This is a genomic window from Aeromonas sp. QDB17 (assembly GCF_027705305.1).
GTDB lineage: Bacteria > Pseudomonadota > Gammaproteobacteria > Enterobacterales > Aeromonadaceae > Aeromonas > Aeromonas caviae.
Genome location: NZ_JAPDBP010000012.1, coordinates 1 through 56,483, shown reverse-complemented (window position 1 = coordinate 56,483; position 56,483 = coordinate 1). Strand labels below are relative to the sequence as shown.

At 61.7% G+C, this 56,483-nt stretch carries 51 protein-coding genes and 2 pseudogenes (1 of these 53 running past the window's edge); 23 read left to right on the top strand and 30 right to left on the bottom strand.

Annotated elements, in window-relative coordinates:
• A protein-coding gene (locus tag OKC41_RS11700; protein WP_010676059.1) for an aspartate aminotransferase family protein crosses the window boundary here: on the bottom strand, window positions 1-901 show its 5' portion. The gene continues 461 nt to the left of window position 1, outside the view; the window shows 901 of its 1,362 coding nt (coding positions 1-901); its start codon is at window positions 899-901; its stop codon lies off the left edge, out of view.
• Window positions 902-1,192: 291 nt separating this feature from the next.
• The gene (locus OKC41_RS11695) at window positions 1,193-2,524 is read right to left on the bottom strand and encodes a glutamine synthetase family protein (protein WP_010676060.1); all 1,332 of its coding nucleotides are present in this window, start codon (window positions 2,522-2,524) and stop codon (window positions 1,193-1,195) included.
• 462 nt (window positions 2,525-2,986) lie between these two features.
• Here OKC41_RS11695 and OKC41_RS11690 point away from each other — a divergent pair, with 462 nt between their 5' ends.
• The 9 genes from OKC41_RS11690 (at window position 2,987) to malZ (ending at window position 11,794) form a co-directional block, all read left to right on the top strand.
• Window positions 2,987-3,373, top strand: a complete 387-nt coding sequence (locus OKC41_RS11690) for a TraR/DksA C4-type zinc finger protein (protein ID WP_010676061.1) — start codon at window positions 2,987-2,989, stop codon at window positions 3,371-3,373.
• Window positions 3,374-3,529: 156 nt separating this feature from the next.
• On the top strand, window positions 3,530-4,390 hold the full coding sequence (locus OKC41_RS11685; protein ID WP_010676062.1) for a hypothetical protein: 861 nt from the start codon (window positions 3,530-3,532) through the stop codon (window positions 4,388-4,390).
• A gap of 332 nt (window positions 4,391-4,722) precedes the next feature.
• Window positions 4,723-5,169, top strand: coding sequence for a DUF962 domain-containing protein (locus OKC41_RS11680; RefSeq protein WP_201894998.1), 447 nt, complete (start codon window positions 4,723-4,725; stop codon window positions 5,167-5,169).
• 21 nt (window positions 5,170-5,190) lie between these two features.
• Window positions 5,191-5,670: a CreA family protein gene (locus tag OKC41_RS11675; protein WP_041214236.1), complete on the top strand. Its 480-nt coding sequence runs from the start codon at window positions 5,191-5,193 to the stop codon at window positions 5,668-5,670.
• Between the two features lie 77 nt (window positions 5,671-5,747).
• Window positions 5,748-6,737, top strand: a complete 990-nt coding sequence (locus tag OKC41_RS11670; protein ID WP_010676065.1) for a 2-hydroxyacid dehydrogenase — start codon at window positions 5,748-5,750, stop codon at window positions 6,735-6,737.
• A gap of 104 nt (window positions 6,738-6,841) precedes the next feature.
• Complete coding sequence (yegD, locus tag OKC41_RS11665; RefSeq protein WP_039039669.1) at window positions 6,842-8,203, top strand: molecular chaperone; 1,362 nt, start codon at window positions 6,842-6,844, stop codon at window positions 8,201-8,203.
• A gap of 178 nt (window positions 8,204-8,381) precedes the next feature.
• Window positions 8,382-8,801, top strand: a complete 420-nt coding sequence (locus OKC41_RS11660) for an META domain-containing protein (protein WP_010676067.1) — start codon at window positions 8,382-8,384, stop codon at window positions 8,799-8,801.
• Between the two features lie 69 nt (window positions 8,802-8,870).
• A complete protein-coding gene (locus OKC41_RS11655) occupies window positions 8,871-9,719 on the top strand; it encodes an HDOD domain-containing protein (protein WP_039039670.1) in 849 nt (282 codons plus the stop codon).
• Window positions 9,720-9,964: 245 nt separating this feature from the next.
• Complete coding sequence (gene malZ, locus OKC41_RS11650) at window positions 9,965-11,794, top strand: maltodextrin glucosidase (protein ID WP_029314873.1); 1,830 nt, start codon at window positions 9,965-9,967, stop codon at window positions 11,792-11,794.
• 154 nt (window positions 11,795-11,948) lie between these two features.
• Here the strand turns inward: malZ and OKC41_RS11645 are convergent, their stop codons facing one another.
• Together OKC41_RS11645 and OKC41_RS11640 are read right to left on the bottom strand one after the other, a co-directional pair.
• Window positions 11,949-12,482, bottom strand: coding sequence for a cobalamin adenosyltransferase (locus OKC41_RS11645; RefSeq protein WP_052815784.1), 534 nt, complete (start codon window positions 12,480-12,482; stop codon window positions 11,949-11,951).
• A 94-nt stretch (window positions 12,483-12,576) separates the two neighbouring features.
• Window positions 12,577-13,698 (bottom strand): DUF5610 domain-containing protein, encoded by a 1,122-nt coding sequence (locus OKC41_RS11640; RefSeq protein ID WP_049636071.1) that lies wholly within the window; start codon window positions 13,696-13,698, stop codon window positions 12,577-12,579.
• A 169-nt stretch (window positions 13,699-13,867) separates the two neighbouring features.
• Here OKC41_RS11640 and trmA point away from each other — a divergent pair, with 169 nt between their 5' ends.
• From trmA to OKC41_RS11615, 5 genes and pseudogenes are all read left to right on the top strand, one after another.
• Window positions 13,868-15,001 (top strand): tRNA (uridine(54)-C5)-methyltransferase TrmA, encoded by a 1,134-nt coding sequence (gene trmA / locus OKC41_RS11635; protein ID WP_042882517.1) that lies wholly within the window; start codon window positions 13,868-13,870, stop codon window positions 14,999-15,001.
• Between the two features lie 265 nt (window positions 15,002-15,266).
• Window positions 15,267-15,974, top strand: a complete 708-nt coding sequence (gene rstA, locus OKC41_RS11630) for a two-component system response regulator RstA (protein ID WP_010676073.1) — start codon at window positions 15,267-15,269, stop codon at window positions 15,972-15,974.
• Between the two features lie 25 nt (window positions 15,975-15,999).
• Window positions 16,000-16,089: pseudogene (locus OKC41_RS11625) on the top strand (two-component system response regulator RstA); the annotation flags it as partial.
• A 117-nt stretch (window positions 16,090-16,206) separates the two neighbouring features.
• The gene (gene rstB, locus OKC41_RS11620; protein ID WP_103243915.1) at window positions 16,207-17,532 is read left to right on the top strand and encodes a two-component system sensor histidine kinase RstB; all 1,326 of its coding nucleotides are present in this window, start codon (window positions 16,207-16,209) and stop codon (window positions 17,530-17,532) included.
• Window positions 17,533-17,586: 54 nt separating this feature from the next.
• On the top strand, window positions 17,587-17,769 hold the full coding sequence (locus OKC41_RS11615) for a hypothetical protein (RefSeq protein ID WP_010676075.1): 183 nt from the start codon (window positions 17,587-17,589) through the stop codon (window positions 17,767-17,769).
• A 72-nt stretch (window positions 17,770-17,841) separates the two neighbouring features.
• Here OKC41_RS11615 and OKC41_RS11610 read toward each other — a convergent pair whose 3' ends face one another.
• From OKC41_RS11610 to rpmE, 3 genes are all read right to left on the bottom strand, one after another.
• A complete protein-coding gene (locus tag OKC41_RS11610; protein ID WP_270672049.1) occupies window positions 17,842-19,098 on the bottom strand; it encodes a malic enzyme-like NAD(P)-binding protein in 1,257 nt (418 codons plus the stop codon).
• A 179-nt stretch (window positions 19,099-19,277) separates the two neighbouring features.
• Window positions 19,278-20,711 (bottom strand): DUF2867 domain-containing protein, encoded by a 1,434-nt coding sequence (locus OKC41_RS11605; protein ID WP_010676077.1) that lies wholly within the window; start codon window positions 20,709-20,711, stop codon window positions 19,278-19,280.
• 116 nt (window positions 20,712-20,827) lie between these two features.
• On the bottom strand, window positions 20,828-21,043 hold the full coding sequence (gene rpmE / locus OKC41_RS11600; protein ID WP_010676078.1) for a 50S ribosomal protein L31: 216 nt from the start codon (window positions 21,041-21,043) through the stop codon (window positions 20,828-20,830).
• Window positions 21,044-21,190: 147 nt separating this feature from the next.
• Between rpmE and priA the strand changes: the two genes are divergently transcribed.
• Complete coding sequence (gene priA, locus OKC41_RS11595) at window positions 21,191-23,398, top strand: primosomal protein N' (protein ID WP_201894995.1); 2,208 nt, start codon at window positions 21,191-21,193, stop codon at window positions 23,396-23,398.
• Here priA and OKC41_RS11590 read toward each other — a convergent pair.
• A complete protein-coding gene (locus OKC41_RS11590; RefSeq protein ID WP_201894994.1) occupies window positions 23,395-23,934 on the bottom strand; it encodes a TetR/AcrR family transcriptional regulator in 540 nt (179 codons plus the stop codon). The genes priA and OKC41_RS11590 overlap by 4 nt on opposite strands.
• A 150-nt stretch (window positions 23,935-24,084) precedes the next feature.
• Between OKC41_RS11590 and OKC41_RS11585 the strand changes: the two genes are divergently transcribed.
• Window positions 24,085-24,480, top strand: a complete 396-nt coding sequence (locus OKC41_RS11585) for an HPP family protein (protein WP_041201741.1) — start codon at window positions 24,085-24,087, stop codon at window positions 24,478-24,480.
• A gap of 52 nt (window positions 24,481-24,532) precedes the next feature.
• Here OKC41_RS11585 and ompA read toward each other — a convergent pair whose 3' ends face one another.
• The 6 genes from ompA to ilvG all read right to left on the bottom strand — a co-directional run bounded on the left by ompA (window position 24,533) and on the right by ilvG (window position 32,354).
• Window positions 24,533-25,663: a porin OmpA gene (gene ompA / locus OKC41_RS11580; protein WP_201894993.1), complete on the bottom strand. Its 1,131-nt coding sequence runs from the start codon at window positions 25,661-25,663 to the stop codon at window positions 24,533-24,535.
• Between the two features lie 248 nt (window positions 25,664-25,911).
• On the bottom strand, window positions 25,912-27,444 hold the full coding sequence (gene ilvA / locus OKC41_RS11575; RefSeq protein ID WP_041211987.1) for a threonine ammonia-lyase, biosynthetic: 1,533 nt from the start codon (window positions 27,442-27,444) through the stop codon (window positions 25,912-25,914).
• Between the two features lie 64 nt (window positions 27,445-27,508).
• Window positions 27,509-29,350, bottom strand: a complete 1,842-nt coding sequence (gene ilvD, locus OKC41_RS11570) for a dihydroxy-acid dehydratase (protein WP_270672048.1) — start codon at window positions 29,348-29,350, stop codon at window positions 27,509-27,511.
• Window positions 29,351-29,496: 146 nt separating this feature from the next.
• The gene (locus tag OKC41_RS11565) at window positions 29,497-30,441 is read right to left on the bottom strand and encodes a branched-chain amino acid transaminase (protein WP_270672047.1); all 945 of its coding nucleotides are present in this window, start codon (window positions 30,439-30,441) and stop codon (window positions 29,497-29,499) included.
• A gap of 12 nt (window positions 30,442-30,453) precedes the next feature.
• Complete coding sequence (gene ilvM / locus OKC41_RS11560) at window positions 30,454-30,711, bottom strand: acetolactate synthase 2 small subunit (RefSeq protein ID WP_010676086.1); 258 nt, start codon at window positions 30,709-30,711, stop codon at window positions 30,454-30,456.
• Window positions 30,708-32,354 carry an acetolactate synthase 2 catalytic subunit gene (ilvG, locus tag OKC41_RS11555; protein ID WP_266136750.1) on the bottom strand — a complete coding sequence of 549 codons (1,647 nt, stop codon included), beginning with the start codon at window positions 32,352-32,354 and terminating at the stop codon, window positions 30,708-30,710. Before ilvG ends, ilvM begins: the two co-directional genes overlap by 4 nt.
• 384 nt (window positions 32,355-32,738) lie before the next feature.
• On the opposite strand from ilvG, the gene OKC41_RS11550 reads away from it, so the two are divergent.
• From OKC41_RS11550 to OKC41_RS11540, 3 genes are all read left to right on the top strand, one after another.
• On the top strand, window positions 32,739-34,256 hold the full coding sequence (locus OKC41_RS11550) for a YifB family Mg chelatase-like AAA ATPase (RefSeq protein ID WP_052815775.1): 1,518 nt from the start codon (window positions 32,739-32,741) through the stop codon (window positions 34,254-34,256).
• 132 nt (window positions 34,257-34,388) lie between these two features.
• A complete protein-coding gene (locus OKC41_RS11545; protein WP_039039683.1) occupies window positions 34,389-35,288 on the top strand; it encodes an acyltransferase in 900 nt (299 codons plus the stop codon).
• A gap of 7 nt (window positions 35,289-35,295) precedes the next feature.
• Window positions 35,296-36,252, top strand: a complete 957-nt coding sequence (locus tag OKC41_RS11540; protein WP_270672046.1) for an acyltransferase — start codon at window positions 35,296-35,298, stop codon at window positions 36,250-36,252.
• Here OKC41_RS11540 and OKC41_RS11535 read toward each other — a convergent pair.
• Both OKC41_RS11535 and OKC41_RS11530 read right to left on the bottom strand, forming a co-directional pair.
• Complete coding sequence (locus OKC41_RS11535; RefSeq protein WP_103255145.1) at window positions 36,198-36,683, bottom strand: DUF523 domain-containing protein; 486 nt, start codon at window positions 36,681-36,683, stop codon at window positions 36,198-36,200. The two genes, OKC41_RS11540 and OKC41_RS11535, sit on opposite strands and share 55 nt — an antisense overlap.
• 76 nt (window positions 36,684-36,759) lie before the next feature.
• Window positions 36,760-37,410: a DNA mismatch repair protein MutT gene (locus OKC41_RS11530; protein ID WP_270672045.1), complete on the bottom strand. Its 651-nt coding sequence runs from the start codon at window positions 37,408-37,410 to the stop codon at window positions 36,760-36,762.
• Between the two features lie 74 nt (window positions 37,411-37,484).
• Between OKC41_RS11530 and OKC41_RS11525 the strand changes: the two genes are divergently transcribed.
• Together OKC41_RS11525 and pncB are read left to right on the top strand one after the other, a co-directional pair.
• Window positions 37,485-38,120 carry a nicotinamidase gene (locus OKC41_RS11525; protein WP_045522729.1) on the top strand — a complete coding sequence of 212 codons (636 nt, stop codon included), beginning with the start codon at window positions 37,485-37,487 and terminating at the stop codon, window positions 38,118-38,120.
• 101 nt (window positions 38,121-38,221) lie between these two features.
• Window positions 38,222-39,400: a nicotinate phosphoribosyltransferase gene (pncB, locus tag OKC41_RS11520; RefSeq protein ID WP_201894989.1), complete on the top strand. Its 1,179-nt coding sequence runs from the start codon at window positions 38,222-38,224 to the stop codon at window positions 39,398-39,400.
• Between the two features lie 74 nt (window positions 39,401-39,474).
• Here the strand turns inward: pncB and OKC41_RS11515 are convergent, their stop codons facing one another.
• The 9 genes from OKC41_RS11515 to rph form a co-directional block, all read right to left on the bottom strand.
• Entirely contained in the window at window positions 39,475-40,083 is a 609-nt protein-coding gene (locus OKC41_RS11515; RefSeq protein WP_201894988.1) for a thiol:disulfide interchange protein DsbA/DsbL, read from the bottom strand.
• Between the two features lie 209 nt (window positions 40,084-40,292).
• Window positions 40,293-41,282 carry a serine/threonine protein kinase gene (locus OKC41_RS11510; protein WP_039039688.1) on the bottom strand — a complete coding sequence of 330 codons (990 nt, stop codon included), beginning with the start codon at window positions 41,280-41,282 and terminating at the stop codon, window positions 40,293-40,295.
• Window positions 41,283-41,356: 74 nt separating this feature from the next.
• Window positions 41,357-42,805 carry a cytochrome c oxidase accessory protein CcoG gene (gene ccoG / locus OKC41_RS11505; RefSeq protein WP_201894987.1) on the bottom strand — a complete coding sequence of 483 codons (1,449 nt, stop codon included), beginning with the start codon at window positions 42,803-42,805 and terminating at the stop codon, window positions 41,357-41,359.
• 197 nt (window positions 42,806-43,002) lie between these two features.
• Window positions 43,003-43,266 carry a YihD family protein gene (locus OKC41_RS11500; protein WP_010676098.1) on the bottom strand — a complete coding sequence of 88 codons (264 nt, stop codon included), beginning with the start codon at window positions 43,264-43,266 and terminating at the stop codon, window positions 43,003-43,005.
• Between the two features lie 30 nt (window positions 43,267-43,296).
• On the bottom strand, window positions 43,297-44,451 hold the full coding sequence (locus OKC41_RS11495) for a diguanylate cyclase (RefSeq protein WP_039039690.1): 1,155 nt from the start codon (window positions 44,449-44,451) through the stop codon (window positions 43,297-43,299).
• Window positions 44,452-44,604: 153 nt separating this feature from the next.
• Window positions 44,605-44,994, bottom strand: coding sequence for a Cu(I)-responsive transcriptional regulator (gene cueR, locus OKC41_RS11490; protein WP_010676100.1), 390 nt, complete (start codon window positions 44,992-44,994; stop codon window positions 44,605-44,607).
• Entirely contained in the window at window positions 44,991-47,420 is a 2,430-nt protein-coding gene (locus OKC41_RS11485; protein ID WP_201894986.1) for a heavy metal translocating P-type ATPase, read from the bottom strand. Before OKC41_RS11485 ends, cueR begins: the two co-directional genes overlap by 4 nt.
• Before the next feature lie 179 nt (window positions 47,421-47,599).
• Window positions 47,600-48,253, bottom strand: coding sequence for an orotate phosphoribosyltransferase (gene pyrE, locus OKC41_RS11480; protein ID WP_073352194.1), 654 nt, complete (start codon window positions 48,251-48,253; stop codon window positions 47,600-47,602).
• Window positions 48,254-48,328: 75 nt separating this feature from the next.
• Window positions 48,329-49,045 (bottom strand): ribonuclease PH, encoded by a 717-nt coding sequence (gene rph, locus OKC41_RS11475; protein WP_010676103.1) that lies wholly within the window; start codon window positions 49,043-49,045, stop codon window positions 48,329-48,331.
• A 146-nt stretch (window positions 49,046-49,191) separates the two neighbouring features.
• Here rph and OKC41_RS11470 point away from each other — a divergent pair, with 146 nt between their 5' ends.
• Complete coding sequence (locus OKC41_RS11470; RefSeq protein WP_010676104.1) at window positions 49,192-50,055, top strand: YicC/YloC family endoribonuclease; 864 nt, start codon at window positions 49,192-49,194, stop codon at window positions 50,053-50,055.
• A 184-nt stretch (window positions 50,056-50,239) separates the two neighbouring features.
• A complete protein-coding gene (locus tag OKC41_RS11465) occupies window positions 50,240-51,502 on the top strand; it encodes a site-specific integrase (protein ID WP_270672044.1) in 1,263 nt (420 codons plus the stop codon).
• Between the two features lie 35 nt (window positions 51,503-51,537).
• On the opposite strand, the gene OKC41_RS11460 is transcribed toward OKC41_RS11465, so the two are convergent.
• From OKC41_RS11460 to OKC41_RS11440, 5 genes and pseudogenes are all read right to left on the bottom strand, one after another.
• Window positions 51,538-51,783, bottom strand: a complete 246-nt coding sequence (locus OKC41_RS11460) for an AlpA family transcriptional regulator (RefSeq protein ID WP_270672043.1) — start codon at window positions 51,781-51,783, stop codon at window positions 51,538-51,540.
• 50 nt (window positions 51,784-51,833) lie between these two features.
• On the bottom strand, window positions 51,834-53,495 hold the full coding sequence (locus tag OKC41_RS11455) for a DUF927 domain-containing protein (protein ID WP_270672042.1): 1,662 nt from the start codon (window positions 53,493-53,495) through the stop codon (window positions 51,834-51,836).
• Window positions 53,496-53,507: 12 nt separating this feature from the next.
• Window positions 53,508-53,705 carry an AlpA family transcriptional regulator gene (locus tag OKC41_RS11450; RefSeq protein ID WP_201985832.1) on the bottom strand — a complete coding sequence of 66 codons (198 nt, stop codon included), beginning with the start codon at window positions 53,703-53,705 and terminating at the stop codon, window positions 53,508-53,510.
• Between the two features lie 303 nt (window positions 53,706-54,008).
• Window positions 54,009-55,907 carry a DUF262 domain-containing HNH endonuclease family protein gene (locus OKC41_RS11445; protein ID WP_270672041.1) on the bottom strand — a complete coding sequence of 633 codons (1,899 nt, stop codon included), beginning with the start codon at window positions 55,905-55,907 and terminating at the stop codon, window positions 54,009-54,011.
• Window positions 55,894-56,483 (bottom strand): annotated as a pseudogene (locus OKC41_RS11440) (hypothetical protein); the annotation flags it as partial. The gene OKC41_RS11445 and the pseudogene OKC41_RS11440, both read right to left, overlap by 14 nt.

The window sequence follows — 56,483 nt, the reverse complement described above, 5'->3', positions numbered from 1 at the left end:
CCACCATCACGGCCCCCATCGGCAGATAGCCGGAGGTAATGCCCTTGGCCAGGCACATGAGATCCGGCTTGATGCCGAAGCCTTCACTGGCGAACCAGTGGCCGGTACGGCCAAAGCCGCAGATCACCTCGTCGGCGATAAGCAGGATGCCGTACTGGTCGCAGATGCGCTGGATCTCGGGCCAGTAGCTCTCGGGGGGAATGATGACCCCCCCCGCACCCTGGATAGGCTCGCCGATGAAGGCGGCCACCTTGTCCACCCCCAGTGCCAGGATCTTCTCTTCCAGCTGGCGGGCACGGGCCAGACCGAACTCGTGGGCGCTCATGCCCTCTCCCTCACCGAAGTGATAGGGCTGGTCGATGTGTACTATGCCCGGAATGGGCAAGCCGCCCTGGGCGTGCATCCCCTTCATGCCGCCCAGACTGGCCCCCGCCACGGTGGAGCCGTGATAGGCATTGTGGCGGCTGATGATCACCTGCTTGTCAGGTTGTCCCTTGCTGGCCCAGTAGTGACGCACCATGCGCAGCACGGTGTCGTTGCACTCGGAACCCGAACCGGTGAAGAAGACGTGGTTGAGGTGAGAAGGGGTGATCTCGGCCAGCAGGGTGGCCAGCTCGGCAGCAGGGGGGTGGCTGGTCTGGAAAAAGAGGTTGTAGTAGGGCAGTTGCTGCATCTGGCGAGTGGCGGCATCCACCAGCTCCTGACGGCCGTAGCCCATGTTGACGCACCACAGACCCGCCATCCCGTCCAGAATGCGCTTGCCTTCGGAGTCTTCCAGATAGACGCCTTCGGCCTTGGTGATGATGCGACTGCCCTTCTTGTTCAGGGCCTGAAAATCGGTAAACGGATGCAGATGATGGCTGGCTTCCAGTTGCTGCCACTCACGGGTGGTGTGCTGCATTGCTTGCTCCTCGGTTCCTTCGATTCGGCGAATCTTGTCGCCATTCATGAGGGCACGGGTGGCCTGCCCGGTCACTGCCATTCACGGGGCTGGCACTCTCTTGCCTGCTCGATGCCTTTCCATGGGGCGAACATCGTCGCCAGTTGATTGCAGGTGACCCCCCTCTCCATTGCGGGAGCGGGCCTCACCTATACTCGGTGCCTTCCGGGTCGCGGGCGCCGCCGCGAGACGGGCCTTCGGCACCTTGCTTGCGATATGACGGGGAGAGGCCTCGCCTCCCCCGGGGACAGATCAGACGTTCAGCAACAGGAATTCCCGTTCCCAGCGGCTGATCACGCCGAAGTATGTCTCGTACTCCTTGCGCTTGACGGCCACGAAGGCGCGGATGAAGCGCTCCCCCAGCATGTCCTTGATGGGTTCACACTGCTCCAGGTGGCTCAGCGATTCCTCCAGCGAGCGGGGCAGGCTGTAGGGCAGGTCATAGGCACTCGCCTTCATCTCCTGCATGGGTTCGAGCTTCTCCAGCATGCCGAGGTAGCCGCAGGCCAGGGTGGCGGCCAGAGCCAGATACGGATTGGCATCGGCCCCGGCGAAGCGGTTCTCGACCCGACGTGCGCTCGGTTCGGAGAAGGGGACCCGCAGGCCGCAGGTGCGGTTTTCCACCCCCCACTGCACGTTGCGCGGCGCACTCTCGCCAAAGGTGAGGCGGCGGTAGGAGTTGACGTTCGGCGCCAGCAGAGCGGTCACTGCCGGGGTGTATTTCTGCAGGCCGGCGATGAAATGCATGAACAGATCGGAGTTGCCCCCTTCGCTGGTACCAAACAGGTTGTTGCCATCCATGTCTTCCAGGCTCTGGTGGATGTGCATGGCGGAACCCGGTTCGTTGCTCATGGGCTTGGCCATGAAGGTGGCATAGATGCCGTGGCGATGGGCGGCCTCGCGCATGGTGCGCTTGAACAGAAACACCTGGTCGGCGAGATCGATGGCATCCCCGTGCAGGAAGTTGATCTCCATCTGGGCGGCGCCGGATTCATGGATCAGGGTGTCCACCTCCAGCTCCTGGGCCTCGCAGTAGTCGTACATGTCCTCGAAGATGGGGTCGAATTCGTTCACCGCATCGATGCTGAACGACTGGCGGGCCGTTTCCGGGCGGCCGTTGCGGCCCACCGGCGGTACCAGCGGATAGTCGGGATCTTCGTTGCGGGTCACCAGGTAGAACTCCAGCTCCGGCGCCACCACCGGCTTCCAGCCCTGCTTCTCGTAGAATGACAGAACCCGGCGCAGCACGGAGCGGGGAGCGATGTCGATGAGCTTGCCGTTGACGTCAAAGCAGTCGTGGATCACCTGGGCGGTGGGCTCCAGCGCCCAGGGTACGAAACGAATGGTGTTGGGATCGGGATAGAGCTGCATGTCCCGCTCCAGCGGGTCTATCATGCTGTCGTCATCCGGGTACTCGCCAGTCACCGTCTGGGTGAAGATGACCTCGGGCAGCCGCATGCCCCCCTCGCGCAGAAACTTGTTGGCTGGAATGATCTTGCCTCGGGCATTGCCGGTGAAATCCGGAAACAGGCACTCCACTTCCGTGATGCGATTGCTCTCCATCCAGCCCTTGATACTGTCCATGTTAAACCCCGACTTTACGGTTGCCATTGTCAAGGGTGTCTAATATAAGGAACACCCTTGTTAAGAAAATGTAATCGACCACACCATAAAAGCCCGTGATAAAGGCCTTTGTCAAGCAGCGGTGTTTAAAAAACTATAAACAACGGCCTGTATAATGACCAGCGCGGCACCAAATACTAAACACTTTGTGTCACGATCAGCCCACTGCAAGCTCGATGCCAACGGCGGCGGGATCTCGTTCGATACTCAGTCAGACCCTGTCGGAGAAGGCCCATTTCTTTGCAAGGGCGCACACTCCTTATCCAATTTCCTTTGCATGTCTGCGTTTTTTTGGTACAAGGCCCGCCCTGATTTGCACTCTCCTGCATGGATTTGGTGCAAAACGGGATACAAGGGCTTGGTCTGACGACAGACAGCCCCCATCAATGGGTAACATTGGGAAACTGACTGGTAGCAAACCGTATGTGTGATTTCATGACAGAAGACCAACTGACCTTCTACAAAGGCCAGATCGAGCGACAAATCCTTGAGCTCGAAGAACGTCTCAACTCCCAGGCCAGCCAGGCTATCGCCACCGATACCAACGAGATGGCGGATGAAATTGACCGTGCCAGTGTCGAGGAGGCCCGTCGCCTGGAGCTGAACCGCATCGAGCACGACAAGTTGCACCTGCGCAAGCTGAAAGGGGCGTTGAAGCGGATCAATGAAGGGGATTTCGGCTATTGCGAATCCTGTGGCGACGAGATCTCTCTCAAGCGGCTGCAGGCCCGTCCCGAGTCCCGCTTCTGTGTTGAATGCCAGAGCACCAAGGAATTCAACGACACTCACGTGTTCCGTCGCGTCGCCTGATGCGGCGAACAAGCCCGGCCTCGGTACGAGCCGGGCACAGGGCAGGCCATGCCCGAAGATGACGCGGCCGGGTGATCCCCGGCCCCTTTCACAGCAAGAGCGTGACAACTTCTGTTAGACTCCGGGCAAGTCCCGGATCCTACAGGAGATCAAAGCGTGAAATGGCTCATCAGGCTGTGCTTGTGCCTGCCATTGCTGGCACAAGCACAGACGCTCACCGTCAAGGTCCCCAGCCGACCGATCAACGATCTCGACAACGAATACCAGCTCAAGCTGCTGGAACTGGCGCTCAACCACGCCGGGCAGCCCTACAAGCTGGAGCGGGTCGACCTCAATCTCAACCAGTACAGCCTCCAGCAGGCGCTTGCCAAGGGCAAGGTCATCAATGTGTTCTGGATGGGTACCTCCAGCGCGCTGGAATCCTCCCTCACCGCAGTGCCAATCCCGCTGTTTCGTGGCCTGGAAGGGCTGCGCCTCTCCTTCATCCACGCCGATGCCCAGGAGCGGTTCAACCAGATCAACACCCTGGCAGACCTCAAGAAACTGAAAGCCGCCCAGGGGGTGGGCTGGGCCGACAACAAGATCCTGGAGCTGGCAGGCATTCCCACCTATGCCGGGCGCTACAGCAACCTGTTTCGCCTGATGAATGACGGCGACAAGCTGGACTTCTTCCCCCGTGGTCTGGTGGAAATCTTCGCCGAACGCAGCGAGCTGGCGGCACAATATCCCAACCTGGTGATCGATCAGCACCTGCTGATCCGCTACCCCTTCGCCGAGTTCTTCTTCGTCAGCCCGGAGTCGCCGAAGCTGGCCAAGGCGATCCAGACCGGCCTCGAGCGTGCCTATGCCGACGGCAGCTTCATGGCGTTCTTTCGGGAGAACCCCAAGATCCGTGAGGCCCTGGCCAGCGCCAATCTGGAGCAGAGAGTCACCATCGCCCTGCCCAATCCCGACATGACCCCCTTGCTCAAAAGCATTCCGGCCCAATATTGGGAATATCCACCGTCGCAGGAGTAAACGGACACGATATCCGGCGTTGAGAATATCCACCGCTGCGAGAATGAGCAGACACGGTCTCCGACGTTGGGAATATCCACCGCTGCGAGCGTGAACAGACACGATATCTGGCGTTGAGAATATCCACCGCTGCGAGCATGAGCGGACACGGTCTCCGGCGTTGGGAATATCCACCGCTGCGAGCGTGAACGGACACGGTATCCCGGCATTGGGAATATCCACCGCCGGGAGCGTGATCAGCCGCGGGTCACCCCATCCGGTGGGCGCAGCCCGCCGCAGACGCACAGGAACGCGAGGTCGCCCGGCCTCAATACGCGCACCAGGGAGGTGCCATGCAACGACTGGATGACTGGTTTCGCGACTACGGCCAGAGCCATCAACACCCCGTCAATGTGGCCATCCACAAGGTGGCGGTGCCAGGCATCTACCTCTGCATCCTGGCACTGCTCTGGTGCCTGCCCGCCGGTCCCCTGCCAGCGTCCTTCAACTGGGCGGGGCTGGTGGCCATCCTGGTGCTGGTCTTCTACCTGCGGCTGTCGTTGACGATCTTTACGGGGATGACAGCCCTGACCGCCCTGGGACTGGCCTTCTGCCACGTCTGGCAGGGGCCGCTGCTGTGGCCTGCCCTTATCGGGTTCGTGCTGTTCTGGATAGCCCAGTTCGTCGGTCACCATATCGAGGGGAAACGCCCCTCCTTTCTCACCGACCTGCAATTTCTGCTGGTAGGCCCCGCCTGGGTGCTGGCCAGCCTCTATCGTCGTTTGGGCATCCCTTTCTGAGGGAGGCCAACAGGAGAGACCATGAGACATCTTCAGACCCTTGCTCGCACCCTGCCCCTGCTGCTGGGGGCACTGATGGCCGGCCCGGTGCTGGCCGACAAGGCCGATCCCGTCGGCGAGGTGAGCACCGCTTTCAAGCTGCTCGGACCCAACCACAAGATCCTGGTGGAGGCGTTCGACGACCCTAAAATCGCCGGTGTCGCCTGCTATCTGGCCCGCCCCAAGACCGGCGGCGTCAAGGGTGGCCTTGGGCTGGCGGAAGATCCCTCCCACGCCTCCCTCTCCTGCCACCAGATCGGCCCCATCACCCTGCCCGCCAAGCTGAAGGCGGGGGAAGAGGTGTTCGACGTCAGCACCTCGCTGGTGTTCAAGGAGCAGAAGGTGGTGCGTTTTTACGACGAGAAGCGCAATGCCCTTGTCTATCTGACTTACAGCACCAAGTTGGTGGATGGTTCGTACAAGAGTGCAGTGAGTGCCGTCCCCATCATGCCCTGGGGTTGAAACAGCACCACTTATCCCGTGATGACGGTCACTATTTGTTGTAATTTAACCACATCATTATCTACGGAGAGCGCACCATGAGAGTCGCCGTTTTCAGTACCAAGAGCTACGACAAGGAACATTTCCACCAGGCCAACACCCAGTACGGTTTCGATCTGGAGTTCTTCGACGTGCGGCTGGAGGCCAAGACGGCCCGTCTCGCCCACGGCTTCCCCGTGGTCTGCCTGTTCGTCAACGATGATGCCGACCGCGAAGTGTTGACCGAGCTGGCGCAGTACGGCACCAGGGTCATCGCCCTGCGCTGTGCCGGTTACAACAACGTGGATCTGGCCGCCGCCAAGGAGCTGGGACTCAAGGTGGTGCGGGTGCCTGCCTACTCCCCCGAGGCCGTTGCCGAACATGCGGTGGGCCTGATGATGACCCTCAACCGCCGCATCCATAAGGCGTATCAGCGCACCCGGGACGCCAACTTCTCCCTGGAGGGGCTGGTGGGCTTCAACATGCATGGCCGCACCGCCGGCATCATAGGCACCGGCAAGATCGGCATCGCCACCTTGCGCATCCTCAAGGGGTTCGGCATGCGCCTGCTGGTGAGCGATCCCTATCCGAACCAGGCGGCCATCGATCTGGGCGCCGAGTACGTGGATCTCGATACTCTGTTCCGCCAGTCCGATGTCATCAGCCTGCACTGCCCCCTGTTCAAGGAGAACTATCACCTGCTGAACAAGGAGGCCTTCGCCAAGATGAAGGACGGGGTGATGATCATCAACACCAGCCGGGGCGGCCTGCTCGACTCCAACGCCGCCATCGAGGCCCTCAAGACCTCCCGCATCGGCGCCCTGGGGCTGGACGTCTACGAGGAGGAGGAAGACCTCTTCTTCGAGGACAAGTCCAACGAGGTGATCACCGACGACGTCTTCCGCCGCCTGTCTGCCTGTCACAACGTGCTGTTCACCGGTCACCAGGCCTTCCTGACCCGGGAGGCGCTGCACGCCATCGCCGACACCACCCTCAGCAACATCCAGGCCATCGAGAGCCAGGGCCGCTCTGACAACGAAGTGGAGTGATCCCTGAGGCGTTGTCGCCACGCCATTGATCCCGCCGCCGGGTTGTGAGACCCGGCGGCATCGGGTAGGCTACCAGCCCTTTTTTGTACAGGAGTCTGGCCAGCATGTTCATCGGATTTGATTACGGTACCTCCAACTGTGCCGTCGCCGTGATGGAACAGGGCAGCCCCAGGCTGCTGACCCTCTCCGGTTCCCATTACCTTCCCTCCACCCTGCACGCCCCCCACCGGGACGCCATCGCCGGCCTCCTGGCCGAAGGCCTGGCCCCCGTCCAGCAGAGCGAATACCTCAAGCTGCGCGGTCCCGTGGTGACCCGGGCACAGGCGGTGCGCCGCCAGATGCGCGAAGAGGGACTCATCGACGAGCTGAGCTTCGGCGGTGCGGCGCTGGCGCGCTATCTGGAAGAGCCGGACGAGGGCTACTACATCAAGTCCCCCAAATCCTTTCTCGGGGCCTATGGCCTCAAGGCACCGCAGATCGCCCTGTTCGAGGACATCGTCTGCGCCATGATGTTGCACGTGCGCCGGGAGGCGGAGCAGCAGACGGGCAGCACCATCCGCCAGGCGGTGATCGGCCGACCGGTCAACTTCCAGGGACTGGCGGGGGAAGAGAGCAACCGCCAGGCCATCGCCATCCTGAGGGAGGCGGCACGCCTCGCCGGGTTCGAGCGGGTGGAGTTCCTCTATGAGCCGGTGGCCGCCGGCTTCGAGTTCGAAGCGCGCCTCACCGAGGATGCGGTGGTGCTGGTGGTGGACATCGGGGGCGGGACCACCGACTGCTCCGTGCTGCGCATGGGCCCGAGCCACCGTGACCAACTGGATCGCAGCGGCGATCTGCTCGGTCACAGCGGCCAGCGCATCGGGGGCAACGACTTCGACATCCGCCTGACCGTGGAGGGCATGATGCCGCTGCTCGGCATGCACGAGACCCTCAAGACCGGCAAGCCGCTGCCCCATCCCCTGTTCTGGGACGCCGCCGCCATCAATGACGTCAGTGCCCAGAGCCGTTTCTACAGCCTGGATACCGCCCGCCAGTTGCAGGATCTCCAGCTCGACAGCCAGCCGGGCAGCAAGCTCCCGCGCCTCGCCAGCCTGCGGGCCCACAAGCTGAGCCATCAACTGGTGTGGCGCGCCGAGCAGGGCAAGATCGCCCTCTCCGACCACGAGCACAATCACCAGACCCTGAACGAGCTGGAAAAAGGGCTGGAGGCGGCACTCACCCGCCCCCAGCTGGCCAGTGCTTCCGCCCCCTTGCTGGAGAAGATTGGCGAGCTGATGGACGAGGCTATCCTGGCGGCAGGCGTGCAGCCTGACCGGGTCTTCGTCACCGGCGGCAGTGCCCGCTCCCCCCTCATCAAGGCCTTCATCCAGCAGAAACTGCCCAAGGTACCGCTGGAGGGGGGTGATGACTTCGGTTCGGTGGCCTCGGGCCTCGCCCGCTATGCCGAGCGCCTGTTTGCGGACTGAGACGGCCAGGGGAGCCATGGGCAACCGGTAGACAGGTTCGCTCGGGGCGGGTGTTGCCATTTGCCGACACCCCCTCTTCCCCCGGGGCGACAGAAGCGGTCGGGCTCCTCCCCCCTCGCCCTGCCGCCCGGGCCCGGGTACGGGTATGCTTGTCATACCCACCACCGGAGCCCCTTCAATGCCCAGATACCTGCTACTGCTGCTCGCCCTGCTTCTGCTCAGCGCCTGCAGTAGTGCTCCCCGCTTTGCCTCGCAAGATCTGCAACACCATCACTGGGTGCTCGATCGGCTGGATGGCCAGGCCATCGCCAGCCGCCGCAGCAATCCCCCCGACATCGAGATCGGTGAACACTTCACCGTCAACGGCATCGCCGGTTGCAACCGCTACTTCGGCCAGGGTCACCTCAAGGGGAACAAGCTCTGGGTCACCAGCCTCGGCAGCACCGCCATGGCCTGTCCCCCCGAGCTCGATCTGATAGAACAGGCCGTCCTCGCCACCCTGACGGAGGGGGCCACACTGAGCGGTTCCACCCAGACCCTGATCCTCCAGGGAAAACGGCACCGTTTGGAATACAGACTGCAAGACTGGGTGTACTAGGGCTCACAAAACCGCTCGCCAGCAGGAACAACTGGCCAGGCTGTGGCACAATATGAGGCATTGTTAGCAATGGAGGCTGCCTCAGCCATGTCGATGGATCGCCTGTTTGGCAAGATCAAGCAACTGCCCACAATTCCGAAACTGCTGCACGAGCTGATGCAGAGTTTCAACGACGAGAATGCCCGCATCGACGAGATCGCGGCCAAGATCGCCATGGACCAGGTGATCAGCGTCAAGGTACTGCGGATGGCCAACTCCGCCGCCCTGCGCCGTGGCAATGAAATCACCTCCATCGAACAGGCGGTGATCCGCCTCGGTTTCAACCGCCTGCGCTCCGTGGTGGTCGCCTCCGGCATCATCAGCAGCTTCAAGGCCCCTCCCGGCTTTGACAAGCTCCACTTCTGGACCCAGACCTTCCAGGTCGCCACCATTGCCCGCACCCTGGCACAGCAGACCACCTCGGTGGATCCCGAGACCGCCTTCACCTGCGCCCTCATTCACAACATCGGCGAGCTGCTGATCCAGAGCACCCTGCCGGAAGAGGCGGGGCTCATCAATCTGGCCATCGAGAAAGGCAGCAGCCGGGTCGATGCCCAGCGGGAGATGCTGGGTTACGACTATGCCCAGCTCGGCGCAGAGCTGGCGCGGCGCTGGAACCTGTCGCCCGCCTTCGTGGATGCCATCGCCCAGCAGCTCGACCCCCTCTCCCACGATCCGGTCAGCAAGGAGGCCGTGCTCATCCGGCTCGCCGTCTTCGTCTCCTTCGCCTGGCAGGCCGGCGTACCGGCCCAGGCCATCATCGCCCGTTTCCCCAGAACCCTGGCTGACCAGCTGGGGCTGGATCCCGCCAGCCTGGCGGATCAGCTGGAGCAGCTGCACGAACAGGGCAACGCCCTGGCCGATTTGCTGACCCAGTAGATGTACAACGGCCGATCAGCAGGAGCCGGATCCCCGTCTCATTCTGGCGGATCAGCTCGAACAGCTGCACGAACAGGGCAACGCCCTTGCCGATTTGCTGACCCAATAGCGTCACGGCAGACCGCCCAGCCAAGCCGGAAGCACCGTCTCATTCTGGCCGGTCGTCACATACACACGCCCATGGACGGGATAAGATGGCCTGCGCCCATCCCCCATTCCTGAGCCTCTCTGACACAGTAGATACCATGACCCATCCCTTCCTGTTTCACCCCCAGGCGGCACCCTGGTTCAAAGAGAGTGCCGACACCCTGCAGCTCACCCTGTTCAGCGAGCTGGACGCCCCCATCCGCGAGGTGTGGCTGCGCCACGAGCCGGACAACGAGGAGTATCTGGTCGCCATGACGCCGGTCGCCACCCGGGACAGGCTTCAGGTCTGGCAGGTCGAACTGCCGCTGGCCAGGGGGCAGGAGATCCACCTCTACTGCTTCAAGTGCCTCACCGACGAGGAGCAGTGGTGGCTGCACGGGGCAGGCGTCAGCGCCGCCATGCCGCCGCGGGAGCAGCATTTCCGCTTCAACAGCCATCACCAGCCCCCGGCCTGGGTGCAGGATCAGGTGTTCTACCAGATCTTCCCCGACCGCTTCTGCAACGGCGACCCGTCGCTGAGCGTCAAGCATCACGAGTACGAGTACAGGGGCAAGGCGGTCATCAGCAAGGCCTGGGGCGAGCCGGTCAGCCGCCACGAAGAGGGGCACGGCGCCTGTGAATTCTACGGCGGGGATCTGGCGGGCATCGACGCCAAACTGCACTACCTGCAATCCCTGGGGGTGACGGCGCTCTACCTCAACCCCATCTTCGATTCGCCGAGCAACCACAAGTACGACACCCAGGACTACTTCAAGGTGGATGCGCACCTCGGTACCAATGCCCAGTTTGCCGAGCTGACCCGCAACCTGCACCAGCGCGGCATGAGGATCATCCTGGATGCGGTGGTCAACCACACCTCCACCGAGCACCCCTGGTTCTGCCCGCCGCTGGGCGCCCAGAGCAACCCGGACTCCCCCTGGCGCAGCTTCTACACCTTCGATCAGGAAGGGGATTATGTTAGCTGGAAAGGGATCCGCAGCCTGCCCAAGCTGGATTTCTCAAGTGAACAGGTGCAGGACGCCGTTTATCGGGCAGACAACGCCATTCTGCGCTACTGGATGCGCGCCCCCTACCAGATCGATGGCTGGCGCTTCGACGTCATCCACATGCTGGGGGAGCGGGGCACTGCCGAGGGCAATCGCGGCCATGTGCGCGCCATTCGCGGCGCGGTGAAGCAGGAGAATCCGGACGCCTACGTGCTGGGCGAGCACTTCTTCGAGGCGAGCCAGTGGCTGCAGGGGGATCAGGAGGATGGCGCCATGAACTACTACGGCTTCGCCCACCCCATCCGCGCCTTCCTGGCGGGGCAGGACATTGCCTATCATCCCATCAAGATCAGCGCCACCGAGCTGGATCACTGGCTCAAGCTGGCGCGGGCCCATATTCCGTTCAAGAACCAGCTGGCCCAGTTCAACCTGCTGGACAGCCACGACACCGCCCGCTTCCTGCACCTGCTGGGGGAAGACAAGCAGCGGATGCGACTCGCCGCCACCCTGCTCATCACCTACATCGGCGTGCCCTCCATCTACTACGGCGACGAGGTGGGGCTCTCCGGCGGCAACGACCCGGACTGCCGCCGCTGCTTCCCCTGGGATACCACCGACTGGGATCACGTGCTGCACGACCACTATCGCCGCCTGATCCAGCTGCGCCGCCAGCGCCCGGCCCTGCGTCGGGGAGACATCCAGACCCTCTACGCCGGCCCTCACAGCTATGTGTTCGCCCGTACCCTGCAAAGCGATCAGGTGGTGGTCGCCTGCAACCGCCACCCCACGGAGCCGCGCACCATCAGCCTGCCCCTGTGGCAGACCGCCAGCCCCGCCAGCCGCTTCACCGACGCCTTCAACGGCGACAAGTTCGAGGTGGTACAGGGGGAGGTGCAGCTCACCATCCCGGCCAACTCCGCCAGGGTACTGCTGTCGAGCTAGGGATAGCGGCAATAGAAGACCGGCGCTCGGGGCGCCGGTTTTTTTATGCCTGCATCCCCCGAAGTGACGGATGCTGCCTCATCGCTGTTTTTCGATCCAATAACCCTACGCCGCCATGTGTGATGCGACGAATGCATCAAACATCATCTCTTCATCAGTAGTTGATGCTGACATAGGGGACTTCGGTCACATCCCACGCCTGCTTGAGGTAGACGGTGAGCACGAAGAAGAAGTTGGCCAGCAGATTGGCGAAGCGATAGAGGATAGGATCGAAGCGCACGCCGCTCTCTTCCAGGCGTACCAGCAGACGCACCACCTTCTTGCTGCCACAGCGGCACAGGTGCAGGGTGGGAATGGGCTGGGGCCCCTGGGGCAGCACGAAGCCGGTCACCCGGCCGCGACTCGCCTCGTTGTAGTGATCGTACCGTCCCTTCAGCCAGTCCAGATCCTCCTCGAAGATGCCGAGCCGTCCCCGCACCGAGCCGTTGAGGTTGTAGATGAGCCGCTGCAGGGTCGCCAGATCCGCCATCACGGGCCGGGTATCCTCATCCGGCATCAGATGAGAGAGCACGCCCCCCACCTGGCAGCAGAGCTCGTCGGTGGCGATCTCGTAGTCGCACTGGAACTGGGTTTCGAAGATGAAGGGGTAGCAGAGCTCGCGCTTGTCTCTTGGCTTCTTGGGGTTCATGGCATCGCCGGGCTGGGGAAAAGGGCAGTGTGCCAGCCCGGGGACGGGCTGGCAAACACCCCGCCCCCGCCAGCATCACGGGGGCGTCGCCAGACTAGCCGGTCGCCATCTGCTGGCCAAGCAGTCGCATGGCTTCCAGCATCCGCTGGTTGAAGCCCATGAAGCCTGCCCCCTGGGTCGCCCCGTCCTGACCCCGCGCCGCCAGCACGGTGGGTGTCAGCGCCTCCTGCTGGGAAGGGGGCAGCAGGGCGTCGGCCTGCTGCTGCAACCGGCTGAGCCTCGGCAGGTAGTCCGCCAGGGGCTTGAGGCTCTCCTGCAGGGAACTGGCCCCCTGGTAGGTCTGACTCAACTTGGCCGATTGCTTGAGCTTGAGGGAGTAGGAGACCAGCTGGCTGTCATCCAGTTGCAGCCCGTTCAGCCCGTCCGCCAGGGTCTTGCCGTCGCCCCCCTTGAAGAACTGCCCGGCCAGCTCGTCCAGCCCCTTGACCAGGGTGCCGATGGCATCCATCTCGGCACTGTCGAGATCCCCCTCCAGGGAGAAGTCGAAGCTCTGGCTCGACTTGAGGCTGAACTGGCTGCCACCCCCGTCGCTCTGGGACTTGAACTGCCAGCTGTCGCTGAAGCGCAGCATCACCTTGTCCCCGTCCCGGGTCTCGATCTCGAGGAGGGCCTGCTGGCGGCTGGCCATCCTGGCATCCCCCAGATCCGTGGTCGACACCTTGCCGAAGAACTCCTTCTCGAACTCGTCGAGCCCCTTCTGGATCAGCTTGTAGCTCTGATCCATGCCGGTCTTGATGTCCTCGTTGTCCGCCCAGTCACCGAGCTGCTTCCTGGCGTCACCGAAGCCCTTGTCCACCCCCTTGCGGGCCTGCTCCATCATCTTGGTCAGGTCGTCGTCGGACTTGCCGTCGGCACGGGCCGCGCCTATCCGCCCGGTGACGAACTGCAACACGTTGTCCGCCACCGACTGGAAATCGAACAGGGTCTCCGGGGTGATCTCCTGGGGTTCCTGCACCTTGGGTGCCTTGTAGCCCTGGCCATTGATCTCCAGCGCAAATTGCAGCGCCTGCTGGATCAGCACCTGAGCCCATTTCGGGGGCTTGTTCAGGGAGACCTCATCCCCCTTGTCCGCCGTCTTCGACTCCGTCTGTTGAGGCGATTTGGGAGCAATGCCCACTCCCTTGGGTTGGGCTGCGCCCATGCCATCAATTTGCATCATTACTCTCCCGCCTATAGTGGTGGATCGGTTATCGGCCCGACTGGCCACTTCTTGACCACAAAAAACTTGGACAATCCGCAACGGCCTTTTAAAATCCCCACCCTTTGGTTGGCTGCGGCCTTCCCCCGGTCTTTCCCCGGCTCAGCCCGGTGCATGCGAGGTATCCATGACTCAATCCCAGCCCTCTTCCGCCGACGCCCAGGGCAGACGGACTCCTGCCGACTACCAGGCCCAGCTCGACGAGAAGCGCGATCGCCTCACCCAGCTGTTCGCCCCCTTCAATCCGCCTGCGCTGGAGCTGCACGCCTCTCCTGCCGAGCACTACCGGATGCGCGCCGAGTTCCGCATCTGGCACGAGGGGGATGACCTCTTCCACTGCATGTATGCACCGGCCACCAAGGAGATCATCCGGGTCGACAGCTTCCCCACCGCCAGCCTGCTCATCAACCGGCTGATGCCGGTGCTGCTGGCCGGGCTTCGCCCGCACCCCGTGCTGCGCAAGAAGCTGTTCCAGATCGACTACCTCTCCACCCAGTCCGGCCAGATCTGCGTCAGCCTGCTCTACCACCGCAAGCTGGAAGCCGAGTGGCAGCAGGCCGCCGAGGCGCTACAGGCCGACCTGCGGGCCAAGGGGTTCGAACTGCAACTGATTGGCCGCGCCCACAAGCAGAAGATCTGTCTCGGGGATGACTTCGTCATCGAACGCCTGACCGTGCAGGGGCGCGAGCTGGTCTACAAGCAAGTGGAAAACAGCTTCACCCAGCCCAACGCCGCCATCAACGAGCAGATGCTGGGCTGGGCCCTGGACGTGACCAAAGAGAGCGAGGGGGACCTGCTGGAGCTCTACTGCGGCAACGGCAACTTCTCCATCGCCCTGGCGCAGAACTTTCGCAAGGTGCTGGCCACCGAGATCGCCAAGCCGAGCGTGGACTCCGCCCAGTTCAACATCGCCGCCAACGGTGTCGACAACCTGATCATCCTGCGCATGTCGGCGGAGGAGTTCACCATGGCGATGCGCGGCGAGCGGGAGTTCAACCGCCTCAAGGGGGTCGATCTTCGCGCCTACCAGTGCAACACCATCTTCGTCGACCCGCCCCGGGCCGGTCTGGACGACGCCACCGTCAAGCTGGTGCAGGATTACGACAACATCCTCTACATCTCCTGCAACCCCGAGACCCTGCAGGCCAACATGGCCGTGCTCGGTGAAACCCACGAGATCGCCCGCTTCGCCCTGTTCGACCAGTTCCCCTGGACCCACCACATGGAAGCCGGGGTGTACCTGAAGCGCAAGGGCGGCTGATCCGGGCGGTTCCCCGGCTGCTCCATGGCAGCCGGGGCCGCTATGGCCACTGAAGGGCACGGATCCTGCCTCATCGCGCCGCCCCGACCCGCCACGGGACAAGTGGGGGCGGCCCGATACCAACCGATTCATCCTGTCCCCCCTTCTCCCCCGGGAGAAGGGGCAAAAACCCCCGCATTGATTAGTTATCCCGGTGCAGAGCGCGGACGCAGCCGTTATGCTGGCGACACGCCCACTCACGCCATGACCGGGGAACCACGCCACCATGCCACGCGTTCTGTTTGTTGAAGACGATCCCGAGATAGGCCAGCTCATCAGCAGCTGGCTCGGTCGCCACGACATCGAGGTGCTGCTGGAAACCCGGGGTGACCGGGCACTCGACAGGGCCCTGGCCGAGCAGCCGGATCTGGTGCTGCTCGACATCATGCTGCCGGGGCAGGATGGCCTCTCCCTGTGCCGGGATCTGCGCCCGCGCTTTGCCGGCCCCATCGTCATGCTCACTTCGCTCGACAGCGACATGAACCAGATCCTGAGCCTGGAGCTGGGGGCCAACGACTACATCCTCAAGACCACGCCCCCCCCGGTGCTGCTGGCCCGGCTGCGAGTCCAGTTTCGCCAGCAGGGGCAGAGCCAGCAGGCCGTGGTCCCCGCCGCCCCGCCCCAGCGCCTGCAGTTCGGCCGCCTCCAGATAGACGGCCCGGGTCGGGACGTGCGCCTCGATGGGGAGAGCATTCCCCTCTCCACCGCCGATTTCGACCTCCTGTGGGAGCTGGCCTGCCACGCGGGCCAGATCCTGGGGCGGGAGGCGCTGTTTCGCAGCCTGCGGGGCCGCGACTACGACGGCCAGGATCGCAGCATGGACGTGGCCATCTCCCGCCTGCGCCGTCGGCTCGGGGATGACAGCAACAACCCGACCCGCATCAAGACGGTGCGCCAGAAGGGTTATCTACTCGTACCCCAGGCCTGGGAATGAGCTGGTGTCTCACACGCCTGCACACCAGAAGCCTGGGAATGACAGCAACAACTCGATCTGGATCAAGACGGTGCGCCAGAAAGGTTACCTGCTGGTGCCCCAGGCCTGGGAATAAGCCCCGCCGAATGACCTTGATGCTCTCTGCTCCCTTCTCCCCTTGCGGGAGAAGGGTTGGGGATGAGGGGGCAACAAGGCAATGTCCAGACGTAATCCAGGCAAGAGGAGAGCCCCGATGCGACGCCTGTTTATCCAGTTCTATCTGCTGCTGATAGGCTGCTTCACCCTCGCCATTCTGCTCATCGGGCTGGTCTATCAGGTCAGTGCAGAGCGGGCGGGGGACCGTTATCTGGAGCGGATGATGCAAGGCTCCCTCGGCCTGCTCACTGGCGAGCTGGCCCGGCTGCCGCCGGAACACTGGGCCACCCGCACCGGCGAGCAGAGCCGCCAGCTCAATCTGCCGCTGCAGATCGGCGTCCTCGCCAACCAGCCCCTGGCCAGCGAGGATCAGGCCTTCCTCGAGGCGGGCAACATCGTCATCGTCGAGGAGGATGACACCTTCCTGCAGCGCATCCCGAACACCGACAAGGTGCTGATCGTCGGCCCCGTCCCCTACCTCTCCTACCTGCACGAGCTGCACTGGGTGGACGTGGGGCTGCTGCTGCTCATCGGCCTTTCCCTCGGCCTGCCCATCCTGCTCTGGCTTCGCCCACACTGGCGCGGCCTGCAACAGCTCGAACAGACCGCCCGCCGGGTCGGCGACGGGGATCTCTCCTGTCGCACCGGTTTGCCGCCCGGCAGCAGCCTGGGCCGGGTCGGCCGCACCTTCGACCAGATGGCGGAGCAGTTGCAGGCCATGCTGGCCAGTCGCAAGCAGTTGACCGACGCCATCGCCCACGAGCTGCGCTCCCCCCTGGTGCGGCTGCGCTATCGCCTCGCCATGCTGGCCGAGCCTCCCTCACCCGAGGAGCAGCAGGGACTGGAGCGGGACCTCGGCGCCCTCGATGCCCTCATCGAGGAGATGCTGACCTATGCCAGGCTCGATCGCCCCGAACTGCCGCTGCAATGCAGCGATCTGGAGCTCGGCAGCTGGGCCGGCAGCCGCCTGGCCGACTGGCAGGCCCTGCGACCGGACAAGCGGCTCGACTTCGTGCGCCCGGCCATGGCTCTGCCCTGGCGCGGCGACACCCGATTGCTGGACCGGGCGCTGGAAAACCTCATCGGCAACGCCCTGCGCCATGCCACCAGCCAGGCAAGCCTCTGCATAGCTCGACAGGGGGACGACTATCAGCTGGAGGTGGCCGACGATGGCCCCGGCATCGATCCCGCCCTGGCCCCGCAAATCTTCGAACCCTTCGTGCGCCTGGATCAGAGCCGGGACAGACGCACCGGCGGCGCCGGGCTGGGGTTGGCCATCGTGCGCAGCATCGCCCACCACCACGGCGGCGAGGTGCAACTGCTGCCAAGCCGCAGCGGTGCCCGTTTCTGCCTGACCCTGCCCGTACATTTGGATACAAACCGTCACCAGTCGCTCACTGAACCGCAGGTCGAACAGCCCTAGGATGAAGTCATGGAGAAACGCTCCATGTCATCAAACCGAACGAGGAACTGGAATATGAACAAGCTGATCCCCCTGACTCTGGCCGCTGTCTTCGCCCTGACCTCCGGCTTCACCATGGCCGCCACCCCGACCAAGGCCGCCGCTCCCCACGCCACCCAGACCAAGGTCGTGAAAAAGCATCACAAGGCTGCCCACGCCAAGGCGCCGGCCGTCAAGGTTGCCCCCAAGACCAAGTAAGCTGCCCGCTTCCACCATGAAAAAGGGGCCCCCGACAGGGGCCCCTTCTGTTTTTTGCGTGCTTGCCGTGACTCAACCCAGCATGTAATCCCCTGGCAGTTCGATGCGGGCCACCCCGGAGGCAACCGCCGCCAGTGCCACGGCACGGGCAACCCGCGACAGCAGGCGGGCATCCATGGGCTTGGGAATGACGTAATCCTTGCCGAAGGCGAGTTCACTCACGCCAGCGGCGGTCAGCACCTCGGCGGGCACCGGCTCCTTGGCCAGAGCACGGATCGCCTCCACTGCCGCAATCTTCATGGCATCGTTGATGCGGCTGGCACGGGCGTCGAGGGCGCCGCGGAAGATGAAGGGGAAGCAGAGCACGTTGTTGATCTGGTTCGGGTAGTCCGAGCGGCCGGTTCCCATGATGAGGTCACCGCGCACTCCGTGAGCCAGGGCAGGCTTGATCTCGGGGTCCGGGTTGGAGCAGGCGAAGATCACCGGGTTGGGGGCCATCAGGGCCACCGCCTCGGCGGGCAGTACGTCCGGGCCGGAGACGCCGACGAAGACGTCAGCCTCGTCGATCACCTCCATCAGGGTGCGCAGGGGGGTGTCGTTGGCGAAACGCTGCTTGTACTGGTTGAGATCGGTGCGGCCGCTGTGGATCACACCCTGGCGGTCCAGCATGAAGATGTTGTGCGGCGCAGCCCCGCACTTGATCAGCAGATCCATGCAGGCGGTGGCGGCGGCGCCGGCGCCCATGCAGACGATGCGGCTGGTCCCAATCTCCTTGCCCTGCACTTCCAGCGCGTTGAGCAGCCCGGCGGCGGTGACGATGGCGGTACCGTGCTGGTCATCGTGGAACACCGGGATGTCGCAGCGAGCGATCAGCGCCTCTTCAATTTCGAAGCACTCGGGGGCCTTGATGTCTTCCAGGTTGATGCCGCCGAAGGTGTCGGCGATGGCGGCCACCGTATCGATGAACTGGGCGCTGGTCTCGTGCTTCACCTCGATGTCGATGGCGTCGATGCCGGCAAAGCGCTTGAACAGCAGGGCCTTGCCCTCCATCACCGGCTTGGAGGCCAGCGGGCCCAGATTGCCCAGCCCCAGAATGGCGGTGCCGTTGGAGATGACGGCCACCAGGTTGCCCTTGCCGGTGTAACGGTAGGCATCGGCCGGATTGGCGGCGATCTCGCGTACCGGTTCGGCAACGCCCGGGCTGTAGGCCAGCGCCAGATCGCGAGCGGTCTCGGCGGGCTTGGTGAGGGCGATGGCGATTTTGCCCGGAACGGGTTGGGCGTGATAGTCGAGTGCCTGTTGGCGGAGATCGTGCTGCTGATCGGACATGGGGGACCCCGATACGGAAATGAATGAGTGATGCGTTGGCTCGCCAGCGGGCGAGGGCTGAGGATCATAAAGAAATCCCCCGCCCTTTCACAGCATAAAATATCGCTGGATAGCAATGACACGCTAGTCAGTAGCATGTCATGCCATCCCAAACTACCCAATTAGTTATAGATTCGATTTCAATCCATGACTGGAATGCCGGCTTTTGCCTCTGCCTGCCGGGCGATGGCCTCCGTCATCCCCTGGAAGATGAAGAGGTGAAACGGCAGCATGGCAAGCCAGTAGGCCAGCCCCCAGGCCCCCTGCGGATGCCAGTGGGCCGTCACCCGCAGCCGGGTCAGGCCGGACTCCAGGGGCTGGATGTTGAACTCCAGCCGACCGACGCCGGGGGCCTTCATGTTGAACAGCAGATCCAGCCTGCGTCCTTCATCCACCCCGAGGATCTGCCAGGAGTCCAGCATGTCCCCCTTCACGAAGCGATCCGGGTTGGTGCGTCCCCGGGTCCGGGCCGGGCCGCCGATCAGGTGATCCATCCATTCGCGCACCACCCACAGCTCGTTCATGTAGAAGTAGCGCTGCTCACCCCCCAGTTGCTGCAACACCTGCCACACCACCTCGGGGGCGGCGAGGCAATCCGCCTCCCCGCTGGCGGTACGGTCGTAGAAGCCATACTCGGGATGACGCCAGCGCAGACCCAGGGGCGTCTCCTCCCCGTGCTGCTCGGCACCGAGCCTCTGCTCCAGCGCCAGGCTCTCCGCCAGCGCCTCATCGAAGCTGAGCAGATGCTGGGGCAGCAGGGCGCGCAAGGGGCCGTCATCCGCCGGGATGTCGTGCTTGAGCCCCCCCACCAGCGCCTTGGCGATGGGTTGGGGAACCGAGGTGGCGAACTGCAGCCACCAGGCGGAGAGCCGGGGGCTCAAAAAAGGTATCGGAATGATGGGGCAGCGTTTGCCGATGTGGGCGGCGAACTTCTGGAGCTGCTGCTGGTAGCTGAGCAACTCGGGGCCGGCCGCATTGAAGATCTGGCCATCCACCCCGTCGGCTTCCACCAGCCCGCCCAGATAGTGCAAGAGGTTGGAGAGGGCGATGGGGGGCGTGCGGGAACGCACCCACTTGGGCGTCACCATCATGGGCAGGTTGTACACCAGATCCCGCATCACCTCGAACGCCGCCGAGCCGGGGCCTATGATGATGCCGGCACGCAGCTCTACCGTGGGCACCCCTGCGCTGCGAAACAGCTCGCCACAGTAGCGCCGGGAGTTGAGGTGGCGACTGTTGCAGGGCTCGGGCTGGATGGCGCCGAGATAGACGATGCGGCGCACCCCGGCGGCACGGGCGGCAGCAGCGAAGTTCTTCACTCCCTGCTGCTCCAGCCGGTGAAAACCGGCCCCCGCCCCCATGGCGTGTACCAGATAGAAGACGGTGTCGACCCCCGCCAGCGCAGGGGGCAGGGTGGCAGGCTTGAGGCTGTCGGCGAGGCGAAACGCCACCCCCTCCGGCAGACGGCAGGGACGACGGGCCCCGGCGATGACCCTGTACCCCAGACCCTGCAGATGAGGCACCAGGTAAGATCCTATGTACCCGGCAGCTCCCATCACCAGACATGTACGCATCGGCTCTTCTCCCTTGGTTGAGCCAACACCATAGGGCAAAGCAGGGAATTACAGAATGGCGGCCAATAAAAAAGGCACCCGATGGGCGCCTTTTTCAGAATTCTTCAGAAGCAAGATTACTTCTTGGAGGTCAAGCCACCGAAACGCTTGTTGAACTTGTCTACGCGGCCGCCGCTAGAAACTTCTTTCTGCTTGCCGGTGTAGAACGGGTGGCACTCGGAGCACACGTCCAGGTTCAGATCTTTACCGATGGTAGAGAAGGTGTTGATGACGTTACCGCAAGAGCACTTGGCGGTGATGGCTACGTAGTCAGGATGGATACCAGCTTTCATGGACAACCTCAATTATCAGGCCGTGTCGCCATCCGATCTCTTGTCGGACACCACACGATTGTTGAACACAGTTTCAAAGGCTGCGAATAATATAGGAAACGCCTGAGATCAGGCAAGTGGCTTCGCAGAAAAAATAGGCAACCCCTGGTGAATTCTTCCCAAACGCTGGATCTGGTTCGTGTGGCTGTGCCGGTGCCGTTACGCCGTCATTTCGACTATCTCTCTCCCCTGCCCTTGCCTGCCCCCGGTTGCCGGGTCGAGATCCCGTTCGGCCCGCAGACCCTGGTCGGTCTGGTGGTGGATCACCCGACCGAGAGCCAGGTCCCCCGCAACAAATTAAAGCCCTTGAAGAGGGTGCTCGACAGCGCCCCCGTGCTGGGGCCCGACATTCTGGCGCTGATGGCCTGGAGCGCCGGTTACTACCAGCACCCGCTGGGGGAGGTGCTGCCCCACGCCCTGCCGGTGCTGGTGCGCAAGGGGGAGCCCGCCGCCTATCGGGAGCTGGAGTTCTGGTTTGCTACCGATGCGGGCATGGCCATCGACCTCAACGAGCTCAAACGGGCGGCCAAGCAGCAGCAGGCCCTCGCCTTGCTGCGCAAGGGGCCGCAGACCCCCTCCGCCCTCAAACAGGAGGAGATCCAGAGCGCGGCCCTCACCGCGCTGGAGAAGAAGGGACTGCTGGAGAAGCGCTCGCTGGAGCCGAGCCATGATGGCGACTGGGCCACCCGCTTCGAGCCGGGTGAGGGGCTGCGCCTCAACGGCGAGCAGGCGCTGGCGGTGGCCGCCGTCACCAGCCAGAGCAACAAGTTCGGTGCCTTCCTGCTGGACGGCATCACGGGCTCCGGCAAGACCGAGGTTTACCTCAGCATCCTCGAGCCCCTGCTCAAGGCGGGCAAGCAGGCGCTGGTGATGGTGCCGGAAATCGGCCTCACCCCCCAGACCATCAACCGCTTCCGGCGCCGCTTCAACGTGCCCGTGGTGGCGATGAACTCCGCCATGAACGACAGGGAGCGGCTCGATGCCTGGCTCGCCTGCCGCGACGGTGGTGCCGCCATTCTGATCGGCACCCGATCCGCGGTGTTCACGCCGTTCAAGGACCTCGGCATCATCATCATCGACGAGGAGCACGACGGCTCCTTCAAGCAACAGGACGGCTTTCGCTACCACGCGCGGGATCTGGCGGTGATGCGGGCCCATCGCGCCGGCATTCCCATCCTGCTTGGATCTGCCACCCCGTCGCTGGAGACGCTGCACAACGCCCGCAGCGGCAAGTATCACCACCTCACTCTCACTCGCCGCGCCGGCAACGCCCAGACCGCTCGCCAGGTGATCCTGGATATCAAGAACGTGCGGCTACAGGCGGGGCTCTCCCCCCAGCTGGAGCAGCTGATGGCCGAGCATCTGGCAGCGGGCAACCAGGTGATGCTGTTTCTCAACCGCCGGGGCTATGCGCCGGCACTCATCTGCCACCAGTGCGGCTGGAGTGCCGCCTGCGAGCGCTGTGACGCCTGGTACACCTGGCACCAGGCCGGTCGGCGGCTGCACTGCCACCACTGCGACAGCGTGCGCCCGCTGCCCCACCACTGCCCAGAGTGCGGCAGCAGCGAGCTCATCGGCTCCGGGGTCGGCACAGAGCAGCTGGAGCAGCTGCTCGGCACCGTTTTTCCCCAATATCCGGTGGTGCGCATCGACCGGGACAACACCCGCCGCAAGGGGGAGCTCGAAACCCACCTCGGCGACATCAAGGCGGGCAAGTACAAGATCCTGATCGGCACCCAGATGCTGGCCAAGGGCCACCACTTCCCGGACGTGACGCTAGTGGGCTTGCTGGATGTGGATGGCGCCCTGTTCAGCGCCGATTTTCGCGCTGCCGAGAAACTGGCCCAGCTCTACACCCAGGTGGCGGGCCGGGCTGGTCGTGCCAGCAAACTCGGGCTGGTGGTGCTGCAGAGCCACCATCCCGAGCACGCCCTGCTGCAGGATCTGACCCAGAACGGCTATGGCCACTTCGCCGACACGGCGCTGAAAGAGCGTCGCCTGCTGGGACTGCCGCCGTTCAGCCATCAGGGGCTGTTCCGGGCCGAGGCCAACGGCCGCGACGAGGTACAGCTGTTCCTCAGTCGTCTCGCCGATACCCTGCGCAGCGCCCGCTATCCCCAGGTGCAGGTGCTGGGGCCCATCAGCGGCTTCATGGAGCGCAAGGCGGGCAAGTTTCGCATGCAGCTGCTGGTGCAGGGGCCCAGCCGGGCACCGCTGTCCCAGTTGCTCGACTGGGCGGTGAAGGAGCTGGAGGGGTGGCCCGAGACCAAGCGGGTGCGCTGGAGTCTGGATATCGACCCCACGGAACTGAACTAGCGCGGCTCTGCCAGCACGGCCTCCGCCAACACCCTGGCCTGTTCCAGAACCAGGGGCTGCTGATAGCTGTGGGCCATCACCACGGCCCCTTCCAGCAGCAGGCATAACCCGGTGGCCTGCACCTCGGTGCATTCGAGGGCCTCCCTGACCCAGTTCAGCAACGCCCGCTTGTGGGCCACCACCAGCTTGCGCACCGGGTGGCGAGGATCGGAGAACTCGGCGCTCGCGTTGATGAAGTTGCAGCCGTAGAAGTCGCTGCGGCCAAACCAGTCGGCAAAGCCATCGAGCAGCGCCAGCAACCTGGCCTCCCGCCCCGACACCCCATCCATCCTGGCATCGAGCAGGGCAAAGAACTCCGCATCCCGCGCCATCAGCACGGCTTCGATCAAGGCATCCTTGGTGGGGAAGTGGCGATAGAGGGTACGTTTGGTACTGCCCGCCTCGGCCCAGATGCGATCGATGCCGGTGGCGTGAAAGCCGTGACGATTGAACAACCGATAGGCTGTCGTCATCAGCTGTTGCCGTTTGTCGCTCATGGTGACTTTCCTCTTGAAGTACACCGATCTGTCTACCTAATGTCGCAGGCTGGATCAAGTGATCCGGCACAGACAAGGAGACAGGAGATGGAAACAAGACGATGGCGAAGTGCCTGGCTGGCAGGGCTCGGTGCCTGCCTGGCCATAATGTTGCTCGGCTGGCTGGACATGAGCTGGCAGTCGACCCTGTTGATGGCACCGTTCGGGGCAAGCTGTGTGCTGCTCTTCTCACTGCCGGACAGTCCGCTGGCCCGTCCGCAGAACGTGCTGGGAGGCCACCTGTTATCGGCCACCGTGGGGTTGGTGGTGCAATTGCTCCCGCTACCGATGGAACTCAAGCTGGCGCTGGGTGTGGGCCTGTCCATTGCACTCATGCAGGGACTGGGGCTGATCCACCCCCCCGCCGGAGCCAATCCACTGTTGATCCTGCTCACCACCCAGTCCTGGCCTTTCCTCTGGCAAACCGTGCTGCCCGGCGCCTTGCTGCTGATCATGGTGAGTCATTGCGCCAGGCGGCTGCAAACGTCACGGCTCACACCCACATAAACAACGAGGGGGCCAAGGCCCCCTCGTTGTTTAATAGCAAGGCAAAGATGGCTTATTCGGCGACCTGGGAGACCCCGGTCAGGCGCACCTCGACCCGGCGATCCGGGGCCAGGCAGGCGATCATCTGCGCCTTGGCGCCATCCGGGCAGCTGCCCCCGGTCACGGGCGAAGACTCTCCCCGCCCTTCGGCACGCACCTTGTCGGCAAACAATCCCTTGGCGATGAGATAATCCGCCACCGTGCGGGCACGCTGTTCGGAGAGGGACTGGTTGTAGGCCTCCGAGCCGATGCGGTCGGTATGACCGATCACCGTCGCCACCCCGTCTTTCGGATTGGCCGCCAGGATCTGGGCAAACAGGTTGTCGAGGGCCTGGCTGGCGGCCGGTTTCAGGGTCGCCTTGTTGAACTCGAACAGCACATCGGAATCCAGGCTGAACTGCTTCTCCACCAGCACGGGGGCCGGGGCGGGCGCAGGTTCGGGCGCAGGCGTTGGTGCCACCGGCTCGTCGCCGATCTGGCCGAAGCGATAGAGCATGCCGACCGACAGCAGGCCGTTGTCCATCTCGATGCCTGACTCGTCGAGGGAAGTCTTGCCAAGGGGGGTGGTGTACTGGTATTCGAGGCGGGCGGCCCAATCCTTGTCGATGGCGTATTCGACCCCCAGCGCCCCGACAAAGGCGGCACCATGATATTTGTTGCCCTCATGGGATTCGGAGAGGCTGCTGGTGCCATCGCTGGCCCTGACGTTGAGTGAGCTCTCGGTCCAGGCATAGGCCCCCCCGAGACGGCCGTAGATATCCAGTGCCGAGGTTGCAGGCAGGATGATCTTCATGGTGACCTGCACCATCTGGGCCTTGGCCTCGCCATCGAGTGCGAAATCAACCCCGTTGCCCGAGTAGTGCTTGTCCACCTGATACTTGCCGAGCCAGTCATAGCCGAGCTCAACCGCCACGTTTCTGTTCACCTGATAACCGGCAAACAGCCCCAGACCGAGATCATCGCTGTTCTCGTTCACCTTGGTCGCATCAAACAGCTCTTCGACCTGAGCGTTGTAATCCACCCCGTAATAATTTGACCAGCCGGCCTTGCCGCCGACATACCAGGTGTTGTCCTGGGCGGCAGCCTGCACCGTCCCTGTTGCCATCAAAGCGCCGATCAGGACGGCGAGCATAGATCTGTTCATGGATGAGCCCCTGCAATGAATTGTTATGACGCGGCTGCGTCTCTCTTCCCTGACGGGGCCCTGAACCCAAGCCCCGCATTCAGATTATCCCATCTGCAACCAGCCTCAAACGACCAGGGACTCAGGAGTGTGATATTGGCGACATTATCAGCCACCGTGCCCCCAATCATGGGGGCCGGCGCGTTGCCCATAAAAAAACGAAGAGCCGGGCTCTTCGTTTTTCATCTGGCAAGGGGATGGCTCCCCGCTCACTGACTGCCCTGGCTCGCCAGGAACAGGCGGTAGGCGGGATCCTCGCTCACCTCTTTCCAGCCGTAGCCAATCTCGTGCAGGTAGTCGTGGAAAGCCGCCACGTCCTCGTCCGGCAGCTCGAAGGCGCAGAGCACCCGGCCGTAGTCGGCGCCGTGGTTGCGGTAGTGGAACAGGCTGATGTTCCAGCGACAGCCCAGGGTCTCGAGGAAGCGCATCAGGGCCCCCGGCTGCTCCGGGAACTTGAAGCTGTAAAGACGCTCACCGAGGGGCCGGGCCGGGCGGCCGCCAATCATGTAGCGCACGTGGTTCTTGGCCAGCTCGCTCTCGGTCATGTTGACCACCGGGTAGCCATTGCCGCCGAGCTGATCGATGATCTGGCCCAGCTCCTCGTCACCGCCGGTGAGGCGCACCGAAACGAACAGCGACGCCTGCTCCGCGTCCGCATAGCGATAGTTGAACTCGGTCACCATGCGGGGCCCCAGCTGACGGCAGAAGTCGAGGAAGGCCCCCTTGCGCTCGGGGATGGTCACCGCCAGCATGCCCTCGCGCTTCTCGCCGATCTCGCAGCGCTCGGAGACGTAGCGCAGGCTGTGGAAGTTCACGTTGGCGCCGGACAAAATGGCCGCCATCCGCCCCCCTTTCACCTGCTCTCGCTCGCTGTACGCTTTCAGGCCCGCCAGGGACAAGGCCCCCGACGGCTCGGCGATGGCGCGGCAGTCATCGAAGATGTCTTTCAGTGCGGCGCAAATCTGGTCGTTGGAGACGGTCACCACCTCGTCCAGATACTGGTTGCACAGGCGGAAGGTCTCCTCGCCGATGCGCTTGACCGCCACCCCGTCTGCAAACAGGGAGACCCGCTCCAGATTGACCGGCTCGCCGGCCGCCAGCGCGGCCTTGAGGCAGGCGGACCCCTCCGCCTCCACCCCGATTACCTTCACATCCGGCAGCAGCTGCTTGATGTAGACCGCCACCCCGGCGGCCAGGCCGCCGCCGCCCACCGGCACGAAGACGTGGGTGAGGTGGGTATCCTGCTCCAGCAGCTCCTTGCCGATGGTGCCCTGGCCGGCGATCACCTCGACGTCGTCGAACGGCGGGATCAGGGTGTAGCCCTCCAACTCGGCGAGTCGGCGGCTCTCGCCGTAGGCCTCATCAAAGCTGTTGCCAAACAGCATGACGTTGCCGCCCTGACGGCGCACCGCGTCGATCTTGATGTCCGGCGTGGTCTTGGGCATCACGATGATCGCCTTGATGCCGAGCTTGGCGGCCGACAGGGCGACCCCCTGGGCGTGGTTGCCGGCGGAGGCGGCGATGACGCCGCGCTCTTTCTGCTCCTGGGTCAGGGTGGCGATCTTGTGGTAGGCGCCGCGCAGCTTGAAGGAGTGAACCGGTTGCAGATCCTCCCGCTTCAGGCTGACGTGATTGCCAAGCCGCTCGGAGAGTTTCTTCAGGGTTTGCAAAGGGGTGACCCTCGCCGCCTCGTAGACGGGGGAGAGCAGTACCTTGCGTAGATAATCCGCCGCAGAGACCATGGTTTATACCCCCGTCTCGTGGCGAAGGGCGCGCAATGCGCCCATATCATGACAGTTCATTCTCTCACTCCCCCAGCAGGGTGCGATCGCGCACCGCGCCCTTGTCGGCGCTGGTGGCGAACATGGCGTAGGCGCGCAGGGCAAAGGAGACCTCGCGCTGACGATCGACCGGCTTCCAGCCACGGGCAGAGACGGAGGCGCGACGGGTGGCCAGCACGCTGTCGGCCACCTCCAGCACCATGCTGCGGGCCGGGATGTCGATGTTGATGATGTCGCCATCCTCTACCAGACCGATAGTGCCGCCAGAGGCCGCCTCCGGGGAGACATGACCGATGGAGAGACCCGAGGTACCGCCGGAGAAGCGACCGTCGGTGATGAGGGCACACGCCTTGCCCAATCCCATGGACTTGAGATAGGTGGTGGGATAGAGCATCTCCTGCATGCCGGGGCCCCCTTTCGGGCCCTCGTAGCGGATCACCACCACTTCACCGGCTTTCACCGTGCCGTCCAGAATGCCGCTCACCGCGCTCTCCTGGCTCTCGAATACCCGGGCCGGGCCGCGGAAGGTGAGGTTCTCCTCGTCCACCCCGGCGGTCTTGACGATGGCCCCGTTGAGGGCGAGGTTGCCAGCGAGGACCGCCAGGCCACCTTCCTGGCTGTAGGCGTGATCGAAGGAGCGGATGCATCCCTCGGCGCGGTCCAGATCCAGCTCGGGCCAGCGGCAATCCTGACTGAACGCCTTGGTGGTACGGATGCCGGCAGGGCCTGCACGGTAGAAGTCGTGAACCCCCTTGTCATTGCTGCGGCTGACGTCATATTCGGCCAGCAGCTCCACCAGGGAGGTGCCCAGCACGTTGCGGGTATCCCCGTGCACCAGGCCCGCTTTTTCCAGCTGACCCAGGATGGCGACCACGCCGCCGGCGCGGTGCACGTCTTCCATGTGGTACTTCTGGGTGGAAGGCGCCACCTTGCAGAGCTGGGGCACCTTGCGGGACATGCGGTCGATGTCGGCCATGGTGAAGTCGACGCCCGCCTCCTGGGCTGCCGCCAGCAGGTGCAGCACGGTATTGGTGGAGCCGCCCATGGCGATGTCGAGCGCCATGGCGTTCTCGAACGCCGCCTTGGTGGCGATGTTGCGCGGCAGTGCCGAGGCATCGTCCTGCTCATACCAGCGCTTGGCCAGAGTGACGATGCGCTGGCCCGCCAGCTTGAACAGCTGCTCGCGATCGCTGTGGGTTGCCAGCAGGGAGCCGTTGCCCGGCTGGGAGAGACCCAGTGCCTCGGTCAGGCAGTTCATGGAATTGGCGGTGAACATGCCGGAGCAGGAGCCGCAGGTGGGGCAGGCGCTGCGCTCGACCTGATCGCTCTGTGCATCGGAGACCTTGGGGTCGGCGCCCTGGATCATGGCGTCCACCAGATCCAGCTTGATGATCTGGTCGGAGAGCTTGGTCTTGCCCGCTTCCATGGGACCGCCGGAGACAAAAATGACCGGGATATTGATGCGCAGGGCAGCCATCAGCATCCCCGGGGTGATCTTGTCGCAGTTGGAGATGCAGACCATGGCGTCGGCACAGTGGGCGTTGACCATGTACTCCACCGAGTCGGCGATGAGTTCGCGGGACGGCAGGGAATAGAGCATGCCACCGTGGCCCATGGCGATGCCGTCATCCACGGCGATGGTGTTGAACTCCTTCGCGACCCCGCCAGCCGCCTCGATTTCGCGGGCGACCAGCTGGCCCAGATCCTTGAGGTGGACGTGGCCCGGCACGAACTGGGTGAAAGAGTTGACCACGGCGATGATGGGCTTGCCGAAATCCTGATCGGTCATGCCGGTGGCACGCCAGAGGGCGCGGGCCCCGGCCATGTTACGTCCGTGGGTGGTGGTGGCGGATCTCAACTTCGGCATTGTCTCTACTCCCTGAATGCCCCTGGGGCGCATTGTCTTTCAACATGAATGTGTGATTCGCGGATCGGGAATCGATCCTGGTGAAGGCACCTCGGGGAGCCTTCACCGGAAGCGACTCGGGGAGGCGTGACGCCTCCCCGCTCTCATCAGTCGTTGACCGGCGTCAGCCAGCCCCACTTGTCTTCGGTCTTGCCGTTGAACAGGCCAAAGAAGGCGTTCTGCAACTGCTCGGTCACCGGGCCACGGCAACCGGCGCCCACCTTCATCCGATCCACCGAGCGCACCGGGGTCACCTCGGCCGCGGTGCCGGTCATGAAGATTTCGTCTGCGACGTACAGCGCTTCACGGGGCAGCGCCTGCTCGCGTACCTCGTAACCCAAGTCGCGCGCCAGCGTCATGATGGTGTCGCGGGTGATGCCGGGCAGGATGGCGGCGGTGGCGGGCGGGGTGAACAGCACGCCGTTCTTCACCAGAAACAGGTTCTCCCCCGCCCCTTCGCTCAGATAGCCGTTCACATCCAGCGCCAGCCCCTCGGCGAAGCCGTTGCGCTTGGCCTCGCGGCTGATGAGCTGGGAAGAGAGATAGTTGCCCCCCGCCTTGGCACCGGTCGGGATGGTGTTGGGAGCGAGCCGGTTCCAGGAGGTGACGCACACATCCACCCCGTTTTTCAGCCCCTCTTCTCCGAGGTAGGCGCCCCAGGGCAGGGCCGCGACCATGAGGTCGGCCTTGGCATCCAGCGGCGGATGCAGCCCCAGCCCCACGTTGCCGACAAAGGCCAGCGGGCGCAGGTAGCCGCTCTTCAGGCCGTTCTCGCGCACCACGGTGCGGCAGGCTTCATTCACTTCGGACTCGCTGTAGGGGACGTCCATCCAGTAGATCCTGGCGGAGTCGAACAGGCGGCGGGTGTGCTCCTGCAGGCGGAAGATGCAGGTCCCCTTGGGAGTGTCATAGGCCCGCACCCCCTCGAACACCGAGGATCCGTAATGCAGGGCATGGCTCATGACATGCACCTGGGCATCCTGCCAGGGGACCAGCTTGCCGTTGAACCAGATGTATTGGGGGTGGGCGGCGGATTGGGAAGGCTGTGACATTGGCTTGGCTCCTTAAGCTCTGATCCGGGGTTGCTGTTCCAGTGCATCGACCCGGGAGACATCCACCAGCTTCACCAGCTGGCTCCACAACTGCTGGATGGGACGTACCGATTCGACAGTAACCGTGATCCGCAGCTGTTGGCAATCCTGCTCCATGTTGAGGGCGCAGAGATTGAAACCGCGGTGACGGACCACCCGCAGCACCCGTTCCATCACTTCGGGTCTGGGTTGGGCATGGATTTCCAGGGTGCTGGTATTGAGCTGGTTCATGGGCGTTGCTCCATCATCTTGTGGTTGGCGACTCCTGGCGGAACCAGGGGCCAGACATTTTCTTCCTCTGAAATAGCCACATGCAGCAGATAGGCACTCTCGCTCGCCAGCAGGCGATCCAGTGCCGGACCTATCTCTTCTTTACATGTGATGGTCTCGCCGGGGATGCCGAAGGCGGCAGCCAGGGCGACGAAATCGGGGTTGTCGGACAGATTGGTCTCGCTGTAGCGACCGTCGAAGAACAGCTCCTGCCATTGGCGCACCATGCCAAGGCGCTGGTTGTCCAGCAGCACCATCTTCACCTTGAGCCGGGCCCGGCGGATGGTGCCGAGCTCCTGCACGTTCATCATGAAGGAGCCGTCGCCGCTCACCAGCACCACCTCATCATCGGGGCGCGACATCTTGGCGCCGATGGCGGCGGGCAGGCCGAAGCCCATGGTGCCGAGGCCGGCACTGGAGAGGTGGTTGCGCGGGCTGGTAAAACGCATGTGCTGGGCCACCCACATCTGGTGCTGACCCACGTCGCAGGCCACCACGCTGGTGTCAGGCAGCTGGCTTGAAAGCTCTTTGAGCAGGGCCGGGGCGTAGATGGCCTGACCCGGATGGTCGTAGCGGAAGGCGTATTCCCGAGCCATGGTGGCGCAGTGCTCGCGCCAGGGGTCGAGGGTCAGCGTCATCGCCAGGGCGGGCAGCACACGCTTGAGATCCGTGGTGATGCCCACATCGGCGGCGCGGCGCTTGCCGAACTCGGCGGCGTCCACATCCAGGTGGATCACCTTCGCCTCGGGGGCAAACTCTTCCAGCTTGCCGGTCACCCGATCATCGAAACGGGCGCCTACCACCACCAGCAGATCGCACTGCTGCACCGCCAGGTTGGCGGCCTTGGTACCGTGCATGCCGAGCATGCCCAGATAAACGGGGCTGTCGGGGTCGAGGGCACCTATCCCCTTGAGGGTGGTGACCGCCGGCATCCCCGTGGTGGCGGCAAAGTCGCGCAGCTGCTGCTCGGCATTGGCCATGCCCACCCCGCCGCCGACGTAGAGTACCGGACGCTCGGCAGCGGCCAGCAGCGTGCGGGCGACCGCCAGTTCGGCCGGATTCAGGGGGTCGGGTTCCTCCACTGCAAACAGCGGGCTTTGAGAGGGAACGGCGGCCAGTTGCACATCCTTGGGCAGGTCGATGAGCACGGGGCCCGGACGCCCTTCGGTGGCGATGGCGAAGGCTTCGGCAATGACCCGTCCCAGATCCGCCGGGTCCGTCACCATGAAGGAGTGCTTGGTGCAGGAAAGGGACATGCCGAGCACGTCCACTTCCTGAAAGGCATCGGTACCGACGGCGGCGCAGGGCACCTGGCCGCTGATGGCCACCAGCGGTACCGAATCGAGCAGTGCCTCCGCGAGGCCGGTGACCAGGTTGGTGGCGCCGGGGCCAGAGGTAGCGATGCAGACCCCCACCTGACCGGAAGCGCGGGCATAACCCACCGCAGCCATGGCGGCACCCTGCTCGTGGCGGCAGAGCTGATGGGCCAGGCCACCGTCATACAGGGCGTCATAGACCGGCATGATGGCCCCGCCCGGGTAACCAAACACCTGGGTCACACCCTGTTTTTTGAGAGCCTGTACCAAAAACTGCGCGCCGTTCATGTGGAAAATCCTGTCCTTTGGTCGAAAAAAAACCCCCGGGCCGTGAGGCTCGGGGGTCGCTTGTTTCGTTCTGTCCGGTGGTGGGTCTATCCCTTGTTCCGTGCAGCCAAACGAGCCCCGAGCGGTGAGATAATAATCACCACTAGGACCACAATAATGCTGACGAAACGGGAGGCCATGTTCATAGTTACAACCGGAAATCCTGTGAAATGGGAGCGGAGCTTGCCGCGAATGGCTATTAGAACTAGCACGGTGATTTTTATTGGGCAAGCACTTTTTACCTGACAAGACTCTGATTTTGACTGCTCTGAAACCTGACAACTGGAACAAAAGACTAATAAAAAACGGTTAACCAGCATATACATCAAACCAAGGACGGTATTTATGTCATTAGCTGTTGTTTATAGCCGTGCCAGCCTGGGGATAGCGGCGCCGCAAGTCACGGTGGAGGTGCACCTCTCCAACGGCCTGCCCGCCTTCAACATGGTGGGGTTGCCGGAAACCTCGGTGAAAGAGTCGCGGGATCGGGTGCGCAGCGCCCTGCTCAACGGCAATTTCGAATTTCCGGCCAAGCACATCACGGTCAACCTGGCCCCTGCGGATCTGCCCAAAGAGGGGGGCCGCTTCGACCTGGCCATCGCCATCGGCATTCTCGCCGCATCCAAGCAGATACCCGCAAAATACCTGCTCGATCACGAATTTTTAGGGGAATTGGCCCTGACGGGCGAGATCCGCCCCGTGCTTGGGGTGCTCCCCTCGGTGCTCGCCTGCCGCGACGCGGGGCGCACCCTGCTGGTCCCACGGGAGAACGGTCCGGAGGCTTCCCTCATACAGGATGCCGAGGTGCGCACCGCCCACCAGCTGCTGGCGGTCACCGCCTGGCTGGCGGGCCAGTACGAACTGCCGCTGCCGGAACCCCAGAGCGCGGAGACCCTGCCCGACGTGCCAGATCTGCAGGACGTTATCGGTCAGTCCCAGGCGAAGCGGGCGCTGGAGATCGCCGCAGCTGGCAGCCACAACCTGTTGTTCATCGGCCCCCCCGGCACCGGCAAGAGCATGTTGGCCAGCCGTCTGCCCGGCATTCTGCCACCGCTGAGCGAACAGGAGGCGCAGCAGACCGCCGCCATTCACTCCATCGGCGGCCTCACCCCCCGCGCCGGCCACTGGCACCACAGGCCGTATCGCACGCCCCATCACAGCGCCTCGGCGGTGGCGCTGGTGGGCGGGGGTACCCATCCCAGGCCTGGCGAAATTTCCCTCGCCCACAACGGGGTCCTGTTTCTGGATGAACTGCCGGAGTTCGAGCGCAAGGTGCTCGACTCCCTTCGCGAGCCGCTGGAAACCGGGCACATTACCATCAGTCGTGCCGCCCGCCAGGTGGATTTTCCCGCCCGCTTCCAGCTGGTGGGTGCCATGAATCCCAGCCCCTGCGGCCATTATGGCGACGGCCAGACCCGCTCCAGCCCGGATCAGATCCTGCGCTATCTGGGCAAGCTCTCCGGCCCCTTTCTCGACCGGTTCGATCTGACGGTAGAGGTCCCGCTCTTGCCCAGGGGGAGCCTGACCGGCAAGGCGGAGCGGGGGGAATCGAGCCAGCAGATACGCGAACGGGTGCTGGGGGCGCGAGAGCGCATGCTGAGTCGCAGCGGAAAACTCAATAACCTGCTGGATAGTCGTGAAATCGAAGATGTTTGCAGATTATCGCCACAGGATGCCGAGTTTCTGGAAGGTGCCATCCAGAAGCTGGGGCTCAGCATCCGGGCCTGGCACCGCATCCTGCGGGTATCGCGCACCATCGCCGACCTGGCGGGGCACGCCACCATCGAGAGAGCCCATCTGATCGAAGCCCTGGGCTATCGTGCCATGGACAGGCTGTTGTCGCGGCTGCGCGGGGGCCAGTGAGCGGGGGAACGGCAGCAGCCACCACCCGACCCGGAAAGGGCGCCACCATGGTCTAGTCGTGGGCCGGCTGATATTATGGCAACAGATCTGACCACTTGGTTGCCATCCACCGATACGAAGACGGATTCCACCATGCCCAACAAGCTGATAGAGCGACTGCGCGGCAGCCTCTCGACCCTGCTCTATTTCATCAACACCCTGTTCTGGTTTGTCCCCGTCCTGCTGCTTGGCCTCATCAAGCTGCTGCTGCCCTTCAAGGGGGCGCGACGTCTCTGCAACACCCTCCTGGACGGCTGCGCCACCCACTGGATAGGTTTTAACAATCTGATCCAGAAAACCATCATCAACACCCCTTTCGATGTGGTCGGAGTGGACAAAGGGCGCCGGAATGAGTGGTATATGGTGATTGCCAACCACCAATCCTGGGTCGACATACTGGTATTGCAGCGGATTTTTAATCAAAAAATCCCCTTCCTGAAGTTTTTCCTCAAGAAAGAACTGATTTGGGTACCTTTTCTCGGTCTGGCCTGGTGGGCGCTGGATTTCCCATTCATGCGGCGTTATTCCCGAAAATTTCTGGAAAAGCACCCGCATCTGAGGGGAAAAGACATAGAAACCACGCGCAAGGCGTGTGCCCGTTTCCGCCATATGCCGGTGAGTGTGATGAACTTCGTGGAAGGGACCCGCTTCACCGTCGGCAAGCACGACAGGCAAGGGGCACCCTATCGTCATCTGCTGCACCCGAGAGCAGGGGGCATCGCCTTCACCCTGGCGGCCATGGGGGATCAACTGCACAAGCTGGTGGATGTGACCATCGCCTATCCCGGCGGCGTCCCCAGCTACTGGGACTTCATGTGCGGTCGGGTCAAGGAGATCAAGGTTCGGGTCCGCTTTCTGCCGATCGAACGCAATCTGGTGGGGGATTACTTCAATGACCCCGAGTTCCAACAAGAGTTTCAACAGTGGTTGAACGGGATCTGGCACGAGAAGGACCAGACCCTGGATAAGCTGCTGGCGGACAAGACGCAGTAAGACACTCATGCCAAACCTGCTCCCGGGCCCCCTGGTGCTGTTCATCAGCGCCGGCCTGACCATACTGTTTACCGCCCTGTGTGCCAGCCTGATCCTGCTGGTTTCTCTGGCCAAACTGCTGCTGCCCGTACCGGCCTTTGGTCGCGCCTGCAGCCGGCTCAACAATCGCTTCATGGGCCTGTGGCTCGGTTGCAACGCCCTGGTGATCCGCCTCACTACCCGCATAGACTGGCAGATTGAGGACAATACCCGGCTGCGCAAGGATGGCTGGTATCTCATCATCAGCAACCACATGAGCTGGACCGATATCGTGGTGCTCGGCCACCTGTTTCGCAATCGGCTGCCGGTGCCCAAGTTCTTCATGAAGCACGAGCTCATTTACATCCCGCTGCTGGGGCTCGCCTGCTGGGGGCTGGACATGCCCTTTATGCGCCGCTATTCGAGAGAGTTTCTGTTAAGAAATCCGCATCTGCGGGGCAAGGATATCGAGACCACCCGCAACGCCTGCGAGAAGTTTCGCCACATTCCCACCACTGTCATCAACTTCGTGGAGGGGACCCGCTTCACCGATCAGAAGCGCGAGGCCGCCCGCTCCCGCTATCGCCATCTCATGCCCCCCAAGGCGGCAGGACTCGCCTTCACCCTGGCAGCCATGGGCGATCAGTTCGACAGCCTGATCAACGTCACCATCAGCTACCCGGACAACCCCGACACCCCCTTCAAGGATTTCCTGATGGGGAAGATGAAGCGCATCCGGGTGCGGATCGAGGAGCTGCCGGTGGACGAGCAACTGGTGGGGGATTACTTCAACGACAAGCAGTTCAAACGCGGTTTCCAGGGGTGGCTGAATGCACGCTGGAAGGAAAAAGACGAGGTGCTGGCGCAGTGGCAGGCGGCCGATGCGGCGGCTCAGACCGATCCGCAGGCAGCCAAGGCGAGCGCCGAGGCCAGCTCGGGCAGCTGATCCTCGCTGAACACCGCGATGCCGTGGCGGCGCAGCAAAGCCGTGGTCTTGCCCTCTCCCGCCAGTGAAACCCCTTCGAAGCGGCCATTGTAGATGCGGCCGCTGCCGCAGGAGGGGCTCCCCTCCTTCAGAAGGGCGAAGCGAATGTCCTGCTGCTGACAGAGGGCCAGCGCAAGGGCAGCGCCCCGATCGAACTCCTCCGTCACATCCAGCCCGCTTTCGGTAACCACCCGCTCCCCCTGGCGCTCGGCAGGGGGGCGTGGCGTCGGCAGGCCACCCGCCACCTCGGGGCAGAAGGCCAGTGCACGTCCCTCGGCTCCCAGCGCCTGCAGCCAGTCGCTGACAATCCCCTTGCTCTGGCCGTCGTAACGCACCGGCTGACCCAGCAGGCAGGCGCTCACCAGCACCTTGTGCATTCCCGTCTCTCCCATGTTTTCACTTCCTGTGTGAGGTGCCAGTGCACCAGACCCGCTATGGGGCAACAATCCGGCTTTCGCAGACATCGGCTTATACTTCCGCACCGTGCATCACCTGATCGAACATGACGCAGCAGGGGGTCTCCAGCCGATAGAGGATGGCGGGACGTTGCTTGCCGGTGCGCTTGCGTCCTGTGTCCACCAGGATGTCGGCACGGTGGAGCCGCTTGCGAAATGCGGCCGTGTTCATGGGGGTCTGCAGGACGATCTCGAACGCCCGTTGCACCTCGGAGAGGGTGAATTCTGCCCCCAGCAGATGCAGCGGCAGGGTGCTGTAACGGCTCTTGATGCGCAGCCGCTCCAGCCCCATGGCGACCAGCTTGCCGTGATCGAAGGCGAGTTGCAGGCCGGGCAGATCGTCCAGAGGATGCCAGCGACCGCGCACCGCCCCCCCATCGGGAGCCGCCAGACAGAGATAGACGAGGGTGGTGGACCAGCCGCGGGGATCCCGCTCCAGGTTGCCGAGGGTACAGACCTGCTCGCTGTAGCAGTGCTCCAGCCCCCACTCTGCCAGCAGGCGATGGCGAGCCGCGTCCAGATCCCGATCCCGGGTCTCGTCGATGCGCAGGGCCGGCAACTGCCAGCAGTGGGCAAAGGGGGGGCGATCCCGGGTCTCGAGAAGCAGCTCGAGCCGCTCCTCGCGCAACCGCAGCACCACCATATCCAGACTCATTCTCGGCATCCTGGTCGACCTGCTCGCCTTCTAATAATGTTTGGTAGATAATATCACAAGAATATTATGTGAAGGAGCCATCCATGGGAATCATCGCCAGCCTGGATATTGATGCGCAGAAGGGATTCACCCCCCTCTGCCCGAACGAGCTGCCCGTCGCTGGCGGGGATACCATAGTGGCGGCGCTCAATGCCCAGGCTGCCCTCGCCACCCTGCGAGTCGGCAGCAAGGATGCCCACCCCGCGAACGCCCCCTGGGTGGTGACCGAACCCGGCGCCATGTTGCAGCCCCTTGCACTGGCGAATGCCGATCTCACCTGGCCGGCCCACTGCGTGCCCGGCACACCTGGGTTCGAGCTGCTCGACGGCCTGCCCGCCCCCATCGACTACGACTTCTTCGTCTGGAAGGGGGTCGAGCCGGACCTGCATCCCTATGGCGCCTGCTATCACGACCTGGCGGAGCGGCGCAGCACCGGGCTTATCGAGTTTCTGCAAGCCCGCGGCGTCACTACCGTGCTGGTCGGCGGCCTCGCCACCGACTATTGCGTCAAGACCAGCGTGCTGCAACTGCGTCGCGCCGGTTTCCGGGTCATCGTCCACCTCGACGCCTGCCGCGGCATCGCCCCCGAGACAATCGACCAGGCCCGCACCCGGATGATCGAGGCCGGCGCCGAGCTGGCCCAGACCCTGGCCGACATTCAACGCCTGCTGGATGCCTGACATGCCTTCCATTTTCCACTGCCCACCCGACACCGGTGCCCACCCGTCACAGGTGCAGCCAGAGTGCGTTGCCCGCGCAGCACTCATCACAGGAGCCTGATATGCCTCCCATCCTCCACAGCCTGCTCGACACCGATGCCTACAAGCTGCACATGCAGCAGGCGGTGTTCCATCGCTATCCGGATGCCGACGTCGTCGCCGAGTTCCACAGCCGCAACGAAGAAAATCTGCTGCCCATGATGGGCCAGATCGAGGAACAACTGCGCCTCGCCGGCTCCCTGCGCCTGACCCGGTCCGAACTCGACTTTCTGGCCGAACGCCCCTTCTTCACGCCGGACTACCTGGACCACCTGCGCCGCAAGCCGCTGGACGCCTCCCTGCTCAAGGTGTTCGAGCAGGATGGCCGCATCAATGTGCGGGTCGAAGGCCCCTGGCAGGACGTGATCCTGTGGGAGATCCCGGTGCTCGCCATCATCAGCGAGATGCGTAACCGCTTCCGTTATCCCCAGTTCGGTGTCAGCCAGGCACTGGAGCGGCTCGATCAGAAGATCGACAAGCTGGAGCGGGAGCTGAGCCGGGAGGAGATGAGCGAGTTCAACCTCATCGACTTCGGCACCCGTCGCCGCTTCTCCCTCGCGGTACAAGACGCCGTGGTGGGTCGCCTCAAGGAGCGGCTGCCGGCGTTTCGCGGCACCAGCAACTACCTGCTGGCCCAGAAGTACCGGTTGCCCGCGGTGGGTACCCAGGCTCACGAGTGGTTCCAGGCCCACCAGCAGCTCGGCTTCCCGCTGGAGCTCAGCCAGCGCGCCGCCCTCACCAGCTGGCTGGACGAATTCACCAACCACCTCGGTATCGCGCTCACCGACTGCATCACCATGGATGCTTTCCTGCGTGACTTCGACTTCGAGCTGGCGAGCCGCTACCAGGGGCTGCGCCACGACTCCGGCGATCCCGTGGTATGGGGCGAGAAGGCCATCAGCCACTATCAGCGGCTCGGCATCGACCCTGCCGAGAAGACGTTGGTCTTCTCCGACGGGCTCAACCTCGACAAGGCCGTCGAGCTGCTGCGCCACTTCCGCGGCCGCATCAACACCAGCTTCGGCATCGGCACCAAGCTCACCTGCGATCTGCCCGGCGTCAGCCCAATGAACATCGTGTTCAAGCTGATGGAGTGCAACGGCGGCCCGGTCGCCAAGATCTCCGACAGCCCGGGCAAGACCCTCTGCCGGGATGCGGACTTCATTCGCAACCTCAAACAGGCCTTCCACGTCGGGGTCTGAGTCAGGCCCACGAGACGCCAAACAAAAAGCCCGCCGGTTTGCACCGGCGGGCTTTTGTATCGACTCAGGAATGATCAGTCCTTCTTGGCCAGCAGGAATTTCACCAGCTGGTTGAACTGCTCCTGGGAAGTGATGGATTCAATCTTCACCATGTACTTGCCGTTGACCAGAAAGGCCGGCACACCGCGCACATTGTAGCTCTCGGTGTTGCGATCGAACTGGGAGACCATGCCGGAGACGGCGAAGCTGTCGACGGCACCGTCGAACTCCTCGGCCGGCACGCCATTGTCCACGAAAACCAGCTTCACGTCGGCGCGGCTCTGGGGGATCTGGCGCTGGGTGTGGATCTTGTCGAAGATGGCCGGGGTCAGCTTGCCTTCCACGTTCAGCAGATTGGCGACGGCGTAGGCACGCTGCATCTCGGGGCCCATTTCACGGCCCAGGAAGGCCACCGGGTTCTTCTTCATCGGCACGCCTTCCGGCAGGCTCTTCTTCAGATCCTCGGCAATCGGCTCGAACTTGGCGCAGTGCGGGCAGAAATAGGAGAAGAACTCCATCACTTCCGGCTGGGCGCTGCCGGTCTGGCTGACCACGTCATAGTTGACACCTTCCTTGAATTGCGGGGCGGCGTGAACCATGGGGATCATCAGCATGGCAGCGAGGAAAAATAGTACTTTTTTCATGACGTTTCCTGTTAAGGGATCACTGTGAGGCACGCCCGGCGAACCGAAGCAGTCCAAGCCTATTGCCTCACCCTCGTGCCGTCAATGGCAAAGGCAGACAGGCGGGACCGCCATCCCGCCTCCCACGGGCACCTTGCCGCTGTGGCAATGGTGCGGGCGACACCACCAGCGGACGCCCCGTGGCGTGGCGATCTGCCGGGTTCACGCCCCTACCACTGCGGCATCAGGCTGAGCGGCGGGGCCTTCAATGCCTCGAGCTGATCATGCAGGGTCGCAATCTGCTGGCGCCAGTAGTGTTCGGTGTTGAACCAGGAGAAGTGGCGGGGGAAGGCGGGATCTTCCCAGCGTCTTGCCAGCCAGGCCATGTAGTGGACGATGCGCATGGCGCGCAGCGGCTCGATGAGCGCCAGCTCCCGCGGGTCGAACTCCATGAACTCCTCATACCCCGCCAGCAGGGTATCGAGCTGGATCTGCTGCTCATGACGCTCTCCGTTCAGCATCATCCAGAGATCCTGGATGGCGGGGCCGGTGCGGCAATCGTCGAGGTCGACAAACAGGGGGCCGTCACGCCACAGGATGTTGCCCGGGTGGCAGTCCCCATGCAGGGAGATGCGCGCCACATCCAGGGTCATGGCGTCGCATACGTGCCGGATCAGCTCGTCCAGCACCCCGAAGAAGGACTTGGCCAGCCCGCTTGGCAACCACTCGCCTGCCGCCAGCAACTGACGCGGCTCGTGCAGCATGCTCTCCACATCCAGCGGAACCCGGTGATGAAAGGCATGGCTGGCACCGACGCTGTGGATGCGACCGAGGTAACGCCCCACCCACTCCAGCTGGTCCAGGTTGTCCACCTCGAACTGACGCCCCCCGACGCTCTGCCAGATGGCAAACGGGTAGCCCTGATGCTCCAGCAGGGTCTCGCCGGCAAAGGCAATGGGAGCGGCGACCGGGATCTCAGCTTCACAGAGGCGCGCAGCAAACGCGTGCTCTTCCAGGATCTGGGCCCGGCTCCAGCGACCGGGGCGGTAGAACTTCACCACGTAGCGACGGCGATCCTCATCCTGGAACTGATAGACGCGGTTCTCGTAACTGTTGAGCTCGATAAGGCCGGAGTCGATGCGCAAGCCGCTGAGATCGATGGCATCCATGATGAGATCGGGATTGAGGTCGGAATAGTTGAAACGCATGTCATCCACCATAGAAAAGGGGCGCTGTTGTGCCCCATTCTATCACCACTGTCTGCCGTTGCCGTGCATGGCGGTGCGCCTTGCCGTCACAACCGGCTGATAAACTTGCTCGGTTGGCGCAAGGTCCCCTTGCTGTCGTCCGGCGCCGCGCCTTCCCGCTTGAGCACGAACTGGACGTCCAGAGTGGGGCGCTTCAGGTTGAAGGGATCCACCGCCAGGCTCACCGGCAGGGTATAGATCTCGCCCGCCTTCAGGGTCACCTCGCGGGGTCCGAACCACTGGTACTCCGGCAGCCCTTCCACGTCCAGCCGGTAGGTCTGGGAGTTCAGGGTCTTGTTGAGGATCTTCAGGGTATAGGTGTTCTCGATGAGCCCTTCACTGTTTTCCCGGAACAGCTGGTTGCGATCCCGCAGGATGTCGAGCCCCATGGGCATGATGGACATGGCGTTATAGACGAAGACCCCCAGCATGACGACCATCACCAGGCCATAGCCAATCAGCTTGGGCCGCGCCACCAGGGTTTCACTGTGGGCCAGCTTGTGCTCGGTGGTGTAACTGATGAGCCCTTTCGGATACCCCATCCGCTCCATGGTCTGATCGCAGGCGTCGACACAGGCGCCGCAGTTGATGCACTCGTACTGCAGGCCGTCACGGATGTCGATGCCGGTCGGGCAGACCTGCACGCAGAGGTCGCAGTCGATGCAGTCCCCCAGCCCCAGAGCCTTGGGATCGGCCTTGCGACCACGGGCGCCGCGGGTCTCGCCACGCTGGCTGTCATAGCCGACAATGTAGGTGTCCTTGTCGAACATGGCGGACTGGAATCGGGCATAGGGGCACATGTGGATACACATGATGGCGCGCATCCAGCCGGCGTTGCCATAGGTGCAGGCGGCAAAGAACAGCACCCAGAAGATGACCCAGCCTCCCGCCTGCAGGGTGAAGAAATCGGGCACCAGGTGGAAGACATCCTGGAAGTAGGCGACGAAGGTCAGCCCCGTGCCCAGCGACAGCAGGATCCAGGCCAGGTGCTTGGCGCCCTTCCGGGCCAGCTTCTCGCCGCTCCAGGGCGCCGCATCCAGCTTGCGACGCTTGTTGGCGGCCCCTTCCAGTTTCTCCTCGAACCAGATGAACAGGAAGGTCCACACCGTCTGGGGACAGAGATAGCCGCACCAGACCCGGCCCAGGAAGGTGGTCACGAAGAAGAGGGCGAAGGCCGCGATCATGAAGACCCAGGCCAGCAGGGTGAGATCCTGCGGCCAGATGGTGGCACCGAAGATGTGGAACTGCTGGTGCTCCAGATCGAACAGCACCGCCTGACGGCCGTCATAACGCAGCCAGGGCAGGAGGACAAAGAGCGCGACGAAGAACCAGCCCATGGCCTTGCGCACCCGCTGCCAGTAGCCGGTCTGGGAGCGGACATAGATGCGGTTGCCGGGGTTGAACCTGTCATCTCCCGCCTTGAAGGTATTGGGATTGAAGGTCCCGGTGACGTTACCGGTCACATCCTTGATGTCGATCTTGTCCTTGTCGGCCATTGCAACACATCGCTCCACTCATATTGTTATGAAAGCGATTATATCTTAAACAACCTGCTAATTGTGTGGGTTAAATGTATCTATAGTTCGAGTCCCGTCGCAATTTCAGACAACAAAAAAGGCCCATAGCCAGTTGACTATGCGCCTTTTAACAGATTCTCTTGAAACCTTTCTCTGATGGCGATGTGACGGCCGGATTACTTGATGCCGCGTGCCTTGAGCAGGGCCTCCTTGAAGTCGGGCACGTGATCCTTGGCCAGCCCCGGGATCATCGCCTGCTTGTCGGATTCCCGCATCTTGAGGTGGTAGATCAGCATGTCATCGGTCAGTGCGGACAGGGGACCGTCAAATCCCGCCTCCTCGGCCAGTTTGGCAACAAACTGCACCAGGCTGAGATCCTGCTCCTTGATCCAGGCAGGCTGCAGCAGTTCCAGCAGCTCTTCGATACGATGACATTGCATAGACGACCTCTTTAATCTGTCTTGTGAAACTCAGGCAACCTTACCCATCAAGGCTACTTCGATACGATCCCGGCCATTATGCTTGGCCTGATAGAGCGCCGCATCCGCTTTCTGGATAAGCTCGGCAATGGAGTGATGCTGATCCGGCACCAGGGTCGCCACCCCGAAGCTGCAACTGACCCGCCCCGAGACCCGGGATTTGTGGTGGGGAATGCCGAGGGCTCGCAACGAGGTACGCACCTGCTCGGCGATCTGCATGGCCCCCTGCAAGGTGGTGCAGGGCAGCAGCAGGGCGAACTCCTCTCCGCCGTAACGGGCAGCGAGATCGTCTTCCCGCCGCAGCACTTCGGCCAGCAGGCTCGCCACCTGTTGCAGGCACTGGTCCCCCACCTGATGACCATAGTGATCATTGAACTGCTTGAAGTAGTCCACATCCACCAGCACCAGAGAAAGAGGCGCCCTGGCACGGTGGCAGCGACGCCAGGCGCGCGCCAGGGAGTCGTCGAGATGGGCCCGGTTGGCGATGCCGGTCAGACCGTCGAGGCGGGACGTGAGCTTGAGGTGCTCGGAGACCGCCTTCAGCTCGGCCACCAGATCCGCATTGGAAAAACTGTGGTAGAGAGAGGCCACCTGATCCCGCCGCAGGCGCCGCAGCAGGGTCGGCAGAAAGACGAACAGATACCCCGCCAGCATGCAGGAGACGATACGCTCCTGGGTGTTGCCGCCACTGAGCTCGAACAACATGGCAAACCCGAGGGGCAGCACGGCCCCATAGAGGGTACGACGGCTGCCGAACAGCATGATGGCGCTGCCGGTCAGGATCAGGCTGGAGAGCATCATCATGGCGGCACGATAGGTGTCGGGCAGCTTGTCCATATAGAGCAGCACGCCCAGTGCCCAGACAATGGAGGTGATGGTCACCCCGACAAAGAGCTCGCGCTCGAGCACCGGCAGCGGAAGCTCCGCCAGCCTGGGCTGGCGCCAGCGCAGATGCCACCAGCGCCCCAGCAACAGCAACAGGACCAGACCGAGCCAGCCCAGCGACTCGCTGGCCGGCAGGTAATCGTGGAACAGCAGGCTCCAGCTGATCGCCAGCAGCCCCAGGCAAGGCAGGCTGAAGGAGGCATGGGTATAGAGCTGGACCATGATGGCCCGCCGCACCTGATATTTCACACTCTGTGTCAACTGGGTACTCCCTGTACAAGAGCCGCACAGTTTAACACTCCCCTTTCCTGCTCAACAATCAATCGACCGCTATTAAGCTGCCACTCAGCGCGTCCTCTCCCGCACAGGCCCCGACAGACCCTTTTCTGCAGGGTCGAATGGCGCAGCCCTCCCTCACCCTTTCTCCAGCTCGTCGAGGATGGGGCACTGGGGATTCGCATCTCCGTGACAGCAGCTCACCACCTCCTCGAGGGCGCTGAGCATGGCTTGCAAACCGGCGATGCGGGAGCGCAGATCGACGATTTTCTCCTGGGCCAGCTTCTTCACCTGGGCACTGGTTCTGTGCTCGTCCCGATAGAGCGCCAGCAGCTCCTGACACTCCTCCAGATTGAAGCCGGTCTCCCGCGCCCGCTTGACGAAGCGCAGCTCCCGCAGGGAGGCATCCGTATAACTGCGATACCCGTTGTCGCTGCGCACTGGCGACGAGATGAGGCCGATGCTCTCGTAGTAGCGGATGGTCTTGGCGGTCAGGCCGGTGGCCTTGGCGACCTTGCTAATGTTCATGAATGACTCCTTTGGGATTCAGATGCACGCAGGCTGCCCGCCCGGGGCTGCCAGCGCTTCAATAACAGGGAATTGCTCAAGACGGTGATGCTGCTCAGGGCCATGGCCGCCCCCGCCAGCTCGGGGCTGAGGTAACCCAGTGCCGCCAGCGGAATGCCGATGATGTTGAACACGAAGGCCCAGAACAGGTTCTGCTGGATGGTGCGCCAGGTGGCCGCCGAGATGTCGATGGCATCGGCCACCAGCCGCGGGTCGGATCGCATCAGGGTGATGGAGGCGGTCTCCATCGCCACGTCGGAGCCGGAGCCCATGGCGATCCCCACATCCGCCGCCGCCAGCGCCGGGGCGTCGTTCACCCCGTCCCCCACCATGGCGACCAGCCCGCTGGTTTGCGCCCGCAGCGCCTCCACTTTCTCCACCTTGCCGGCTGGCAGCACGGAGTCAAAGGCCCCGTCCAGCCCCAGTTTGGCGGCGATATGGGCCACCGGCGCCGGCGCATCTCCGCTCACCAGCCAGCTGGCGATGCCGCGCTGGCGCAGGGTGGCGATGGCATCCGGGCTCTCGGGGCGCAGGGTATCGGCCAGCGCCGCAATGCCCGCCACCACGCCGTCGATGGCCACCCAGACCCGGGTCGCGCCGTCGGCAGGCTGTTGATCCTGCGCGGGCACCTCAATGCCGAGCTGGTCCAGCAAAGAGCCATTGCCGATGGCGACCGTATGACCGGCGACCTGACCGACAATACCGGCACCAACCCGCACCTCCACCGTCTCCGGCTGGGGCAGCGTAGTCTCCTTGCCGACCGCCTCGCGCATGGCCAGCGCCAGCGGGTGTTCGCTCGCCTGCTGCAGGGCGGCGGCCAGACGCAGCTGCTCGGCTGTGCCACTCCAGCTCGCCAGCACGGGCCTGCCCTGAGTCAAGGTGCCGGTCTTGTCGAAGATGAGCGCCTTGATGGCGTGGGCCTTTTGCAGGGTATCGACATCTTTGATCAGAATGCCGTGGCGCGCCGCCACCCCGGTACCGGTGACGATGGCCGCCGGCGTCGCCAGCCCCAACGCACAGGGACAGGCGATGACCAGCACGGCCACCGCCGCCAGCAGCGCCTGACCGAAGTCGTTGCTGATGGCGTACCACACCAGCAGGGTGAATAGGGCGATGGCCATCACCACCGGCACGAACACGGCGGAGACCTTGTCCACCAGCTGTTGCAGCGGCGCCTTGCCCATCTGGGCGTTCTCCACCAGTGCGATGATCTTGCTGAGGCTGGAGTCCTCCCCCACCGTAGTGGCTTCAATTTCCAGCACACCGGAGCGGTTGATGGCACCGCCCAGCACCTTGTCGCCCTCACCGCGCGGCACCGGCAGGCTCTCGCCGGTGAGGATCGACTCGTCCAGCTCGCTCTCGCCGCTCACGATTTTGCCGTCCACCGGCACCCGCTCACCCACCAGCACCCGCAGCCGATCACCGCGCAGCACCTCATCGATGGCGACGCTCTGCCAACTCTCGCCACGCCAGACGGTGGCCGTTTCCGGCCGCAGCGCCATCAGTTCGCGAATGGCGGACTGGGTGCTGCGTCTGGCCCGAGCCTCCAGCAGTTTTCCCAACGAAATCAGGGTAATGATGATGGCGCTCGCCTCGAAGTAGAGCTGGCCGCTGGCAGCCATCCCCAGCGTCAACAACAGATAGAGACTGTAGAAGTAGGCGGCGCTGGTGCCGGTGGCCACCAGCACATCCATGTTGGCGGAGCGGTTCTTGATGGCAAGCCAGGCGCCGCGATAGAAGCGGGCCCCGATCCAGAACTGCACCGGGGTGGCGAGCAGCAGCTCCAGCCAGGCGGGCAGATGCCAGGGGAACAACCCGGCCATGGCCAGCATCCCCACCAGCAGCGGCAACGTCAGCAAAGTCGAGACGATGACCCGGGTTTGCGCCTGACGGGCGCTGGCGGCCTCCTGCGCTTCCCGCTCCAGCAACTGCTGGCGGCGGCCGCTGGCCGAGCCCTGCGCCAGTTGGGCGCCAAAGCCGAGGGCCTCGATCTGCTCGCGCAGGGCCGCGGGCGTCTGCATCCCGGGTACCAGCACGATCCGGGCCTGCTCGATGGAGAAGTTGACGTCGGCGGAGATGATGCCGGGCAGCGCCGCCAGCATCTTGTTCAGGCGGGCCGAGCAACCGGCACAAGTCATACCGGTAATTTGAAACAGGATGGTCTCGCTGCCGTAGTCGTAACCCTGCGCCTGGATGCTCTCCAGCACCGCCGGCAAACGATCAGGGCTGGCCAGCTCGATGGCGGCTTGCTCCAGTGCGAAGTTGACGGTGGCCGATACCCCGTCGAGCTTGTTGAGGGCGGTCGTGATGCGGCCGGCGCAGTTGGCGCAGCTCATGCCGCTGAGCGGCAACTGCAAATGAATGGGTGATTGAAGATGAGTGGTCATGTTGTTCCTCCCCGGAACCCGTCGGCACCACAAAACGCCGACTGGCAAACCCTAACCTTTACTGTAAGGGCAAGCTCAAGCCACATGATCCACTTTTTTCAGATGAAAAAAACGGCGCCCGTTTGCTGTCAGAGAGCCAACGGGCGCCGCATTCAGCTATTGCGCGGTGTGAGCGGAGCTCAGATACCGTACTGGGCGCGGTAAGCCTTCATGGCGGCCAGTTGCGCCGCCAGCTCCGGCTGTTCGGCCTGCTTCTCTTCCAGATACTGGATCAAGTCGCTCATCTGGATGATGGCGATGATGTGAGCGCCGTAGTCACGCTCCACTTCCTGAATGGCGGAGAGCTCGCCCTTACCCTTCTCCTGACGGTCCAGCGCGATCAGCACGCCAGCCAGGGAGGCGCCGTTGGCCTGGATCAGATCCATGGATTCGCGGATGGCGGTGCCGGCAGTGATGACATCGTCCACCAGCATGATGCGCCCCTTGAGCGGGCTGCCCACCAGATTGCCACCCTCGCCGTGATCCTTGGCCTCCTTGCGGTTGAAGCACCAGGGCACGTCCACGTCGTGCTGCTCCACCAGCTGCACCGCGGTGGCGGAGGCAATGGGGATCCCCTTGTAGGCCGGGCCAAACAACACATCGAACGCGATACCGGCATCCATCAGGGCGGCGGCATAGAAGCGGCCGAGACGGGCCAGATCGCGGCCGCTGTTGAACAGGCCGGCGTTGAAGAAGTAGGGGCTTTTACGACCGGATTTCAGGGTAAATTCACCGAATTTGAGGACCTGCTTCTCCAGGGCGAACTCGATAAATTGACGCTGGTAGGCTTTCATTCTGGCTCCTTGCTTGGCTTGTCGTTTACTTGTGTGGGGGTATAAAAAAACGCGGTCAATGCCGCGTTTTTAAAATCATGCAAGCGACTGCTTCTGCAGCGCAATAATGTCGGCGATGCCGCCCTTGGCGAGGGCCAGCATGGCCAGCAGCTCCTCGTGGGTGAAGGGTTCGGCCTCCGCGGTGCCCTGCACCTCGATGATGCGACCATCTTCGGTCATCACCACGTTCATGTCGGTCTCGGCGGCGGAGTCTTCGATGTACTCCAGATCGCAGATGGCCTCCCCTTCGAACATACCGACGGAGACGGCAGCGATCATCTGCTTGAGCGGGCTCTGTTTGATCAGCCCCTTCTCCACCATCCAGTTCAGCGCATCCACCAGCGCCACGCAGGCACCGGTTATGGCGGCGGTACGGGTACCGCCGTCGGCTTGCAACACATCGCAGTCAACGGTAATGGTGTGCTCGCCCAGGGCGCTCAAGTCTACCGCCGCGCGCAGGGAGCGGGCGATCAGACGGGAGATCTCCAGGGTGCGGCCGCTCTGCTTGCCGGAGGCCGCTTCGCGGTTCATCCGGGAGTGGGTGGAGCGCGGCAGCATGCCGTACTCGGCAGTGACCCACCCCTGCCCCTTGCCTTTGAGGAAGCGCGGCACGCTGGTGTCGACGCTGGCGGTGCAGAGTACGCGGGTGTGGCCGAATTCCACCAGCACGGACCCTTCAGCATGCTTGGTGAAGTGGCGGGTGATGGTTACCGGACGCACCTGGGCGGCGCTGCGATCGCTGGGACGGGACATGGGACTGACCTCTGGGCTGGCTGAATTGGCGCAGGAGTATAAGCGATCGCTACTCAAATATCAGCCGCTAAAACCACCTCGTCGGCTGACGGAGCAGGCCTGGCTGAGTATACTGGCCCCACACTTCATCAAGCCCGGAACAATCAATGATTCACAGCATGACCGCCTACGCCCGCAAGGAACTCAAGGGCGACTGGGGCACAGCCGTTTGGGAAATTCGTTCGGTCAACCAGCGCTATCTGGAGACCTACATTCGCCTGCCGGAACAACTGCGCAGCCTGGAGCCCGTTCTGCGTGAGCGCTTCCGCGCCAAGCTGCAGCGCGGCAAGGTGGAGTGCAACCTGCGCTTCGAGGCCGCCCAGGCCGCTGCCAGCCAGCTCCACATCAATGAAGAGCTGGCCAAACTCATCATCGAGAGCGCCAACTGGGTGATGAAAGAGGCGGGCCAGGGTCAGCTCAACCCGGTGGACGTGCTGCGCTGGCCGGGCGTCATGGCTGCCGCCGAGCAGGACATGGACGTGGTCGCCACCGAGCTGATGGCCGGCTTCGACCTGACCATGGAAGACTTCCTCGCCTCACGCGCCAGCGAAGGGGCCAACCTCAAGGCGCTGATCGAACAGCGTCTGGCCGGCATCCAGGTAGAAGTGAAGAAGGTGCGCGAGCACCTGCCGCAGATCATCGAGTGGCAGCGCCAGAAGCTCACCGACCGGCTGGCCGAAGCCAAGGTGGAGCTGGACCCGGCCCGCATCGAGCAGGAGATCGTGCTGCTGGCCCAGAAGATCGACGTGGCCGAAGAGCTGGATCGCCTGGAGATGCACATCAGCGAAACCAACAAGATCATGAAGAAGGGTGGCGCCTGTGGCCGTCGTCTCGACTTCATGATGCAAGAGTTCAACCGCGAGTCGAACACCCTCGGTTCCAAGTCCATCAACGCCGAGGTGACCCAGTCCGCCGTCGAGTTGAAAGTGCTCATCGAGCAGATGCGCGAGCAGATCCAAAATATTGAATGATGGTTTTCTTTATCCGAGCAGGATAACAAACCCATTAAAATCAAACGCTTTTCTTGTTTTGAAAATCACAACATTCATCTAAACGCATTTTAGTTTGGGTAGTGATGGGTAGTAGATTGGGGAGTTCAATCTCGCTATAGTTTTGCTAGCGAAATTGTACTTCCCAATTTTTTAAGGCAGGAAAATGGGTAAGCTGTACGACAAAACAGTCAAAAAACTGATCAAGGAAAAATCCGCCGTCCGGCATGCCGATGGTAACGGGCTATACCTGATGACCCCTGCTCGCGGTGAAGCTTATTGGATGCTGCGCTACACCACGCCCACGACAAAACTTCGGCGAGAGTACACCATAGGTCAGGTATCTGACTGGTCTCTAGCAGATGCCCGGGACGAAGCGACCAAGCTGCGGCTGGCCATCAAGCGCGATGGTGTTGACCCGGTTCAGGTTCGCCTCAAGATCAACAGGAACCCGTTCAAGACACTGAACGACCTCTTTGAGGATTATCACCAGTTACGCAAACGCGAAATAACCTCACATGAAAAAGAGCGCAGCCTCTATGAACGTGAGATCGCCGGGCGCATCGGTCATCTTGAACTAGATAAAATCAGGCCGCTGGATATCAGTGAAATCCTGCGCGATATCACCAACGGATATGGCGGAAAACCACCAAGACCGACCATTTCGAATGATGTGATGCGTATGCTCAAACGTACCTTTGATCATGGTATGAAGCTGGATGTCACTCGCTTTAATCCTGCCAGTCCATTCCGCCCCAGAGATGCAGGTGGGCCAGAGCGGGCCGCCAACTATCCAATGACAGAACCGGAGGTGATCGAGTTTTTCACCAAGCTTCGTGCGATCCCGGCCCAGTTCAGTCGTGAAAACTACCTGGCCTGTGCCCTACTGATCGCTACCTGCACAAGAAAAATGGAGCTGCTGGCTGCGCCATGGAGCGAGTTTGATCTGGAGCAGAAGGTTTGGCATCTCCCCAAAGAGCGCACCAAAAAGCGCAAGTCTATCGACATTCCACTCAGTGAACCTGCCATGTCCTGGCTGAAAGAGCTGAAAATTCGTAGCTGTGGCAGTGAGTGGGTTTTCCCAGCCAGGAGGATCAGCAAGCAGGCTCGAACACCCCATGTCTGCGAAAACACTCTGAATCATGCAATCAAAAAGTTGTTCGAACAGAACTTCTTCTCGTTTGATAAACGACGCGTTCATGACCTGCGCGGTACCGCGAGGACAATGCTCGGCAAAATGGGATTTGATGATGCCCTCGCCAAACGCTGCTTGAACCAGCAAGCGGGGAGTCGTGTTGATGAAATCTACAACCGCCATGCCTACTTTGCAGAGCGCACAGAGGCACACATAAAACTCGGTGAATGGTTGGCCCCCATCGTCAATGGCCCAGTCAACTACACTGGTGCCAAGCTAGATGAAGTCAGTTAATACAAGAGCCCCATAACAGGGGCTCAACTCTACCTCTAGGCAGCCTTGCGTTGCTCAATCCACCAAAGCAGATCAGACAGTCGCCAGGCAACACAATGGATGCTCAGCCTCACCCGCTTTGGCGCCTGCCCCTCCCTCTCCATCTTCCACCACAGCGTTCGAGTAACGCCAGTAATGGCTCGGCGATCCGCTTCTCGAACCAACCGCTCACATTGGCCAGAGCAGTGAAGCACTTGGGCTCTCCTTTCATCATTCGGAGCCGCAAATAGAGATTTATCCATGGTATGACACCTCAAAACAGCGCTGGGAAAAATGGGAAAGTGGGAAACATTCATTCATCGCAGTCCAACTCCTGTATTCCCGCATAAATGCGATCCGGCCACAGGGCAAAGAAGCGATAGAATTTCCCTTGAATCATGATCTTCACTGTCGCCCGTTCCGGTTCATTGGTAGCTAACCACTCTCGCTGCAGCAGCGGCATTACCTCCCGCATGTACTGGCTAGGCAAACCCAATTGCTGCAGAAACTGATTTTTATCGATCAGCCACTGCCTCTCGCCACTAACCTCTCGGGTATATCCCAGCGACGAAACGGTGCGATGTTGATCTAATGCCTGCAATCCCTTCTCCCATTTCGGCAACAGCTCTTTCAAACGCGCTAACACCTGATGCTCTTCCAGGTTCATCACATGGCCTCTGGCAGCCAGCCATTGCTGCCACACTGCTCGTACAGATGCGATGGATTCCTCCTCTTCCCAGGGCACCAGATAATTGCGTGATGCCAACCCCAAGGCCGTTGCAACCAGCGCAAATCGCCTCAGCACTCTGACAACCTGGGAGGACATTTGACCTGTACGCCATAGATCGGTGAGTCGCTGGGTCTCCCCTGAAACATAGCGAGCCAACTCATCGGTGGATGTCAGCAGATATATCCACTCTTTAAACAGGCTTCCATGATATTGGCCTGTCTGAAGCTTTATGTGATCGGCAAACTGCTGTGAGCTCTGAAGGTTGTGCAATTCATCAAATGCACCATACCTGCCAAAGGTCGGAATCTCGATCAATCGGGTCTGCTGACCGGCCAACGGCCTTTTGCCCAACGATGCAAAAATCTCAGATAGGTATATCTCCCCAGAGCTCAACGCCTGTGTGCGCCAATGGGTTGATCTGGCGAGACTACCATTCTCCGTGGCGCGCAGCTTGCTCGCCCCGGATACAAGGTGGTAGATGATGACATCCACGTCCTCAGGCTTAGCCATACCGATCTCATCCAGTGGCAGCAGCATGTCATGCTGTTCGGCGGCCACTGCCGCCAGGCCATTGGCGGTAGCAATCCACCCTCTCACAAACTGATGTCCTGCATAGACTGATGCGGCGACCGCCAACAGGGTCGTTTTCCCTGTGGATGAATGGCCCACCAGATGAAATAAGCCGCTTTCCAAACCCGCCGGATACAGAAGAGGAGCCATCAGGGCCACGCCCACAGCAAAAATCATCATCGGATTACCGATACAGTGTTCACCGATATTTGCCTGCCACTGAGCCAATGAACCTGAACATTGCGGCCTTACGTCACCCAGCTGGCCAGCATAAAAATAGGGTTCCCCAGCCGAACCCACAGACCAATCCGGTGTGACAAATACCCGTTCATGCCACCCTGTGCGTTCCACACAGATACCGGTGGGTGCCTTTGCCATTTCTCGAATCAAATAGAGCTGCAGGCGAGGCCAGCTCTGTGGATATGGTTCCAGCCAATAACCCGCATCGACCAGTTTTTCGCGGATTTGTCGCGACTGCTCCCCATAGAGCACTCGGTTGAAAATCACTTCCTGCTGCACCACACCATCCAGATTCCGCCACTGGATCAAGGCGCCAAATCCCCTTTGATATGAGGCGTCCCGTGTTCTGGCCGACACCCGGATCCAACTACCAACACGCAACCATCGGTCCCGGTCCAGGCACTCCAATCCATCATCCGTCAATCGAAACTCCATCCCGCCTCCCTATCACAGCTCAGCCATCCAGCGACGCACGTCGGCGGCTCGGAATCGCACAGCTTTTCCAACTGGATTGGGTTTGATCGGGTGGGGAAAGCGCCCAGCTTTTACATATCGGCGCAATGTCGGCTGAGACAGTCGAGTGACCGCACAAACCTCCTCATAGGTAAGAAGATTGTCGGTCGTGAACTGAAAATGAGCATTCATATGTCCTCCCATAACATCGTGATGTGTCATGAGCGATCATAAGATGCAGACTCGTTCAGCCTCGCCTCTGTAACTGCCCGTTTTGGGCACTTACAGCGTTTTCTGGAAAATTTTTAGGATGTGAAATTTAAGATGGAAACAGGAAGGGGGTTGGTAGAGCCAGATGAAATGGAAAAAATTTCACATGTGAAATTTTGGCGAGAGTTCAGTTAATACCTAAACAGGTGCAATCGCAGCAAGGTTGCACCTGTTCGTGACGAAAATCATGGAGCTTGCTCAGCAAGTACGGACATTGCAGATATATCAACGCCCTCGAAGTAACGTCAACATCGCACATTCATGGCTTTCTATGTTGTTGATGCCTTGCCCCTCCGGCCCCCACTCGTCATAGCTCATCATGATGGCTTGTTTCAAGCTCTCAGCACGGTTGCTATCACGATAAAAGGCTTTTTTATCTGCTGGGGAATAGTTACTAAGTCTCGAATTGCTGCTTGGCGAGATAAGGCACAGGTTGCCAAACCGATGGACATCATCCCCCATTTTGTTTGCACCGGAGGGATCTGTTTGCGGAAAATAGTGCTCAACCGACGTTCGACTCGGTGAAAATTGGAAGCCATCAAAGTGCTTCTTAATCTCGGGATTATTAATCCCCTTACCATCGAATGATTGGCCAGCAGCAAGCTCACACCACAAACGATAATCGAGCAAATTGAACACAAAGTTCTGTACACCGGTACCACGATGTAAAGCCTCGGCATTGAATTGTTCCTTTTCACCACAAATTTCAGTCAAGAATTCATGGCTGAGCTGCTCAAGCTCACTGAGATAAGTAGCTCCATCAACGTTCAGCTCGTCCAACGCCAGAGCATTCAAAATGGCTAGCGAACGATTGAGCCATCGCTTATACACATAGGCAGGATGCGAGACATGGAACATCGACAAGATCATCACCAGTTGTTCGTTAACATCCGAGCGTTCATCTTTGTCGAAGGAGTTGTTATAGCTAAAACTTGAATTCCGATCTCTGTCATAATACTCAAGTGTCAGCAGGCTCCACTTCTCATCCTGATCGCGCTTGATAACGTAGCGGTCAAATAGCGCTCTAAATTTCAGTAGATTAAAGGAAAATAGAATGATCTTCTCCCTATCACTTTTTATGATTTCAAACGCTTGAAGTAACTTTTTGTCATCTAGGGAGACTGCGTCATCCACAGTTACTTTTAGCACATGTAGTAGGAAGTTGGAAAAATCGATGATCGAGTCAAACCGCTGCTTCTTTGCTTTTTCATCATCGCCATCACGCTGATGAAAGCGCCGCTTCTGGATAATACTCAGAAGAGTAGGCTTATCGTCCGTGTCACAATTGGTGTCTATCGCACATTTGATCGACTCAAAATCTGCAGGAAATCCTAACCACTTTTCGCCAAATAACGCTTTGCGAGCCTCCGAGCTAAAGCCCAGTTGTACATAGCGACTCATATCGGCACAAGCATCCCATATTGCAGAAAAGCAGTTTCTTGCTGCAGCTTCACCGTTAAAAACTGACATCAAATTCGCTTTCAACACCTCGTGCTTTTCTAGCTGTTCTCCCCGGTTATTCATGATCTCAAAATAGTGATTGAGGTCGGTATCTTGTGGCACAGCAACTCGCAAAATCGTGACGTTCTTGAGCAGATGCTGGCAAAATTTGGAGATATCTATGGCTTGGGTCTTAAAGTAGCGTTCTATAATGGTAAACGCCGCTCTGATTGAGGGCTCCTCTGGTGCATCACTCTGAACTGGTTGATATAGGTTTTGCAGCGTTCTCGCTGATTTAGGACGACTGTCGAAATCAAGGTTAAGGTTGAGCGGGGTCAAATCCTGCTGACTGCAGTCAGTAATCTGTTTTAAATACGCCAATAAAATCGACAGCGTGGTGTGCCGTTGTTGACCGTCTATGGTTTCATAAACCGTCGTTCTATTATGAAAGCCATCATTATTGTCACGAACATACACCACCAAGCTGCCTAAAAAGTATTTAGACTCTTCTGGCTTGTCTGCATTATCGGCGGCTTGAGCAGCATCCGCTATATCTCGAACCAGCTGCTCTATCTCTGATGCACCCCAAGCATAGTTACGCTGATAAATGGGAATGACATAATGACTATTGTCACCAAATAACTCTTCGATAGTCAGCAAGGCTAAATCGTTACTCGGTGGCATGAGCATCTCCCAGCATTTTAGCGATTGAATCTTCTACGGGTTTAGCATTTTTGAAGCGGATATTCTCACAACGCGGTGGTTGAAAATTTAGTACTTGTTGTGGGTGAACAGCTTTGCCGAGAACTCTTAATAGCCCCCAAGGTTCACGCGCATAACCATCAACGCTATCCATGCCGATTTTTTGATATTGCAGCCGTAAGTAGTAACTCCAGCAAAAACAGACTCTTGCTGCTTTATCTAACTCTTTCTCGCCAAACTTGTCGTAATAAGCCATCACCGCACACATAAAGAGATTTTTTATATACATATCCCCTTTGCGTGAACTGCCAGCATAATTGGTGTATTTTGTTAAAAACTCGCCAAGTCGCGCGTTGTCACGTTCAAACAGGGTGTGATGAAGGGCTTTGTAGTGCTGGATATACTCAAAAAAGCGCTTTCCGTTAATCATCACTTGATCAACTTGAAACGGATAAGGTTTGCTTTGCTTATCCCACTTCCTCAGGGCGGGAGCACACTTTGTTGATCTTTTAACCAAAGAATAACTGAGCCCGATAGTCGTCATTCCAGCCGGCTCTT

Excerpts from the sequence above, each read along its gene's own strand:
- OKC41_RS11500 (WP_010676098.1), bottom strand. The coding sequence starts at position 43,266 with ATGCAATGTCATCGTATCGAAGAGCTGCTGGAACTGCTGCAGCCTGCC.
- cueR (WP_010676100.1), bottom strand. The coding sequence starts at position 44,994 with ATGAACATTAGCAAGGTCGCCAAGGCCACCGGCCTGACCGCCAAGACC.
- OKC41_RS11530 (WP_270672045.1), bottom strand. The coding sequence starts at position 37,410 with ATGCCGAGAATGAGTCTGGATATGGTGGTGCTGCGGTTGCGCGAGGAG.
- OKC41_RS11515 (WP_201894988.1), bottom strand. The coding sequence starts at position 40,083 with ATGAAAAAAGTACTATTTTTCCTCGCTGCCATGCTGATGATCCCCATG.
- ompA (WP_201894993.1), bottom strand. The coding sequence starts at position 25,663 with ATGAACAGATCTATGCTCGCCGTCCTGATCGGCGCTTTGATGGCAACA.
- ccoG (WP_201894987.1), bottom strand. The coding sequence starts at position 42,805 with ATGGCCGACAAGGACAAGATCGACATCAAGGATGTGACCGGTAACGTC.
- OKC41_RS11535 (WP_103255145.1), bottom strand. The coding sequence starts at position 36,683 with ATGGGAGAGACGGGAATGCACAAGGTGCTGGTGAGCGCCTGCCTGCTG.
- OKC41_RS11455 (WP_270672042.1), bottom strand. The coding sequence starts at position 53,495 with ATGGAGTTTCGATTGACGGATGATGGATTGGAGTGCCTGGACCGGGAC.
- OKC41_RS11670 (WP_010676065.1), top strand. The coding sequence starts at position 5,748 with ATGAGAGTCGCCGTTTTCAGTACCAAGAGCTACGACAAGGAACATTTC.
- OKC41_RS11615 (WP_010676075.1), top strand. The coding sequence starts at position 17,587 with ATGAACAAGCTGATCCCCCTGACTCTGGCCGCTGTCTTCGCCCTGACC.
- trmA (WP_042882517.1), top strand. The coding sequence starts at position 13,868 with ATGACTCAATCCCAGCCCTCTTCCGCCGACGCCCAGGGCAGACGGACT.
- OKC41_RS11655 (WP_039039670.1), top strand. The coding sequence starts at position 8,871 with ATGGAGGCTGCCTCAGCCATGTCGATGGATCGCCTGTTTGGCAAGATC.
- OKC41_RS11545 (WP_039039683.1), top strand. The coding sequence starts at position 34,389 with ATGCCCAACAAGCTGATAGAGCGACTGCGCGGCAGCCTCTCGACCCTG.
- OKC41_RS11645 (WP_052815784.1), bottom strand. The coding sequence starts at position 12,482 with ATGAACCCCAAGAAGCCAAGAGACAAGCGCGAGCTCTGCTACCCCTTC.
- OKC41_RS11460 (WP_270672043.1), bottom strand. The coding sequence starts at position 51,783 with ATGGATAAATCTCTATTTGCGGCTCCGAATGATGAAAGGAGAGCCCAA.
- OKC41_RS11605 (WP_010676077.1), bottom strand. The coding sequence starts at position 20,711 with ATGCGTACATGTCTGGTGATGGGAGCTGCCGGGTACATAGGATCTTAC.
- OKC41_RS11470 (WP_010676104.1), top strand. The coding sequence starts at position 49,192 with ATGATTCACAGCATGACCGCCTACGCCCGCAAGGAACTCAAGGGCGAC.
- ilvA (WP_041211987.1), bottom strand. The coding sequence starts at position 27,444 with ATGGTCTCTGCGGCGGATTATCTACGCAAGGTACTGCTCTCCCCCGTC.
- OKC41_RS11680 (WP_201894998.1), top strand. The coding sequence starts at position 4,723 with ATGCAACGACTGGATGACTGGTTTCGCGACTACGGCCAGAGCCATCAA.
- OKC41_RS11590 (WP_201894994.1), bottom strand. The coding sequence starts at position 23,934 with ATGAGCGACAAACGGCAACAGCTGATGACGACAGCCTATCGGTTGTTC.
- OKC41_RS11465 (WP_270672044.1), top strand. The coding sequence starts at position 50,240 with ATGGGTAAGCTGTACGACAAAACAGTCAAAAAACTGATCAAGGAAAAA.
- yegD (WP_039039669.1), top strand. The coding sequence starts at position 6,842 with ATGTTCATCGGATTTGATTACGGTACCTCCAACTGTGCCGTCGCCGTG.
- rpmE (WP_010676078.1), bottom strand. The coding sequence starts at position 21,043 with ATGAAAGCTGGTATCCATCCTGACTACGTAGCCATCACCGCCAAGTGC.
- OKC41_RS11485 (WP_201894986.1), bottom strand. The coding sequence starts at position 47,420 with ATGACCACTCATCTTCAATCACCCATTCATTTGCAGTTGCCGCTCAGC.
- pncB (WP_201894989.1), top strand. The coding sequence starts at position 38,222 with ATGCCTCCCATCCTCCACAGCCTGCTCGACACCGATGCCTACAAGCTG.
- OKC41_RS11510 (WP_039039688.1), bottom strand. The coding sequence starts at position 41,282 with ATGGTGGATGACATGCGTTTCAACTATTCCGACCTCAATCCCGATCTC.
- OKC41_RS11550 (WP_052815775.1), top strand. The coding sequence starts at position 32,739 with ATGTCATTAGCTGTTGTTTATAGCCGTGCCAGCCTGGGGATAGCGGCG.
- OKC41_RS11690 (WP_010676061.1), top strand. The coding sequence starts at position 2,987 with ATGTGTGATTTCATGACAGAAGACCAACTGACCTTCTACAAAGGCCAG.
- OKC41_RS11660 (WP_010676067.1), top strand. The coding sequence starts at position 8,382 with ATGCCCAGATACCTGCTACTGCTGCTCGCCCTGCTTCTGCTCAGCGCC.
- OKC41_RS11640 (WP_049636071.1), bottom strand. The coding sequence starts at position 13,698 with ATGCAAATTGATGGCATGGGCGCAGCCCAACCCAAGGGAGTGGGCATT.
- rstB (WP_103243915.1), top strand. The coding sequence starts at position 16,207 with ATGCGACGCCTGTTTATCCAGTTCTATCTGCTGCTGATAGGCTGCTTC.
- OKC41_RS11445 (WP_270672041.1), bottom strand. The coding sequence starts at position 55,907 with ATGCCACCGAGTAACGATTTAGCCTTGCTGACTATCGAAGAGTTATTT.
- ilvD (WP_270672048.1), bottom strand. The coding sequence starts at position 29,350 with ATGCCGAAGTTGAGATCCGCCACCACCACCCACGGACGTAACATGGCC.
- rph (WP_010676103.1), bottom strand. The coding sequence starts at position 49,045 with ATGTCCCGTCCCAGCGATCGCAGCGCCGCCCAGGTGCGTCCGGTAACC.
- malZ (WP_029314873.1), top strand. The coding sequence starts at position 9,965 with ATGACCCATCCCTTCCTGTTTCACCCCCAGGCGGCACCCTGGTTCAAA.
- ilvM (WP_010676086.1), bottom strand. The coding sequence starts at position 30,711 with ATGAACCAGCTCAATACCAGCACCCTGGAAATCCATGCCCAACCCAGA.
- OKC41_RS11675 (WP_041214236.1), top strand. The coding sequence starts at position 5,191 with ATGAGACATCTTCAGACCCTTGCTCGCACCCTGCCCCTGCTGCTGGGG.
- OKC41_RS11610 (WP_270672049.1), bottom strand. The coding sequence starts at position 19,098 with ATGTCCGATCAGCAGCACGATCTCCGCCAACAGGCACTCGACTATCAC.
- OKC41_RS11525 (WP_045522729.1), top strand. The coding sequence starts at position 37,485 with ATGGGAATCATCGCCAGCCTGGATATTGATGCGCAGAAGGGATTCACC.
- OKC41_RS11565 (WP_270672047.1), bottom strand. The coding sequence starts at position 30,441 with ATGTCACAGCCTTCCCAATCCGCCGCCCACCCCCAATACATCTGGTTC.
- ilvG (WP_266136750.1), bottom strand. The coding sequence starts at position 32,354 with ATGAACGGCGCGCAGTTTTTGGTACAGGCTCTCAAAAAACAGGGTGTG.
- rstA (WP_010676073.1), top strand. The coding sequence starts at position 15,267 with ATGCCACGCGTTCTGTTTGTTGAAGACGATCCCGAGATAGGCCAGCTC.
- pyrE (WP_073352194.1), bottom strand. The coding sequence starts at position 48,253 with ATGAAAGCCTACCAGCGTCAATTTATCGAGTTCGCCCTGGAGAAGCAG.
- OKC41_RS11695 (WP_010676060.1), bottom strand. The coding sequence starts at position 2,524 with ATGGACAGTATCAAGGGCTGGATGGAGAGCAATCGCATCACGGAAGTG.
- OKC41_RS11540 (WP_270672046.1), top strand. The coding sequence starts at position 35,296 with ATGCCAAACCTGCTCCCGGGCCCCCTGGTGCTGTTCATCAGCGCCGGC.
- OKC41_RS11450 (WP_201985832.1), bottom strand. The coding sequence starts at position 53,705 with ATGAATGCTCATTTTCAGTTCACGACCGACAATCTTCTTACCTATGAG.